Source organism: Nonomuraea sp. NPDC049655, assembly GCF_044465465.1.
In the GTDB taxonomy this organism is placed as follows: domain Bacteria; phylum Actinomycetota; class Actinomycetes; order Streptosporangiales; family Streptosporangiaceae; genus Nonomuraea.
Genome location: NZ_JBITLS010000002.1, coordinates 667,937 through 720,648, shown reverse-complemented (window position 1 = coordinate 720,648; position 52,712 = coordinate 667,937). Strand labels below are relative to the sequence as shown.

Below are 52,712 nucleotides of genomic sequence, written 5' to 3'. Positions count from 1 at the left end.
GCCGGTCAGCGAGCCCGTCTTGGCGTGCACGTTGTTCGCCGCGGGGGTGTTCCGCATCCGGCTGCGCAGCGTGCCGCCGGTGAGACGGTCGGCGTTGCCGGCGATGGGCAGGGCCTCGTACCAGGTGTTGAACCACGGCTTGGTCCGTACGGCGGTCAGGAGCTGGACGATCGAGCCCGGCGAGAAGCCGTCGCGGCGCGACAGGCCCGAGCCGTCCCGCATGTTGATCACCTGGACGCCGTTGGCCTTCGCGAAGTCCGTGGCGACCTTCAGTCCGGCCGACCAGGTGCCCTGGTTCGCGGCCTTGCGGCCCATGGCCTTGGTGAGGATCTCGGCGTGCATGTTGTTGCTCAGCTTCAGGAACGGCACCAGCAGCTCGCTCAGAGGCATCGAGTCGTGCCTGGCCAGCTCGGCCGCCCCGGCGGGAGCCGCGCCCGTCGCCGTCGGGCCGAGCACCCGTACGCCGTGCGCGGCCAGCGCCTTGCGGAACAGCGAGGACACGTAGGCCGTGGGGTCGTCCACCGCGACCCACTCCTGGTACGGGTCGGCGACCGTGCCGGTGATCACGACCGTCCGCGTGCCGTGCTGCCGCTCGATGAGGACGTCGGTCTCGGCGCCCACGGTGGCCTTGTTGACGATCTTCAGGTAGTCGGTCGCCGGGGTCGTCGAGACCTTGACCTGTCCCCCGTCCGCCTCGACCGAGACGATCACCGAACCGGCGTCGTAGTCGCGGTCGGGGGAGGCGGTCAGCGCGGAGATCGGCGCCGCGTAGTAGGCGGTCTCGTCGTCCCAGGCCCAGTCGGTGCCGAGCCGCTGGCCGTCGAACCAGGTGTCGTCGGCGATCAGCTTGCCCGTGACGACCTTGACGCCGGCCGCCGCGACCTTGGCCGCCAGCGCGTCGTAGTCCTCGGCGAGCATGGTCGGGTCGCCGGTGCCGCGCAGCACGAGGTCGCCGGTGAGCACCGAGCCGACCTTGCGGCCGGCGTTCAGCACGGTGGTCGGGAAGCGGTAGTCCAGGCCGAGCGTCTCCACCGCCGCCGCCGAGGTGAACAGCTTGGTGTTGGACGCCGGGGTCAGCAGCTTGCCGGCGTCGGTGGCGTAGAGCTGCTCGCCGTTCGCGGCGCTCTTCACGACGACGCCCGCCCTGGCGATCGTGAGCCGGGAGTCGCCGAGGATCTGGTTGATGTCCTGGGTCAGGTCGGCCACGCCGGGCGAGGGGTCGAGGGCGACCGCCGGTGTGGAGGGGCCGGACGCCCACGCGAGTGCCGCGACGAGCGTGCCCGCGAGGAGGGAGGCTGAGGTGCGCCGCATGTGGTCTCCAAGGGACTGGGGGATCGCATGTGAGCATGAATCAGCGCAGTCGCCGTGTAATCCGCAAATATCCGTATTTCTGAAGCCGGCTCGGCGCGGGACGCGGGGGAGGGGGGAGAAGGAAGCCGGGGTTCAGGAGGAGGGTTGGCCGGAGGCGAGGAGGAAGCCGCAGTCGCCGAAGGAGATCTCGTCGCCCGACTTGACCCGGACGGGCCCCACCAGCCGCCACCCGTTGAGCCGGGTGCCGTTGAGTGAGCCGAGATCGACCAGCAGCCAGCCGCCGTCGCCCTCCCGCCGCAGCTCGGCGTGCACGCGCGACACCGTCAGGTCCGACAGGACGAGGTCGCAGGCCGACCCCCGGCCCACGACGTAACGCAGCCGGTCGTCGTCCGGCAACGCCAGCCGGGGCAGCCGCGGCCGCCGCCAGGCCGCCTGCAACCGGGTGGTGAGTTCCGACACCGACGAGACGGCGTCCGTCAGCCGCTGCCTGATCGTGGGCCGGCGCGGCAGGTCGGCGACCAGCTCGTCGAGCTCGTGCTGGTTGCGCGCCCGCAGCGCCTGGTCGACGCGGCCGACGAAGGTGTCGTGGGAGATCCGGCCCTCCACGGCCCGGTGCTTGAGCTCGTCGATCGCGCGGTCGCGTTCCCCGTCTGAGGCGCGGAACGGCGGCTGGGTGGAGCTCATGTCCCGAGTATCGGCCTGAACGGCGTTCCGTGTCCAGAATACGCGGATCAGTTGCGATGGCCATACTCAGTATGCATACTCAGTATCCATGTCGATCAGACACGGACTGCTCGCCCTGCTGAGCAGCGCGCCGCGTTACGGCTATCAGCTCCGGGTGGAGTTCGAGGCGTCGACGGGGGCGACCTGGCCGCTCAACATCGGCCAGGTCTACACGACGCTCGCCCGCCTGGAACGTGACGGCCTGGTGGCGCCGGGTGGAGCCGACGAGCAGGGCAGGGCCGTCTACACGATCACCGAGGCCGGTCGGGAGGAACTGGAGCGATGGTTCAGCACCCCCGTCGACCACTCCGACCGGCCTCGGGACGAACTCGCCATCAAGATCGCGATGGCCGTCGCCGCCACCGACGTGGACGTGGGCGCGGTCATCCTGGCCCAGCGAATGGCGACCATGCGCACGCTGCAGGACCTGACCAGGGCCAAGAGGGCCGCCGGTGACGGCCTCGCCCAGCGGCTCGTCCTGGAATCGATGATCTTCAAGGCCGAGGCCGAGCAGCGCTGGCTCGACCACTGCGAGGCCGTTGTCAAGGAGAAGAAGCAATGACTGTGGTGGAGCTGCGGGACGTTACCCGCGAGCACGGCCAGGTGCACGCCCTGCGCGGCGTGAGCCTGGAGGTGGCACAAGGGGAGCTCGTCGCGGTCATGGGCCCGTCGGGCTCGGGGAAGTCGACGCTGCTCAACCTGGCCGGCGGCCTCGACCGGCCCACGTCGGGCACGGTCCTGATCGAGGGCCGCGACCTGGCCGGGGTCCGTGACCTGGCCGCGCTGCGACGCGGCAGCGTCGGGTACGTCTTCCAGGACCTCAACCTGATCCCGTCCCTGACGGCCGCCGAGAACGTGATGCTGCCCAGGGAACTGGACGGCGTCCGCGCCGGCCAGGCCCGCCGGGAGGCGCTGGCCGTCCTGGCCGACGTGGGCGTCGACCAGATCGCCGACCGGTTTCCCGAGGAGCTGTCCGGCGGCCAGCGTCAGCGCGTGGCCATCGCCAGGGCGCTGGTCGGCGAACGGCGGCTGCTGCTGGCCGACGAGCCGACCGGCGCGCTCGACACGGCCACCGGCGACGAGATCCTGCACCTGCTGCGCAACCGCTGCGACGAGGGCGCGGCGGTGCTGCTGGTCACCCACGAGCCGCGCTACGCGGCTTGGGCGGACCGGGTGGTCTACCTGCGGGACGGACTGATCGCCGAGGCGTCGGCGGTGCGGATGGAGAGCTCGCGATGAGCGCCTTCCTCGCCGCCCTGCGGATCTCCCGCAGGGACGCGTCGCGCTTCAAGGGCCGCAGCGCCCTGATCATGGTGATGATCGGCCTGCCCGTCCTGGTGATCACGGCGGTGCTCACCGGCGCCGCCACGACCAGCGTCACCCCGAAGGAGCGGGCGGTCACGCGCTTGGGGGCGGCCGACGCCCGCCTGATCACCTTCCCGTACCGCACCCCGGTCCGGCAGGACTACAGCGGGGACTCCGCGTACCAGCCGAAGAGCGGCACCTCACAGCGGCCGTGGACGCCCGCGGAGATCAACACGCTGCTCCCCGGCCGCCTGCTGCGCTACCAGACGAGCCTGGTCAACGTCCGGCTGCCCGACGGCTTCAACCAGGCGGACGTCGTGGAGGTCGATCTGCGCGACCCCATGACGGCCGGGATGCGCACCCTGGAGCAGGGCCGCTACGCCGCCGCGCCCGGCGAGGTGGCGATCTCGCCGAAGATGGCCGACCTGGGCGTCCGGGTGGGCGACACGCTCACCTTGCGGCGGCCGGACCGCACCGTGAAGGTGGTCGGCGTCGCCGCGAACCCCAACCGGCCCGGCATCCTGGAACTGGCCGCCCTGCCCGAGGGTGTGCTCGTCCACCAGAACGACGGCAACAGCAGCGGCTGGCTGGTCGACACCGCCGGTCCGGTCCTGCGGTCGAAGGTGTCGCAGCTCAATGACGCGGGCCTCGGCGTCACCTCCCGCGCGGTGCTCGACGCCCACAAGGACGACTCCCGTGGGAACCCGGACGACGCGCGCGCCCTGGTCCAGCTCGGCGTGGTCATCGTGCTCGTCGTCATGGAGACCGTGCTGCTGGCCGGCCCGGCGTTCGCCGTGGGGCTGCGGCGGCGGCGCAGGGAGCTGGCGGTGATCTCCGCGCAGGGCGGCTCGGCCCGGCACCTGCGCCTGATCGTGCTGGCCGACGGCCTGGTGCTCGGCGGCGCGGCGGCCGTGCTCGGGGTCGTCCTGGGCATCGGCCCCGGCCTGCTCGTCGAGTCGGTCGCGGCCAGGGAACTGGACTGGTCGCACGGGCCGGCCGACGTGCCGTGGCTGCCGGTGCTCGGCGTGGCGGCGCTCGGCCTGGTCAGCGGACTGATCGCGGCGATCGTGCCCGCGGTGCAGGCGAGCCGGCAGAACACCGCGCAGGTCCTGGCCGGCCGGGCCGCGCAGGTCCAGGGTCGGGCCCCGCGTCCCGTGCTCGGGATCGTGCTGGTGGCGGCCGGGCTGGGCGCGATCGGATACGCCATGACCAGGGGCACGGTGACGATGATCGCGGCCTTCGTGCCGTTCGTGTTCGGCATGGTGGCGTTGACGCCGTGGCTGGTCCAGGCCACCTCGCGGATCGCCGCCCGGCTGCCGCTCCCGCTGCGCCTGTCCGTGCGCGACGCCGCGCGCCACCGCGTCCGTACGGCCTCGGCCACCGCCGCCGTCATGGCGGCGACCATGGCGGTGGTCGCGCTCGGCATCGGCAGCAGCAGCGCGTACACCCAGCAGGAGGAGCAGAGCGTCACGGTGTTCCCGCTGGGCACCACGGTGATCGGCGGCGCCACGGAGGTGGACGGCCAGACGTGGGCCAGGCTGAAGGACGCCGTCCGCGCCCGCTTCCCCGGCACCGACATCGTCACCGGGCACGAGGCGACGGACGCCAAGGGCCGGGACCTCTGGTTGACCGTGCCGCGGACGTGCGAGCCGGCATGCGCGCAGCGGTTCTACGACCAGCCGCCGATCGGCGGGGCGGACCTGCTCGCCTTCCTTCAGAAGCGCCGGGACCCGCAGGCGGCCGCCGCGCTGGCGGCGGGCAAGGCCGTGGCGTTCAGCACGGACGTGGTGAGCGACGGCACGATCGAGCTGACCGTGAGCGACTGGGACTCCGACACCATCAAGGAGCGCAAGCGGATCCGGATCCCGGCCGTGGTGTCGAGCGGCGCCGACCCCCGGCAGGCGGGCGCCGTGATCCCGCCGCAGGCGCTGGCCAAGGCCGGCCTCGGCACGGTCGAGCGGGTGCTCTACACCGCGTCCCCGCCGCAGGACGAACGGCGCATGGAGGCCGATCTGCGGGGCGAGGTGAACGGCAACCTGTACCTCAACGTCAAGCGGGGGAAGGCGGAGGACCGCGCCTTCGCCCTGCTGGTGCTGCTCGGCGCGGCGCTGGTCCTGGTGCTCGGGGGCACGTTCGCGGCCACCGGGCTGGCGGCGGCCGACATGCGTCCCGACCTGAACAACCTGTCGGCGGTCGGCGCGGCGCCGCGGGTGCGCAGGCTGGTGGTGGCCGCCCAGGCCGCCTACATCGCGGGCCTGGGCGCGGTGGTCGGCCTCGTCGCCGGCGCGGTGGCCGGTGTCGCGCTGACCTGGCCGATGACCAGGATGGGCGCCGGCGGCATGCGCACGCTGCTGGATGGGCCGGGCACGATCGACGTGCCCTGGTCGTTCCTGGCCGTGGTCGTGCTGGGCCTGCCGCTGGTGGCGGCCCTGGTGGCCGGTCTGTTCACCCGGACACGCCTGGTGCTGGCCCGTCGGGTGGCCTGAGCCGGTACCGCAGCGTCACCAGCACGGACAGGAAGATGATCAGCGCCGGGACCGCGGTCTGCCCGACGAGGACCGCGGTCACGGCGCTGTCCGGTTGCTGGACGGGCGTGCTCGCGTCGGACTCGACGAACCCGCCGATCGACAGGATGACCCCGAAGATCAGCGCTCCGAACGAGCTGACGCCGCTCTCGATGGCCGTCCACAGCCCGGTCAGCACGCCGGCCCGCCGCTTGCCCGACTCGGCGGCGTCGGCGGCGACCACGTCGGCCAGCATCGAGAACAGCATGAGCTCGACCCCGGCGATGCCGATGCCGACGAGCAGGATGGTCAGGTGGGCGTACAGGGGGCCGAACAGCGGGGTCGCCATGGCCGCCGCCGTGCCGCCGCCGAACAGCAGCGCGGCCAGGATCATCGCGCCGCGCTTGTCGAAGCGCCGGGCCAGCCACACCCACAGCGGCATGGTCAGCAGCATCGGCCCGACCAGCGCGGCGAAGAGCGTCTGCGTGCTCTTCGGCGACCCCAGCGTGTACGACGCGAAGTACGGCGCCGCGGCCAGCATCATGCTGACGGCGAGCATCTGCAGGCAGGCCATGACGGTCAGCCACAGGAACGCCCGGTTGCCCCTGATCGCCGCGAGCTGCTCGCGCCACCCGCCGTGGTCGGCCTCCGGCGCGCCGGTCATCGGGGCGCGGGCGGTGCCGAAGAACGAGCCGAGCATCGAGGCCAGCAGGATGAGGGCGATCGTCAGGCCCATCAGCCGGTAGCTGCCGAGCGTGCCCTCATCGCCCTGACCGGTGGCGATCATCGGGGCCAGCACGCCGCTGATCGCGGTGGCCGCGCCGATGAAGACCATCCGCCACTGCAGCAGCGAGGTGCGCTCGTGGTAGTCGTCGGTCATCTCGCCGGGCATGGCCTTGTACGGCACCTCGTACAGCGCGTACGCGGTCGCCGTCGCCATGAAGCAGAGCCCGACGTACAGGGCGGCCGGGACCCCGGTCAGCGGCGGCCCGGCGAAGACGAGGAAGAACGCGACGGGCAGCGTCAGCGACCCGGCCAGCAGCCAGGGGCGGCGCGGCCCCATCCGCGAGACGGTCCGGTCCGACCAGCGGCCGACCAGCGGGTTGATGATCAGGTCCCATACCTTGGGCGCGGTGACCACCACGCCGGCCAGCCACGCGGGCACGGCCAGGAAGTTGGTCATGTAGTACAGCAGGAGCAGGCCGGGCACGGCGCTGACCGTGGCCGTGCAGAACGAGCCCACGCCGTAGCCGAGGCGCACGCCCCTGGAGACCGTGGGCGCGCTCACCGGCGATGTGATCATGAGGCCCATTCAAGCCGAGCGAGGGCTTGTTCGGTAGGGCCCAGTTTCCCGGGCCCCACCGGATCACTCCCGCGCGCCTGCCGTTCCCCGCACGCCGGGCTCCACACCCATGCCGGGCTCCACACCGGTGCCGGGCTACTCGCGTACGCCGGCTACTCGCGCACGTTGGCGCAGACCACGTGCGCGCCGATCTCGATCATCCGGCGCTCGCTGCGCGCGTCGGCGACCCTGGCCATGAGGATCGGCGCGCCGCTGGCCGCGAACTGCGGCAGGCGGGCGCGTACCAGGCGGTGCAGGTCGCGGACGACGTCCTCGGCGGCCGACATGTGCACCTTGACGTGCAGCATGATCCCGGTCGCCCCGGACGCGGTGCCGGCCTCGGAGATCCACACGTGGTGCACGAGCGGGAAGTCGCCCAGCAGTTGCGCGATGGCCTGCCGCAGCGCCGGCAGGATCGGGTGCGTGCACCGGCGGTAGCCGGGGTCCACCTGCTGCATCGGCCCCGACAGGTGGGGCCGGGGCGCGGGGACCCACGGCAGCGCGGGCGCCTGCGGGGTGGGCGGGGCCACCTGCGCCAGCGCGGGCACGCGCGAGACGGTTGCCATGGCGCCGGTCGCGTAGGCGGCGGGCGCCGCCCCCGACAGCACGGGTGTGGGCCCCGAACGCGTGCCGGTGAGGAAGCGTTGGAGATCGTCGATGGGCACGGCCGCGGCTGCGGGGCCCGCGGCGTCGATCACGATCTCCGGCACGCCGGTGACGCGCTGGATGTCCAGGATGGTGTCGGCGTCGCACACCGACAGGGAATGGCTGCCGCGGTGCCTGGCGTAGGTAGCAGGGCTGGTGTACCCGAGCAGAACCCGGTCACCCGCCTGGGTCGTCCCAAGGACGACCGATCGATCTGGTCGCACTGCCACCAGGACTCCACCGTCGGCGAGGGCCGCCAGCAGGCGATGAGGCATGCCATGCTGTGCGAGCACGTCGGCAAGCGCAGGATTCCCGATGCTCATATGACGAACCATAGGTAGTCGGCCACGGCTTATCAGGCTAATGGCCAATAAATCCCCCGATCAAGACAAAGATGTGTGCAGAGTGGATGACTTTGCTGCCGCCTGGGTACCGGAGCCGCGTCCAGGGCGTCGCGACGCCGAGCGGGGCCGTCTCAAATCGTGGGTCCCTCGTGAACGCGTTCACAAGCGCGGATAGACTCTGAGGGATCCGAGGGGCCCAGCGACGTGTCCCTCCAGCCCGCCGCATGCCCCTAAGGATCCACGCCTGTGAACAAGCCCGTCGTTCTGGTCGCAGAGGAGCTGTCCGAGGCCGGCCTCGCCGTGCTCGGCGCCGATTTCGAGGTCCGCCACACCGACGGAGCGGACCGTTCCCAGCTTCTGCCCGCCCTCGCCGACGTGGACGCCCTGATCGTGCGCTCCGCCACGCAGGTCGACGCCGAGGCCATCGCCGCCGCGCCGAAGCTGCGCGTGGTCGCCCGCGCCGGCGTCGGCCTCGACAACGTCGACGTCGAGGCCGCCACCAAGGCCGGTGTCATGGTCGTCAACGCGCCGACCTCCAACATCACCAGCGCCGCCGAGCAGACCATCGCGCTCATCCTGGCCAGCGCCCGCAACACCGCCCAGGCCCACGCGGCGCTGAAGAACGGGGAGTGGAAGCGCTCCAAGTACACCGGCGTCGAGCTGGACGAGAAGGTCGTCGGCATCCTCGGCCTCGGCAAGATCGGCCAGCTCGTGGCCCAGCGGCTCCAGCCGTTCGGCGTCGAGCTGATCGCCTACGACCCCTACCTGCCGCCGGCCCGCGCCGCGCAGATGGGCGTCAAGCTGCTCAGCCTCGAAGAGGTGCTCAAGCAGGCCGACTTCATCACCGTGCACCTGCCGAAGTCGAAGGAGACCCTCGGGCTCATCGGCGACAAGGAGCTGCACGAGGTCAAGCCGTCCGTGCGGATCATCAACGTGGCCCGCGGCGGCATCGTGGACGAGGCCGCGCTCTACTCGGCGATCAAGGAGGGTCGCGTCGCGGGCGCCGGCCTCGACGTGTTCGCCAAGGAGCCGTGCACCGACAGCCCCCTGTTCGAGCTGGACCAGGTCGTCGCCACGCCGCACCTCGGCGCCTCCACGCACGAGGCCCAGGAGAAGGCCGGCACGCAGGTCGCGCGGAGCGTGAAGCTGGCGCTGGCGGGCGAGTTCGTGCCCGACGCGGTCAACGTCCAGGGCGGCGCGGTGGCCGAGGACGTCAAGCCGGGCCTGCCGCTGGCCGAGAAGCTGGGCCGGGTGTTCACCGCCCTGGCCGGTGAGGTCGCCACCAAGCTCGACGTCGAGGTCCGCGGCGAGATCGCCTCCCAGGACGTGCGGGTCATCGAGCTGGCCGCGCTCAAGGGCGTGTTCGCCGACGTGATCGAGGAGCAGGTCACGTACGTCAACGCGCCGCTGCTGGCCAAGGAGCGGGGCATCAGCGTGGAGCTGGTGACCAGCTCCGAGAGCCCCGACTGGCGCAACGTGGTGACCGTGCGCGGCGTGCTCGCCGACGGCCGCCAGATCTCGGTCTCCGGCACGCTGTCCGGCCCCCGGCAGATCACGAAGATCGTCGAGGTCAACGGCTACGAGATGGAGATCGAGCCGACGGCCCACCTGTCGTTCTTCGCCTACACCGACCGTCCCGGCGTCGTCGGCGTGGTCGGGCGGCTGCTCGGCGAGGCCGGCGTGAACATCGCCTCGATGCAGGTGGCCCGCGACGTCAAGGGCGGCAAGGCGCTCATCGCGCTGACCGTCGACTCGGCCATCCCGGCCGCCGTGATCGACCAGATCGCGGCCGAGATCGGCGCCGAGAGCGGCCGTTCGGTCGACCTGGAGGACTGACCTCGCGACCTGAGGACTGAGCCCCCGATCCGGGGGAAGGCCGTCACCTGGACCGTTCCGGGTGGCGGCCTTTTCTTGTCTCAGAATGCGAGATAGTAGGACATCCAACGAGACAGCGAGACAGCCGCCGGGTACCGTGGATGGAAATGCGCCAGGTTCTCGTACTCATTACCTGCCGCGGCGGGGCCTGTTAGGGCAGGCCGACGACCCGCCGCGGTGAGTGGTGATGCCGTCGGCCGGTCAGTCCCTTCCCTTCGCCCGGTCCGTGACCCGGACCCGCGAGAGCAGGCCCGGTCGGATTCGCGACCGGGGTCCGACGCCCTCTTTTCTGGAACGCGCCAGCGAAACGAGATGAGCGACATGTACGAGATGTACGCCTGGAACCGTACCGAAGAGAACGAGAACGAGGCCGCTGAGGCCCTGCAGACCGCCCTCGACCGCAGGGACAACGGCGGCGCCCCCCAGAACTCCGCCCGGTAGCGCCGCCCTCAGGCCCGCGCCGCGGCGTGGGCCAGGGCGAGCGCGCCGAGCAGCGGCGCGTCGTCCGTGAACCGGCCGGGCCGGATCTCCGGCGGGAACGGCACGGCGCGCCGCACCTCCCCGGCCAGCCTGGGCACGATCAGCCCGGCCGCGCCCATCATGCCGCCGCCCACGACCAGCACCTCGGGGTCGAGGGTGACGCACAGGTTCGCCACGGTCATGGTCAGCACCGACAACGCCTGCGCCACCAGCTCCGCCAGCGGCCCGGAACGCGCGGCGAGCACCTCCTCCGCCGTGGTCGCGCGGCCGAGCAGCGCGCCGCCCCTGGCCGCCAGCCCGGCGCCGGAGACGAGTTCCTCCAGCGGCACCCGCCCGTCGGCGAAGGCCGCCTGCCCCGGCGTGACCTGGAGGTAGCCGATCTCGCCCGCCGCGCCGTGCGCGCCGGGCACCACCCGGCCGCCGACCACCAGGGCCGCCGCCAGGCCGGTGCCGAGGTTGAGATAGACGCCCGTGGAGACGCCGCGCAGCGCGCCCCACCGCAGCTCGGCCGCCGCCGCCGCGTTCACGTCGTTGTCGATGGCCACCGGCGTCGCGCCGAACTCCTCGCGCAGCAGTTTGGGCAGCTCCAGCCCCTCCCAGCCGGGCACGTTCGGCGCCAGGCGCACTACGCCGTCCCTGATCACCCCGCAGGTGGAGAAGCCGACCGCGGCCGGCCGCCCGTCCAGGGCGCGGGCCGCGGCGAGGGCCCGGACGAGCGTGTCCGGGCCGGTCTCCAGCCGGGTGCGGCCGGCGACCACGGGCCCGTCGGAGCCCGAGACCCCGATCGCGACCTTGGTCCCGCCGACGTCGATGCCCAGGACCCGGCTCACCGGGCGGCGCCCCTGCGGGCCAGCGAGTCGATCGCCACCGCCAGGGCCAGCACGCCGGCCGTCACCATGAACCGGACGGAGGAGTCCACGCTCAGCAGGTACATGCCGCTGGTGATCGACTGGATGACCAGCACCCCGAGCAGCGCGGCGTAGGCCCGTCCCCGTCCGCCGAACAGGGACGTGCCGCCGATGACCGCCGTGGCGATGGCCATGAGCAGGATGTCGCTGCCGCCCGACCCCTGGTTGACCGCCGACAGCCGGCTGGCGGCCAGCACGCCGCCCGCCGCCGCCAGCGTCGAGGCCAGCACGAACGCCAGGATCCTGATCCTGGTCACGTTGATGCCCGCGCGCCTGGCGGCCTCGGCGTTGCCGCCGACGGCGTACAGGTGGCGGCCGAACGCGGTGTGCCGCAGGACCAGGTCGAGCAGGACCACCAGTGCGCCGAAGAGCACCAGCAGCAGCGGCACGCCGCGGTCGGCCGACATGACCGCCACCGCCGCGCCGAGCACGACCGCCAGCCCGCCCGCCGTCACGGGGACCTGCCAGGCCGGCGCCACGGGCAGCCCGGCGGCCAGCCGTGCCCGCCTGGCCAGCGTGGCGATCGCGGCGTGACCGCCGGCCAGCCCGATCACCAGTGCCCAGGACAGCCATCCCGGCAGCCAGGTGTCGCTCAGCCCCGAGATGAACCCGTTGAACGGCAGGTTGATCGTCCCGCCCTGGCGCAGCAGGTAGAGCAGCAGCCCGAGCCAGCCCATCAGCCCGGCCAGCGTGACCACGAACGACGGCATGCGCAGCTTGGTCAGCATGAGCCCGTGCAGCAGCCCGATCGCCGCGCCGGCCGCCAGCGCGAGCAGGATGGCCAGCAGGGCGTTCCAGCCCTGCTTGACGTGCGCGATCGTCATGATCGTGGCGCACAGGCCGCTGACCGAGCCGGCCGACAGGTCGATCTCGCCGAGCAGCAGCACCATGATGACGCCGAGCGCGATCGTGCCCGTGGCGGCCATCTGGAGTGCCAGGTTGGTGAGGTTCTCGGGCGACAGGAAACGCTCGTTGAGCGTGCTGAACACGATCGTGATCGCCACCAGGCCGCCGACCACCGGCCAGGCGCCGGCCTCTCCCTGGCGCAGCCGTCCGGTCACCGTGATCGGCATCGCCGTCATTCGCCCGCTCCTGTGATCGCGGCCACGATCTCCTCGCGGGAGGCCTCGGCCGTACGGAACTCACCGGCGTTGCGTCCGAGACGCAGCACCACCACCCGGTCGCTCACCTCGCGCACGTCGGCGAGGTTGTGCGAGATGACCAGCACCGCGAGCCCGCGCTCGCGCAACCGCCGGATCAGCGCCAGCACCTGGGCCGTCTGCTCGACGCCGAGCGCGGCGGTCGGCTCGTCCAGGATGACCAGCCGGGGTTCGCCGAGCAGCGCCCTGGCGATGGCCACCGACTGCCGCTGGCCGCCCGACAAGGTCGACACCGGCACCCTGATGTCGCCGATGCGCACGTCGAGCTGGGCGAGCAGGTCGCGGGTCGCGCGTTCCATGCTCAGGTGGCGCAGCACCGACCAGCGGCGGCGTTCGGCGCCGAGGAACAGGTTGGCCACGACGTCGAGGTTCTCGCAGAGCGCGAGGTCCTGGTAGACGGTCGAGATGCCGAGCGCCTGCGCGTCGTGCGGGGTGGCGACGCGCACCGGCGCGCCGTCCACCGTGATCTGGCCCTCGTCCGGCACGACCGCGCCGGAGATGGTCTTGACCAGCGTCGACTTGCCCGCGCCGTTGTCGCCCATGAGCGCCACGACCTCGCCGGGACGCAGCTCCAGCCCTGCCCCGTCGAGCGCCCGCACCGCTCCGTACCGTTTGGAGATCCCGGTCGCCGCGATCATCTACTCGATGCCCGCCTTCGCGCAGGCGGCCTTGACCTCGGCCGTGCAGATCTGGTCGGCCTTGTAGAACCCGTCCTTCACGATGGTGTCCTTGATCTTGTCGGCGGTGACCGCGATGGGGTCGAGGAGGAAGGCCGGGATGTCGGCCGTGCCGTTGTTCACCTTGGAGGTGGCGGCGGGCTGCTCGCCCTTGGTCAGGGCGACGGCCAGCTCGGCGGCCTTCTCCGCCTCTCTCCTGATGTCCAGGTAGATGGTCATGTACTGCTCGCCGGTGAGGATGCGCTGCACGGCGGCCAGTTCGGCGTCCTGACCGGTGATGGGCGGCAGCTCCTTGTAGCCGGCGCGCTTCATGGCCGCGATGGCGCCGCCCGCCATGCCGTCGTTGGCCGACAGCACGCCGACGATCTGGTCCCGGCCGATGGCGGTGATCGCCTGCTCCATCTGCTGCTGCGCCTTGTCGGGGCTCCAGTCGGGGGTGTCGAACTCCCTGCCGACCTTGACCCTGCCGTCCAGGACGCTCTTGGCGCCCTTCTTGTAGTCGGCCGAGCTGGGGTCGGTGGGCGAGCCGTGGATCATCACGATCTGGCCCTTGGCCGTGGTGCCCTTGGCGTTCATGGCGTCGAGCAGCGCCTGACCCTGCATCTCGCCCACCCGTACGTTGTTGAACGAGACGTAGTAGGCGTAGTCGATCCCCGAGATCAGCCGGTCGTAGGCGACCACCGGGACCTTCTTCTGCCTGGCCTGGTTGACCAGGGGCGCGACCGCGTTGGCGTCCACGGCGTCCAGGACGAGCACGTCGGCGTCCTGGGTGAGCGCGGCCTCGACCTGTTGTTGTTGTTTGGCCGCGTCCTGCTCGGCGTTGCCGTAGATCACCTTGCAGGCGGGGCACAACGCCTTGACCTTGGCCTCGAACAGCGGGCGGTCGAAGGCTTCATATCGGGTGGTCTTGGATTCGGGGAGGAACAGGGCGATCGTCCCGCCCTGCCGCGGCCCGTCGGCCTGAGTGGCCGTCGTGCCGGTGGTGGTGCTGTTCCCGCAGGCGGCGGCCAGCAGGACCGCCGCCGCGGGGATGAGTCGCCAAGCTCGGTGCATCGCACTTCGTCCTCTCAGAAGATGCCCGCCCCCGCTTGGTAAGAAAGGTAGTTTACTATCAGGCGTGTTGGCTAGAGTGCACCTCGGAGGGAGGCCGGACATGCGACGCGACCTGGCGAATCCACGGCTGCTGCGGGTGCTCAACGAGCGCCGTCTGCTCGACCAGCTGCACGAGCACGGCCCCGCCTCGCGCGCCGACCTGGCCAAGAGCACCGGCCTGTCCAAGCCCACGGTCTCGGCCGCCCTGGCGGGGCTGGCCGAGGACGGCCTGGTCCACCTGGTGGGCGAGGTGTCCGGACGGCCCGGCCCGGTCTCCTCGCTGTACGACGTGAACGCCGCCTCGACCCACGTCGCCGGCATCGACATCGGCCGCGACTGGATCAGGGTGGCCGTGGCCGACCTGCGCGGCGCGTTCGCCGGGCGTACCGACGGCCGCAACACGGCCCGCACCTCGGCCGAGCTGGCCGAGCTGGTCGGCGAGCTGGCCGGGGCGGCGGCCCGCGAGGCCGAGGTCGAGTGGAGCTCGATCACCTGCGCGGTGGTGGGCTCACCCGGTGTGTACGACCCCGTGCGCGGCGGCCTCGACTTCGCCCCCAACCTGCCCGGCCCGCCTGACCTGGCCGACCGGTTGCACGCCGCCCTGGGCGTCGACCTCGTCATCGAGAACGACATCAACCTGGCCGCCGTCGGCGAGCACGTCCACGGGGCCGGGCAGGGCAAGGCCAACTTCGCCCTGGTGTCCATCGGCACCGGCGTCGGCATGGGCATCGTGATCAACGGCGAGCTGTACGTCGGGGCGCGGGGGGCGGCGGGCGAGGTCTCCTACATCCCGGCCGCCGAGGAACCCCCCGCCTCCGCCCCACCGACCGGCCCTTTCGCGGAAGACGCCGACCCCCTCAAGGGCGGGGCCGACTCCTTCGCGCACGACGCCGACCCCCTCAAGCGCGGGGCCGACTCCTTCGCGCACGACGCCGACCCCTTCACGCACGGGGCCACCGAGGCGGCCACCTCCGCGCCCGGTGTGGTGCGCGCCGCCCGGGCGGCGGGGCTGGAGCTGGAGACGGCGAGGGAGGTCTTCGCCGCCGCCGCCGAGGGGAACGCGGCGGCCAGATCGGTCGTGGAGGCCGAGGGCCGGCGCATCGGCGGGTTGCTGGTGGCCGTGGCCGCCGTGCTCGATCCGGAGGTGATCGTGCTGAGCGGGGGAGTGGGGCGCAACCTCGACCTGCTGGGCGCGTCCGTGGAGCGCCGCATCGCCGAGCTCGGGCCGCTGCGCCCGCGGGTGGTGGCCAGCGCGCTGGGCGACAGCGGCGTGCTGCTGGGCGCGGTCGCCCACGCCAAGTCCCGCGCCTGGGACCTCATCTTCGACGCCCGCAAACACTGACCCCCAGCCCCCGTCTGTGGGACGGGGGTTCGGGGCGATGCGGGGGAGTGGGGGCGCGCTTACGATATGGGGGTGGCCGGCCTCCTTCGTTCCGTGTGGCGCGAGCCTCGTCCTCCCGGCCCGCCCCTGCGGGTGTGGCGCGACTGGGCGCTCGTCGCGGTGCTCGTGCCGGCCGCGGTGATCGAGGGCGTGCTGCGGCCCGACCTCCGCTGGCCGGTGGTCTCGACGGCCGTCACCGTCGCGCTGATCCCCACGCTGCTGTGGCGCAGGACCAGGCCGCTGCTCATGGTCGCGCTCGTGTTCGGCGCCACGACCCTGGCCCCGCTGCTGACCGGTGGCGAGCCGGTGGAGACGTACACGCTGGCGTTCGTCACGATCGTGCTCTACGCGCTGTTCCGGTGGGGTTCCGGGCGCGAGGCCGTGATCGGGATGGCGGCCGGGCTGGTCGCGGTCGGCCTGTCGCTGGTGTCCGGACGCATGGCGCCCGGCGACGTCGTCCCGGCGCTCGGCGTGCTGGTCGCGACCGTCGGGCTGGGCAGCGCCTTCCGCTACCGGGCCGGCGCGCGGCTGCGCGAGCTCGACCAGGTCAAACTGCTCGAACGCGAACAGCTCGCCCGCGACCTGCACGACACCGTCGCTCACCACGTCTCGGCCATGGCCATCCGCGCCCAGGCGGGTCTGGCCACCGCCGCCTCCGAGCCGGGCGCGGCCACCGACGCGTTACGGGTGATCGAGGCCGAGGCGTCGCGCACGCTCGCCGAGATGCGGGCCATGGTCCGGGTGCTGCGCAGGAACGAGCCGGCGGAGCTGACCCCGGGCCGCCACCTCGACGACCTGCGGCGGCTCGCCGGACGCCCGCGCGTCGGCCCGGCGGTCGAGGTGGAGATCGCGGACGGGCTCGGCGACCTGCCGCCCTCGGCCGGCGCGGCGCTCTACCGCATCGCCCAGGAGTCGATCACCAACGCCCGGCGGCACGCCCGTCACGCCACCCACATCACCGTCCGGGTCACCGCCGACGACGCCGCCGTACTCCTGACGGTGAGCGACGACGGCGACCGCGCCGGCGGGGTCGCCGCCCCCGGGTACGGCCTGATCGGCATGATCGAACGCGCCGCCCTGCTCGGCGGCACCTGCGAGGCCGGCCCCAACCCCAACCGGGGCTGGACGGTCACCGCCGCCCTGCCGAAGGAGACCGCATGAAGGCCCGGCGGGAGGCCGCGGACGTGCGGAAGGAGGCGGTGTGAGCGACCGGCGGGAGGCCGCGGGAAGCGACCCGGAGGGCACGGCGGCCATCCGGGTGCTGGTCGCCGACGACCAGGAGATCGCGCGTACCGGGCTCAGGATGATCCTCGACGCCCAGCCCGGCATCGAGGTCGTCGGCGAGGCCGGCGACGGCAGGCGGGCCGTCGAGCTGGCCCGCCGCCTGCGCCCCGACGTGTGCCTGTTCGACATCCGCATGCCCGGCCTCGACGGCATCGCGGCCACCCGCGAGCTGGCCGGGCCCGACGTCGCCGACCCCATGGCGGTGGTCGTGATCACCACGTTCGACCTCGACGAGTACGTCTACGCCGCCCTGCGCGCCGGAGCCAGGGGTTTCCTGCTCAAGGACGCCGGCCCGGCGCTGCTCGCCCAGGCGGTGACCGCGGCGGCCGGCGGTGAGGCGCTCATCGCCCCGAGCGTGACCGCGCGCCTGCTGGCCGCGTTCGCCGGAGCCGGGCGTACGGAGGCGCCCGCGCAGCCGGTCGAGGCGCTCACCGGCCGCGAGGAGGAGATCCTGCGCGCCGTGGCCCGCGGCCGGACCAACAGCGAGATCGCCCGCGAGCTGCACATCTCGCTCAGCACGGTCAAGAGCCACGTCGCGAGCCTGATGACCAAGCTCGGCGTGCGCAACCGCGTCGAGATCGCCATGTGGGCCTACGAGACCGACCGCGTACGCACCTGACCTCTGAGGGTTCTGCGGACGACCCACTCGGCCACCGCCAGGTTGATCACCCAGCCCGCGCCGACGAGCAGCGCCCGGCCGAGCTCGCCGGGCGGCCCGAAGGCGGCCAGCCCGAACGCCAGGGTGAACGCCTGCGTGCCCGCGCCGAGCCCGATCGCGTACCCGCGGGTCATCCAGGCGCGATGCCGGGCCACGTCGCGCCGCCGGATCGCGGCCAGGCCGAGCAGGAGGCAGGCGGCCATGGCCGTCCCGAACAGCAACCGGAAGGCGGCCAGCAACATCCCGTCGCCGGCGGGAAGGTCGGAGAAGAGCGTCAGCCACACCCCCGACAGCGCCGCGACCAGCCCGCACGCCACCAGCACCCGCCCCGCCGCGCGGTGCCACCCCGGCCGCCCGGCCCGGAACCGGGCCTGGAACTGGAACGTGCCGAGGACGCAGAACACCAGGGAAGCCGGGATGTGCAGCAACACCGGCACGGGCATGGCGAAGAAGCGCGCGTTGTCCGCCGCCACGGGGGCGCCGGCGGCCAGTTCGGTCACCCGGATTGCGCCGGCGACCAGCGGGACGACGCTGAGCGCGACCAGCCCGGCGGGTGCGATCCATCTCATGCCTGAGAGCGTGCCGCCCGCGCCCGTGCCCGGTCATCGCGCGGACGGCCGGTCCTGGTTCGCACCATCGGCGGGCGGGCCGTCGTACTTTCGGCCATCGAGCCGTCGCCTTTCGACCGTTGAGCGTCCGCGCAGGTCACGCCCACACTGGCGGCACATCAGCGGCACGAGGGAGAAAACGATGAAGGCGTACGTCCTGCGCTCGTTCGGCTCGCCCGACCAGCTCGTCCTGACCGACGTCGAGCGGCCCGTGCCGCGCGACGACGAGGTGCTGGTCCGGGTGCGGGCCACGTCCGTGCAGCCCTACGACTGGCACTTCATGCGGGGGGAGCCGTACCTGGCCCGGGTCATGGGCGGCGGGGTCGGGCTGCGCCGGCCGCGCATCGCCGTCCTCGGGGCCGACGTGGCGGGGGAGGTCGAGGCGGCCGGCAAGGACGTCACGCTGTTCCGTCCCGGCGACGAGGTGTACGCGATGTCGCTCGGGGGCGGCTTCGGCGAGTACGTCTGCCTGCGGCAGGGCGAGGTGGCGCCCAGACCGGCGGGCCTGTCGTTCGAGCAGGCGGCGGCGGTGCCGATGGCGGCCAACACCGCGCTGATCGCGCTGCGCGACGAGGGACGCCTCCAGCCGGGCCAGAAAGTGCTGGTCAACGGCGCGTCCGGCGGCGTGGGCACGTTCGCCGTGCAGCTCGCCAAGGCGCTGGGGGCGCACGTCACGGGCGTGTGCAGCGGGCGCAACGCGGACCTGGTCCGCTCGCTCGGCGCGGACGACGTCATCGACCACACCAAGGAGGACTTCGCGGCGTCGGGCCGGCGCTTCGACCTGCTGCTCGACGTGGCGGGCGGCCGCCGGCTGGCGGACTGCCGCCGCGTGCTGACCAGGAAGGGCACGTACGTGCTGGTGGGCGGGCCGGCCGGCCGCTGGGTGCAGCCGGCCGGCCACATGTTCGCCGCGCTCGCGTCGGGGCCCTTCGTCCCGCAGCGGATCGTCAGGGCGGACGTCGTCCGCTGCGGGAGCAACAGGGCGAACCTGCTGACGCTGACCGGGCTGATCGAGCGGGGCGCGGTCACCCCGGTCATCGACCGGACCTTCCCCTTCGGCGAGCTCCCGGCGGCCGTCCGCTACCAGGAGGAGGGGCACGCCCCGGGGAAGGTCGTCGTCACAGGGTCGCGGTGAGCATGGCGGGGGCGGGGGCCTTCTGGAGCTGCTTGTAGTCGGCCCAGCGCTTGACGCCCTTGGGGTCGGGGCGTACCGCGCCGACGAAGGCCTGCCTGCGCCACTGCGACAGGCGTTCCTCCTTCACCACGTCGCCGGTGTGGGGGGAGTGGACCATGTAGCCGGGCTTGGAGATCATGCCGACGTGGCCGAGGCCGCTGAAGAACACCAGGTCGCCTGGCTTGAGGTCCTTCCAGGCGATCTTCCTTGAGAAGGCGCCGTACTGCTCCGCGGCGGTTCTGGGGAGCTCGATGCCGGCGTCCTCGTAGGCTCGGAGCATGAGGCCCGAGCAGTCGTAGCCCCGTTCGCTGGCGCCGCCCCACACGTACGGGGTGCCGCGCTTGTCCATGGCGTATTCGAGGGCGACCTTCCAGGCCGGTTTCGGCACGTGCCGTTCCTGGACCTGTTTCACCTGGGGGCCGGTGAGGGTGATGGAGGGGGTGGGGGCGGCCGGAGCGGCGGGAGCCGCGGGGGCGGCAGGCACGAGACCTGCGGCGCCCGCTGCCACCGCCACAAGGATGGCGATGCTAGACAGGGGACTGTCCTTCCACGTGGCCGACCGGGTTAGCTGACGGGCTCGGGCCTGGAAGTAGCCCTACGGCGGCTCCTCGGGGGAGGCGCAGCCGATTCGCCCCGGGGGGAAAGGTGGGTCCCCGGCTCCACGCAGCGGCTGCGTGGATTAGGCTCGTCGAACTCTAACGAAACGGTCAAAAGGTCGCAATCCCCCCAAAACGGATTGTCCGGTTGTTGAGATGATGTGTTCGTCAGCCGAGACGAGCCGGTAAGGTACCGCCCATGGAGTCGCGTAACATCCGCCTGGCCGTCATCCCCGGGGATGGCATCGGCGCCGAGGTCGTAGCCGAAGGGCTCAAGGTCCTGGAGGCCGTGGGCACGAAGATCGAGCCCACCCACTACGACCTGGGCGCAGCCCGCTACCACCGCACCGGCGAGACCCTGCCCGACGCGGTGCTCGAAGAGCTGCGCGGCTACGACGCGATCCTGCTCGGCGCCGTGGGCGACCCCAGCGTGCCGCCCGGCATCCTGGAGCGCGACCTGCTGCTCAAGCTCCGGTTCGAGTTCGACCACTACGTCAACCTGCGGCCGGTCAAGCTGTTCCCCGGCGTCGAGACCGCGCTGGCCGGCGCCACCGCCGAGCACATCGACATGGTCGTCGTCCGCGAGGGCACCGAGGGTCTCTACGCGGGCACCGGCGGCGTCATGCGCCGCGGCACGCCGCACGAGATCGCCACCCAGGAGTCGCTGAACACCGCCCACGGCGTCGAGCGCGTCGTGCGGTACGCCTTCCAGAAGGCTCAGTCGCGGCCCCGCAAGAAGCTCACGCTCGTCCACAAGACGAACGTGCTCACCTTCGCCGGCGACCTCTGGCAGCGCACGGTCGACCGCGTGGCCGCGGAGTTCCCCGACGTCACCACCGACTACAGCCACATCGACGCGGCCTCGATGTTCTTCGTCACCCAGCCCGAGCGCTTCGACGTGATCGTCACCGACAACCTGTTCGGCGACATCATCACCGACCTCGGCGCCGCGATCGCCGGCGGCATCGGCCTGGCGGCCAGCGGCAACATCAACCCCGAGCGCACCTCGCCGAGCATGTTCGAGCCGGTGCACGGCAGCGCGCCCGACATCGCCGGTCAGGGCAAGGCCGACCCGACCGCCACCATCCTGTCCGTGGGCATGCTCCTCGACCACCTCGGCCTGCACGCCGAGGCCGCCAAGGTCGAGCAGGCCGTGGCCGCCGACATCGCCGAGCGGGTGACCGGCCGCGCCGGCCGCACGACCAGCGAGATCGGCGACGACATCGCCGCGCGAGTAGCCGGCTAGGACCGCCTAGCCCCGCACGCGCCTGGCGGTCCGAACACGGACTGCCAGGCGCTTTTTCGCGTTCGCCGGATCTAACCACCCCAACTGCCTCTTGCCATCCCAAATCGCGAGACACTAGGAAGTACGAATACTGCTCGCGGGCAGTAGCTAACAGAATCAGCTTTCGAAGTCGCAGATTCGTAGAGAGAAGGACCTCCGTCATGACCATCGCTCAGAAGCTCAGCTTCGACGTGCAGCATTCCGACCACGCTCGCACCGCGGCCGAGCGGGAGCAGGTACTGGCGAACCCCGGATTCGGGCAGGTCTTCACCGACCACATGATCTCGATCGACTACACCGACGGCGAGGGCTGGCACGACGCCCGGCTCATGCCGTACGGGCCGCTCTCGCTCGACCCCGCGACCTCGGTCTTCCACTATGCGCAGGAGCTGTTCGAGGGCCTGAAGGCGTACCGGCAGATCTCCGGCTCGATCGCGACCTTCCGGCCGTACGCGAACGCCGCCCGCTTCAACCGCTCGGCCGAGCGCATGGCCATGCCCGAACTGCCGGAGGAGGCGTTCGTGGAGTCGCTGGAGCTGCTGGTCTCGGCCGACAAGGAGTGGGTGCCGACCACCGAGGGCCACAGCCTCTACCTGCGCCCGTTCATGTTCGCCACGCAGGCCGGGCTCGGCGTCAACTACCCGTCGAAGACCTACAAGTACATGGTGATCGCCTCGCCGGCGGCCTCGTACTTCAGCGGCGGCATCAAGCCCGTCTCGGTCTGGCTGTCCACCGAGTACACGCGCGCCGCGCCCGGCGGCACCGGCTTCGCCAAGTGCGGCGGCAACTACGCCGCCGCCTTCGTCGCCCAGCGCCAGGCCGTCGACAACGGCTGTGACCAGGTCGTCTGGCTCGACGCCCACAAGCACGAGTACGTCGAGGAGATGGGCGGGATGAACCTGTTCTTCGTCTTCGGCAACAAGCTCGTCACTCCGGCGCTCACCGGCACCCTGCTGCCCGGCATCACCCGGGAGTCGATCCTGGAGATGGCCGGCGACCTCGGCCTGGAGACCGAGGAGCGGCTGATCTCGGTGGACGAGTGGGAGTCCGCCTGCGCCTCCGGCGAGCTGACCGAGGTGTTCGCGTGCGGCACCGCCGCCGTGGTCACGCCGGTGGGCTCGGTCAGGGGCGACGACCGCTCCTGGACCATCGCCGACGGCACCCCCGGCCCGGTGACGATGCGGGTGCGCGAGGAGCTCGTCGGCATCCAGTACGGCGCCCGTCCCGACACCCGCAACTGGATCCACAAGATCGGCTAGAGCCGCGCGGACGGCCGGCGTCTCAGGCGCCGGCCTCCGTCAGGGCCGCGGTGTCGACGTGGAGGTTCCACGGGTCGGGCAGGAACACCGGCTCGCCCAGGGAGACGACGTTCTCGCTGCGGTAGCGCCGCCCGCCAGGCCCCCCGAACAGCGTCACCAGCCGCTGGAACGGGTCGATCACCAGGTAGAGCGGCACCCCGCCGCGCGCGTACCCGCCCGTCTTGACGAAGTGCACGTCGTACGTCGTGGCCACCGAGACGACGTCCACGAGCAGGATCGTCGAGGCGCCGTGGACGGCGTGCTCCTCGTGCAGCCGCGGCCGGCGCGGGACCACCGCCAGGTCGGGCACGTAGAGATCGTGGCCGGGGCCCAGGTAGACGGTGATGTTCGGCCAGATCTCCCAGCCCCGGACCGCCGCCGCGGCGGCGAGCTGGAACAACGTCCGGGACAGGATCGTGTTGTGCTGCCAGGTGCCCGGCTCGTTCACCACGATCCGGCCCTGGACCGTCTCGATGCGGAACTCGGGGAACAGTTCGCGCACGGTGCGGTAGCGCTCTTCCAGGGGCCTGACCATGCCGCCGTCCTCATGCTTTCCCGGGGGTTTCCAAAGGATCACTCAGAGTAACGGCGGCGGCGTCCCGCGATCTAGTGGTTCTTCCTGATCATCGTGATCCCGTCGGCGACCGGCAGCATCACCACGCTCACCCGGGGGTCCTCGATCACCAGGTCGTTGAACTCGCGGATCTGCACCGTCGTCGTCTCCGAGTGCGCCGGGTCGGCCACGTGGCCGCTGCGCAGCGTGTTGTCGGCCAGCAGCAGGCCGCCCGGCCGCAGCCGCTCGACCAGCAACTCGTAGTAACCGGGGTAGTTGCCCTTGTCGGCGTCGAGGAAGGCCAGGTCGATCGGCTCGTCGAAGGCGGCCAGCGTCTCCAGGGCGGGCCCGAGCGTCAGCGAGACGCGGTCGGTCACGCCCGCCCGCTCCCAGTAGCGCCGGGCGATGGACGTCCACTCCTCGCTCACGTCGAAGCAGTGCAGCCGCCCGCCGGACAACCCCCGCGCGATGCACACCGACGAGTAGCCGGTGAACGTGCCCACCTCGACCGCCACGGCCGGGGCCGTGAGCTGGGTCAGCATGGTCAGGAACCGGCCCTGGTCGGCGGAGATCTGCATCCTGGCGGCGTCGCCCGTCGCCTCGGCGGTCTCCCGCGCCAGCTCGTCGAGCAGGGGGTCGGGCGGGGTGGAGTGGTCGAGGATGTACCGGCCCACCGCGGGGTCGAGGAGGTTCGCCTTCATGAAGGTCATTCTCCCCTCACAGCGTTCTCTCATCGTCATCAGGTACCAATGAGGGAGCCGCCCCGGGCGGCTGTCCGGAGAGTGGTTCCGGCGTTGGTAGGGTCTGCGCGATCGGTGAGCTGGAAGTGGGCGGATGATGAAGCGGTTGGTTGCGGTCGCGGTCGCGTGTGCGGCGCTGGTGGTGCTCGGTGTGCTGGCCTTCTCGGAGCCGGGTGAGACGGCTGGGTCGGTACGCCTGACCAGGCAGCTAGACGGTTCGATGGTGCTGGCCGACAGGTCCGGCGACGCCCCCGTGCTCGACGTGTACGAGGACTTCGACTGCCCGATCTGCAAGGAGATGCACTCCAAGGTCGACGGCACGATCCAGAAGCTGGCCAGGGAGGGCAGGCTCAAGGTCGTCTTCCACCCCGTGACGATCTTCCAGGACGAGCCCATGCGCTCCAACTCCATCAGGGCCGCGGCCGCCGCCCGATGCGTGCCGGAGGAGAACTGGCTGGCCTTCAGGGACGAGCTCTACGCCATGCAGCCCGCCCCGCACGGCTCGGCCTCGGGCTTCACCGTGCAGGAGTTGGTGGCCGCCGCCAGGAAGGCCGGCGCCTCGGTGGACGAGTGCGTGACCTCGCAGTCGTACGCCAAGACCCACCTGGCGGAGACCTCGAAGATCCACATCCAGGGCACGCCGACCGTCCTGCTCGACGGGCAGCAGCTCGGCAACGAGGTGTTCGACCCGGCGGCCCTCGAACGCGCCGTCACCGGGGGCGCCGGCGTGCAAGTGTAAAGGTCGTGTCCACAAGCTGAGACCGATGTGCCAGATGGTGAATCCCTGTGGCAGACTGGCAGGCACCATGTTCTACGGTCTGCTCATTATCGGCAGGCGCGCTGGCTGACACAGGGACACCGCCAGCGCGCAGACCTCTCACGTCCGTGAGGGGTCTTTTTGTTTTCCAGGACACGGATCCGAAAGAAGAGACTTCATGGCCGACGACCGCTTCCACGTCTACGACACGACTCTGCGCGACGGCGCGCAGCAGGAAGGACTCAACCTCACCGTCGTCGACAAGCTCGCCATCGCACGGCAGCTGGACAGCCTGGGCGTCGGTTTCATCGAGGGGGGCTGGCCGGGCGCCAACCCCAAGGACACAGAGTTCTTCAGGCGCGCTCGAACAGAGCTCGACCTGAAGCACGCGCAGCTCGCCGCGTTCGGCGCGACCCGCCGGGCCGGTGTGAAGGCCGCCGACGACCCATTGGTAGCCGCATTGCGCGAATCCGGCGCGCCGGTCGTGACCCTTGTCGCCAAGAGCCACGACCGGCACGTGGAGCTGGCCCTCCGCACGACTCTCCAGGAGAACCTCGCGATGATCCGCGACACGGTCTCTCACCTTCGTGCGGAGGGACAGCGAGTCTTCCTCGACGCCGAGCACTTCTTCGACGGCTACACGTCCAATCCAGCCTACGCGCTGGAAGTGCTGCGGACCGCCGCCGAAGCCGGGGCCGACGTCATCGCCCTGTGCGACACGAACGGCGGCATGCTGCCCGACGAGCTGGCCGAGACCGTGCACGCGGCCGTCCAGACCGGGGCCCGCGTCGGCATCCACTGCCACGACGACACCGGCTGCGCCGTCGCCAACACCCTCGCCGCGGTCAAGGCGGGCGCCACGCACGTCCAGGGCTGCGCCAACGGCTACGGCGAGCGCTCGGGCAACGCCAACCTCTTCACCGTCGTCGCCAACCTCCAGCTCAAGCGCGGCTTCGACCTCGTGCCGCGGGAGGCGCTGGCGGACATGACCCGCATCGCCCACGCGATCACCGAGGTCACCAACGTCACCCCCAACTCGCACGCCCCCTACGTCGGCATGTCCGCCTTCGCCCATAAGGCCGGCCTGCACGCCAGCGCCATCAAGGTCGACCCCAACCTGTACCAGCACATCGACCCGGCCGCCGTGGGCAACGACATGCGCATGCTCGTCTCCGACATGGCCGGCCGCGCCTCCGTCGAGCTCAAGGGCCGCGAGCTGGGCTACGAGCTGACCCCCGAGCACACCAAGACGCTCGTCGAGCGCGTCAAGGAGCTGGAGTCGCAGGGCTTCACCTTCGAGGCCGCGGACGCGTCGTTCGAGCTGCTGCTGCGCGACACCGTCCAGGGGGCGCGCCGGCGGCACTTCGAGGTGGAGTCGTGGCGGGTGATCGTCGAGCGGACGAAGGGCGGCGAGCTGGTCAGCGAGGCCACCGTCAAGCTGCACGCCAAGGGCGAGCGCATCGTCGCCACCGGCGAGGGCAACGGCCCCGTGAACGCCCTGGACAAGGCCGTACGGCAGGGGCTTGAGCAGCTCTACCCCGAGCTGGCCAGGCTGGAGCTGGTGGACTACAAGGTCCGCATCCTCGAAGGCACCCACGGCACGGACGCCGTCACCCGCGTCCTCATCACCTCCAGCGACGACACCGCCGAGTGGGCGACGGTGGGGGTGGCCGAGAACATTATCGACGCCTCCTGGCAGGCGCTGGAGCAGGCGGTCACGTACGGCCTGCTGCGCGCCGGCCGCGACTGCAGCTGACCCCGGCGGCGGCGCGCGCCCCGAGCGGTTCCTGGGGTGCGCGCTCCGAGCGGGCTACGCTTTGGGGGCGCCGCGCGGCTGGGGGAGCTCAGGCGGAGATCGTCGAATGCGGCGGGGGCGACCACGATCCGCGCGGTCGCCGCCGCCCTGCTGTGCTCGGCTGCGATGAGCATCCCTGTGCACCGGATCAGGCGTCGGGCCACGTGTCCCTCATCTCGTCGTCGAGCGCCTCGCGGGCTGCGGCGACGTCGGTTTCGAAGTCGGGGTCCAGGGAGGCCGTGCTTCTCGCCAGGAACGCCTTGACCATCGTGGGAGCCGGTGCGATCACGGCGGCGGAGTTCCTGGACGCTTCGGTGGCGGTCATCACCTCATGGAATCAGGTCATCTGGTCGGGGGGACGTCGTCCGGGGAGTCGCCGGGGCGGACGAGGCCGGATTCGTAGGCGTGGCGGACCATCTGGGCGCGGTCGCGGAGGGCGAGTTTGGCCAGCAGGCGGTTGATGTGGGTGCTGACGGTCGCCTCCGTGATGGACAGCGTGCCGGCGATCTCGGTGTTGGACAGGCCGTGCGCCACCAGCCGCAGCACCTCCTCCTCCCGGGCGGTCACCCCCGTGGCCGCCGGCGACGGGGCGGGGGCCGTACGCCGGTAGGCCGCCACGACGCGGCCGGTGACCGCCGGGTCGAGCAGGACGTCGTCCCGCGCGGCGCTGCGGATGGCGGCGAACAGGTGCTCGGGTGGCGACACCTTGAGCAGGAACCCGCTGACCCCGGCGTGCAGCGCGAGGTCGAGGTTCTCGTCGGTGTCGTAGGTGGTCAGCATGATCACTCGTGGGGGCGCCGGGGTCGCGAGGATGCGGCGGGCGGCCGCGGGCGGGGTTGGCGGGCTGGTGGTTCCCGGCGGGCGTGCTGGCGGGCATCGTGGTGTGGCTGTTCGGCGCGAGCGCGTGGAACCTGGTACTCGGGATCGGCGGCCCGGTCATCCTGCTGGCCGCGTTCGGCGCCGTCGGCGTGTCGATCATCCGCACGCCGGCGCGGCGGGAGCGGGCGGCCTAGAGGCGGTCGGGGCCGCCGTCCTCGTCCAGCCAGGCCACGACGTGGGTGGTGAAGCTGTCCACGAGGGTCAGGGGTTCGCCGGCCAGCACGAGGAGGGCGACGAGCTGGTTGACGCCGAACGCGCGCTCCCAGGTGACCGCCCGCCGGTAGGTGCCGGCGTCGACGGCGTCGCGCAGGTGCTCCCAGCCGTGCCAGCCCATGAAGGCCGCGTCGATCGCCGGGTCGAACAGGTGGGCCCGGTCCCAGTCGAGGACGCCGACCAGCTTGCCGTCGGCGTCCCAGTGGACGTTGTCGCCGACGAGGTCGCCGTGGACCAGCGAGTCGGGGACCTGTTCCAGGGCCAGGGCGTCGTCGAGGCGCCGGAGGCCCTCCTCCCGCCACCTGGCCGGGAAGCGCGGGACGACCTCTTCGGCGAGGATCGTGCTCCAGCTCGCGGGCCCGGCGTACGAGCGCGGGGCGGGCAGCAGGGCGCGCAGCTCCGGGGTGACGGGCAGCTCGCGGAGGGCGCCGAGCAGCTCGCCGATCAGGGCCGGGTCGCCCTGGCCCGCGCCGAGACCGGCGCCGTCCAGCCAGGACACGGCCACGGCGGCGCGCTCCCCGAACGTCGTCACCGGCGTCAGCGGCTCGGGCACCGCGAACGGCAGCCCGGCGGCCGCGATCGCGCGCAGCAGCTCGGTCCGCCGCGGCAGCGCCGCGCTCACGCTCGGCCGACGGCCGACCCGCACGGCCGCCACCCCGGGGAGCAGCACGACGTCGTGCATCCCGCCGGGGGCGAGCCGCGCACTGCCGAGGGGAGCGCCGGGCACGAGCGCGTCGGCGATCTCCAGCAGGTCAGAGGGCACGGGCTCGCTCATCGGCTCATCTCTTCCGAAGGGGAGGGGGTACGCGTAGAGCCTACGCGGGTCCTGACCGGTGCCCGGCCTCCATACGATGGGGTCCCATGAGCTTCAGTGTGCTCGGCGTGCACGCCCACCCGGACGACGAGGCGATCTGGACCGGCGGCACCCTCGCCAAATACGCCGACGAGGGCGCCACGACCGCCGTCGTCACCTGCACCTGGGCCGAGGGCACCCAGCGGGCGCAGGAGCTGGAACGGGCCCTCGACATCCTCGGCGCGGGCAAGCCCCGGCTGCTCGGCCTCGCCGACGCGGGCAAGCCCGAGTCCGCCCCCGGCCGTCCGCGCTTCCTCGACGTGCCGTTCGACGAGGCGGTGGGCCTGCTGGTCGAGCACATCAGAGCCGTCCGGCCCGACGTCGTGCTCACCTTCGACGGCTTCGGCGGCTACGGTCATCCCGACCACGTGCACGTGCACCGGGTCACCCTGGCCGCGGTCGAGGCGGCCGGCTACGACCAGCTCTACCCCGGTACGGGCGACCCCTGGCGGCCGCACGCGCTTTACCTGGCGACCGTCCCGCGCTCGGTCGTGACGGCCCACTGGCGGGCGGTCTTCGGCGCCGATCCGGAGCCGGGCCAGGCCCTGCCCGGCGTCCCCGACCACCAGGTGTCGGCCGCGATCGACGTGTCGCGCTGGTCGGAGCGCAAGTGGGCGGCCATGCTCGCCCACGAGTCCGAGGTGGAGCGCGGCGCGTCGATGACCATGCTGACCGGGCTGCCGGAGCGGGCCCGCGCCCAGATGCTCGCCAACGAGTGGTACCGCCGGATCGCCTTCTAGACCGGCTAGAGCAGGCCCGCGGAGAGGGTCTCGCCCTCGACCTTGAGCTTGCCCCCCGAGCACGACACCTTGGGCGAGTCGGTGCCCGGCACGATCACCGTCAGCAGCGACTTCGCCGCCGGCGACACCACCACGTTGGTCGCGTCCTTGGCCAGGTAGGTGGGCGAGACCCAGCCCAGCTCGCCGCCGCGCTCCACCTTCTGGCCGCCGACCCGCTCGCACGCGGAGAACTGCATCAGCGTCACCTTGAAGGCGCCGTCGGCCAGCACCACCTTGCCGCCGCCGGTCGAGACGACCTTGTACGAGGGCGCGAACCGCCACAGGTTCCTGACCTTCTTGCCCCCGGAGGCCGTGTCGAGCACCGCCATCAGGTCCTGGCCGTGGTTCACCAGCACCGAACGCGTCCGGCTCACGCCGTAGGCCCGGTCCGTGAGGCGGAAGGCCTGCCGGTCCTTGCCGTAGGAGGTCTTGGTCAGCTTGGACGAGGTGCGCGGCCGGAACCGGGCCCCCTCGACCGTCGGCACGTTGTGCGCCTCGGGGGAGAGCGTCCAGTAGCGGTAGGCGCTCTTCTCGTAGGAATGGAAGCCGCCGTCCATGAGGATGTCGCGGCCCTGCGCGTAGTACGTCACGCCCAGGTGGTCCTCGTGCCCGTGGAACTTCATGCCGGGCCCGAACCTGATCGAGTAGTACGACGAGTCCGGCTTGCCCCAGGCCGTCCGGCCGTAGACGTAACCGGCCTTGTAGACCTTGACCTTCTGCTTCGGGGTGCCGGTCTCCATCTTCGGCTCGGTCTCGGCGCTGCCGTCGCCGATCGGGACCATGTAGCCGTTGGGCATCGTGGAGTGGGCGATGAAGTCCTTCAGCGCCTCGGCCCGCCGGCTGATCTCGGCCGGCACCTTGCGGTCGCACGCCTTCATGTTGGTGATGGCGACCTGGAGGCGGCCGTACACGTAGACGGCGTAGCGGGGGGCCTGCTCCATGAGCGCGCCCTGGGAGTCGACGTCGAGCTTGACCGTGCCGGTGAGCCGCCTGGAGGCCAGGCTCGACCAGTCGGAGCGGCCGTACCGGCAGCCGATGCCCATGAGGGCGATGTCCTGGTCGATGCCGTGGTTGTGGCCCTTCTTGTACAGCCGCGCGTCCGACAGCAGCCTGGCGTGGTCGGCCAGGCTGTCCTTCAGCCAGCTGTCCTTGACGTGCATGCTCAGGCACAACAACGGCTGCGTGCGCAGCGAGACCGGGTGGTCCTTCCACACGTACGGCTTGGTGGCGGCGGCCCCGCGCCGGTTGTTCGCCACCCAGTCCTTGGTGATCTCGGTGGCACGATCCAGGTAACGCCGCTCGCCGGTGTTCTCGTAGGCCACGACCAGCGTGCCCATCCAGCGCAACGACTGGAAGACGAACTCCCACGACCGGTTCCGGTACGGGCTCGCCCCCCAGTCGATGTCCTTGCCCAGCTTGTACGCCGGCAGCCCCACCAGCGAGATCTCGCCCTTCATGACGTCCTCGGCCGTCGGCGTGCCCGGCAGCCAGTCGCCTTGGCACTGCGCGGTACGGGTCACCTTGTCGGCGGCCTGCGCCGGGCTCGTCAGCCCGCCGAGCGCGAGCGTGAGGGCAAGAGGTATCGCGAGCCGGCGCACGCCAGGGTTCCTTCCGGACAAGAAAGTGAGGGCGGGACATGCTTTCGGAATCACGATCAACCGGTCAAGTCGCGTACCGGATCGTTAACGGCCCGATGCCCGCCGGTGCCTCCGGCAGCGCGGATGTCATGCTGGAGCCGTGAGATTCGACGACATCGTGCTGCCCGACACGCCCGCCTGCCGCGGCGCGCTGGAGGTGGCCACGCGCTACCAGTCACCCTCGCTGCTCAACCACTCCATACGCGCGTACCTGTGGGCCGCCGCCTACGCCCGGAGCAGGGCGATCGACTTCGACGCCGAGCTGCTCTACGTGTCGTCCATGCTGCACGACATCGGCCTGGTCGCCGAGTTCGACAGCCAGACGGTGCCGTTCGAGGAGGCCGGCGGGCACGTGGCCTGGGCCTTCTGCGCGGGGGCCGGCTGGTCGCCCGAGCGCCGGCTGCGCGCCTCCGAGGTGATCATCCGGCACATGTGGGAGGAGGTGCCGGTGGAGGAGGACCCGGAGGGCCACCTGCTGGAGCTGTCCACCGGCATGGACATCTCCGGCCGGCGCACCGAGGACATCCCCGACGGCGTGCGGCGCGAGGTGCTGGAGCGCTACCCGCGGCTGGAGATCGCCAAGGAGTTCGCCGCCTGCATCGCCGACCAGGGCGCGCGCAAGCCGTCGAGCTACGCCGGCCGGTTCGTGCGCGGCGGGATCGCCGACCGCATCGCCGCCAACCCCCTCGACGCCTAACCCTTGGGCCCGGCGCTCTGCACGACGTCGAAGCTCCACACCTGGGAGTCCGTCGCCGCCGGGCCCTGCCCGTGACCGTGCCCCTGGCCGTGACCCTGCCCCGCGGCGGCCTGGGCGTGGCCGCGCTGGAAGGCCTGGCCCTGCTGCCAGGTCCGGAAGTCCTCCTCGCTGCGCCAGCGCGTGTAGACGAGGTACTGGTCGGTGCCCTCGACTGGCCGCAGCAGCTCGAACCACTCGAACCCGTCGGCCGACTCCACCATCCCGGCCCGGCCGGAGAACCGCCGCTCCAGCTCCTCCCGCATCTCGGCGGGCACGGTCAGGACGTTGATCTTCACGATGGACAACGGAGGACCCCTCTCGGCGAAGCCTTAGCGCACGACCCGCTGCGTCGCAGGTGAGGGCTCCAGGCTAACGCGGGCCACCGCCGGTACGTGATCCCTGTCCAGCGCGTCCCGCAGGTTCGGCAGGGTGACCCGGGACAGGTGCTCGCTCAGCTCGCTCATCGGGGCGGCCTCGTCGGCGGCCACGCGCAGCCGTACCTCTGGGTGGCCGCGCGGGCCGACCAGGTCGGCGTCGGCGTTCAGGACGGCGGGGCTGGCCGCGACGTCGGCGGCGACCGCGTGGGCCATCCCGCCCGCCGCGATCTCGGTGACGCCGTCCGGGCCGGCCTCCAGGCGCAGCCGGGTGCGGGCGTCCCTGCGGCCCTGCGCGACCAGCCAGCGCAGGGCCAGCAGCGCGACCAGGACCGACACGGCGGCCACGGCCCACCACACGGGCGGGCTGTTGCGGGCGAAGAACCCGCGCACGCCGGCGTCCACGATCGGCGTGGACGGCCCCAGCAGCCCGCGGGCCAGCGTCAGCCCGCCGAGCGCGGCCAGCACCAGCCCGACCAGGGCCAGCCCCCACCGGTTGCCGCGGCCGGTCTTCCTGTTCATCGGCGCTCCTTGACGTTGACCGCCACCCGGTACGGCTCCACCGGGTCCAGCCCGGCGAGCCTGGTGAGGACGGCTTCGCGCACGGCCCGGCCGAAGCCCTCGTCGTCCCAGCCGGACGTGGCGGGCGTGACGGCGACCGTATGGCCGCGCAGGCTGGCGTGCGCCGAGCGCACCCCGGGCACCTCCTCGGCGGCGTGCTCCAGGGCCCTGGTGAAGCTCTTGGGACGCACACCGATGATCAGGTCGGGGTCGCCGGTCCGCACGGGGACCATCCGCGGCCGTCCCGGCACCAGGGCGGCGATCAGCAGCGCCAGGCCCGCCAGCGCCACGATCGCGGCCCCGGTCAGGACCAGCGGGTCCGACCACGGCGTCGTGGCCGCCCACGCCAGCATCCGGTCGTAGGGCAGCCATCGCAACGGGCTGCCCACCAGCGCGGACACCGTCTCGGCGGCGACCAGCAGCCCCAGCAGCGTGAGCAGGACGGCGACCACGATGGCCGGCACCCGGCGCTGCGGCCGGAACGCGCGCACCGCGGCCCGGTCGGCGCCCTTGTCCCGCGGCGGCGCCGCCCCCGGCTCGCCCCGATGCGCCCCCGCTCCGCCCGCCGGTACGGCCCCCGGCTTCTCCACGGGCTCCTCGGACGGGAGCGGGCGGGTCATGCCGGGCCTCCCGCCAGATCGGTCATGATCACGTCGAGGCGGGTGACGTCCAGGCCGGTCTGCATGGCCACCCGGTTGCGCACGTGCTCCCGCAGCCGCGCGGCCACGGCGTGCAGCGGCGCCGGGTAGGCGACGGTCACGTCCAGCTTCAGGGTGGCCCGCTCGCCGCGCACCTCGGCGCTGGACGAGTGCGTCCACGGCGCCCCGCCCAGCCGCACGTCGAGCACCTCGGGCACCTCCCGCGCCGCGCAGCAGGCGATCTTGGTGACCACCCGCTCGGAGATCTCGGTACGGCCCCGCCGCTCGGGCTCGGCCGACGGCGCGAGCCGCTGCCGGGGAACCGTGACGTGGGCGGTGGTGGTCATCGCCGCCTCGCGGTCAGGCCGGACAGGTTCAGCTCGCCGGTCTCGGCGACCTTGCCGACCAGGAAGCCGACCGCGCCGAGCACGAGGACGAGCAGGAACGCGCCGAGGCCGCCGAAGGCCCCCGCGAGTCCGAGGATGATGCCGACCGCCATGCCGATGACCGGCAGCCAAGGGACGTTGCTCATGATGCCTCCACCACGTCGATCACCACGTCGTCGATGTGCACGTTCACGGGACGTCCGCCGCCCGGCTCCCACACCGCCTGGCGGACGTCCTCGGCGGTCTCGGGCAGCGGCCGTACCAGGGTCGCCACGATGGCGATCTCCACCGTGTCCCCGTCGGCCGAGACGCCCATGACCCGCGCCCCGGGCAGGTACGTCGCCACCGTCCCGAACGGGCCGCCGGAGAGCCCCGCCACCCCCGGGCAGGCCCGTACGAGCTCGGCCAGCGTCTCGGCCTCCGCCTTGGCGTCGGCGTCGGCGTCGTCCCGCGTGTAGGCGGTGGCGCCGGGCCCGGTCATTGGACCCGGGGCTCCGGCTGCTCGATGGCCTCGCGGCGACCGTCGCCCCTGTCCCTGTCCCTGTCGCGGTCCTGGCCGGGCAGGTGCACGTCGTCCACCCTGATGTTGACCTCGGTCACCTCCAGGCCGCACATGCGCTCGACCGCCGCGATGACGTTCCTGCGCACGGCCGCGGCCAGGTCGGGGATGGCAGTGCCGTACTCGGCGACCAGGTCCATGTCCACGGCCGCCTGGCGCTCGCCGACCTCGACCGAGACGCCCTGGGCGACGCTGCGCTCCCCGCCGACCATCCCGCGCACGTTGCCGAGCGCCCTGGCGGCGCCGCCGCCCATGGCGTGCACGCCGGATACCTCGCGTGCGGCCAGTCCGGCGATCTTGGCGACGACGACGTCGTCGATGCTCGTCGTGCCCTTGTCGGTGACCAGCGAAGTCGCCGGCCCGCCCTCCTGCGTTCTGGCCCGCGGTACGGCAGAAGTCTGGTTGACCATCGTGTCCGGCACGTTCCGTCACCCCCTAGAAGTCTCTGATAAGCAGAGATATCCGCTTAACCGCCACCGATGCCCCACAAAACGGACTCTGGGGGCATTTATGGAGAGTTCCTGACTTTTTTGCCGGTGGGCGGACCCCTCCGGCGGCGGCGATAGCCTTGTCAGGTGCGTATAGCGAGGTTCTCCACAGGCGAAGGCGTGTCGTTCGGCGTGGTCGAAGGCGGCCCTGGAGAGGAGTTCGTCTCCACGGTCTCCGGCCATCCGTTCGGCCAGGTGCAGTTCACCGGCGAGCGCTTCCCGCTGTCCCAGGTGAAGCTGCTGGCCCCGATGCTGCCGAGCAAGGTCGTCGCCATCGGCAGGAACTACGCCGAGCACGCCCGCGAGATGGGCAACGAGGTGCCCGACGAGCCGCTCATCTTCATGAAGCCGTCCACGTCGGTGATCGGCCACGGCGAGGCCATCGCCTACCCGACCTCGCTGTCCGACCGGGTCGACTACGAGGGCGAGCTGGCCGTGGTGATCGGCAGGCTCTGCCGCGACGTGCCCGTCGACCGGGTCAAGGACGTCATCTTCGGCTACACCTGCGCCAACGACGTCACCGCCCGCGACCTGCAGAAGAAGGACGTGCAGTTCACCCGGGCCAAGAGCTTCGACACGTTCTGCCCGCTCGGGCCCTGGATCCAGACCGATCTCGACGCGAGCGACCTGGCGCTGACCACCACGGTCAACGGCGAGATCCGGCAGAGCGGCCGCACCAGCCAGCTCATCAACGACATCCCCGCGCTGGTCGCCTACGTCAGCGCCGTCATGACGCTGATCCCCGGCGACGTCATCCTGACCGGCACCCCGGCGGGCATCGGCCCGCTGGAGATCGGCGACGAGGTCAGCGTCGGCATCGAAGGCATCGGCACTCTCACGAACAAGGTGGTCTCCCGTGACTGATCTACGGGTGCGTTTCGCCCCGTCCCCGACCGGCATGTTCCACGTCGGCGGCGCCCGCACGGCGCTGTTCAACTGGGCCCTCGCCGAACAGTCCGGCGGCCGCTTCGTCCTGCGCGTCGAGGACACCGACGCCACGCGCAACCGTCCGGAGTGGACCGAGGGCATCATCTCGGCGCTCGACTGGATCGGCATCAACGGCACCAACCCGGTGTTCGAGGGCCCCTACTTCCAGTCGGCCTACGAGCCGCAGCACCGCGAGGCCGTGGCCAAGCTGCTGGCCGACGGCAAGGCGTACCACTGCGACTGCACCCGCGAGACCCTGGTGGCCCGCACCGGCTCCGAGCACAAGGGCTACGACGGGTTCTGCCGCGAGCGCGGCCTGACCGAGGGCGCGGTGCGCTTCCGCACCCCCGACGAGGGCGTCACCCTCGTCGAAGACCTGATCAGGGGCAACGTCGAGTTCCCCAACGAGGCCCAGGAAGACTTCGTGATCGCCCGCACCGACGGCTCGCCGCTCTACGTGCTGGCCAACGCCGTCGACGACATCACCCAGGGCATCACGCACGTCGTGCGCGGCGAGGAGCACCTCGGCAACGCCGCCAAGCAGGTGCTGCTGTGGCCGGCGCTCGGCTCCACCCCGCCGGTCTGGGCCCACCTGCCGGTGATCGTCAACGAGCAGCGCAAGAAGCTGTCCAAGCGCCGCGACAAGGTGGCCCTGGAGGACTACCGCGACGAGGGCTACCTGGCCGAGGCCATGGTCAACTACCTCATGCTGCTCGGCTGGGGCCCCGGCGAGGACCGCGAGATCATGCCGTGGGCGGAGATGGTCCCGCTGTTCAGGCTGGAGGACGTCAACTCCGCCAGCGCCTTCTTCGACGAGAAGAAGCTGCGGGCCTTCAACGGCGAGTACATCAGGGCCCTGCCGTTGGAGACCTTCGAGGAGCGCTGCTCGCCCTACCTCGACCCCGCCTGGGACCGCGAGCTGTTCAGCAAGGTCGCGGCGCTGGCCCAGACCCGCATCGGCGTGCTGTCGGAGATCCGGCAGAACGTCGACTTCCTCTTCCTCGACGAGCCCGTCTTCGACCAGCCGTCCTGGGACAAGGCGATGAAGAACTCCCCGGTGGAGATCCTCGACGGCTATCTCGACCGCCTCCAGACGGTCGCCTGGGACCCGGACTCGCTCAAGGAGGCCCTGGAGGAGGTCGGCGCGCCGCTCGGGCTCAAGCTGGGCAAGACCCAGGCCCCCGTGCGCGTGGCGATCACCGGCCGGACGGTGGGCCTGCCGCTGTTCGAGTCGATCGAGGTGCTCGGGCGCGAGCGCTCCATGGAGCGGATCCGAGCGGCGCTAGCGCGCCTGCGAGGCTGAGCGACGACCCGACGGCCATCGACAGCCACACCCCCGTGACGCCGAGCCACGAGCTCAGCAGATAGGCGAGGGGCAGCTGCACCGCGAAGCCCGCCAGCGTGGCGGCGAGCAGGCGGCTGCCCCTTCCGCTCGCCTGGAGCACCCCGCCGACGGCGATCAGCCCGCCGAACGGCACCAGGTAGAGCGCCATCCAGCGCAGGAAGCCCACGGCCACCGCCGGGTCGTCGGTGAACAGCCCGGCCGCGGGCACGGCCGCCAGGTTGAGCACCACCGCGACCACCGCCCCCGTCACCAGCCCGAGCCGCAGCGGTGACCCGACCGGCTCCGACCGCGCGGTGCGGATCATCGCCGCCTGGCGCAGCGCGTAGAAGACCATGACGCCGGCCAGCATGATCTTCTGGCCGATGCCGTACCCGGCGACCTCGGCCGTGCCGAACCCGGCCACGATCTCCACCAGCGCCATGCCCACCAGGGAGCGGGCCAGGAAGTCGCCCGACATGGGCAGGCCGGTCCGCAGCACCTCGCCGGCGAGCAGGCCGTCGCCGCCGGCGGCGCGGAGCCGTACGAGGGAGGTCGACGCCACCCCGAGCGTGACCAGCCGCGCCGCCACGGTGGCCAGCGCGGCCCCCTGGACGCCCAGGTCGAGGCCGTAGATGAACAGCGGGTCCAGGACGATCACCAGGGCGTTGCAGATCAGCGCGTTCCGCATGGGGGTCTTCGTGTCGCCCAGCCCCTTGAGGACGCCGTCCACGACGGTCTGGGCGAAGAACACCGGCAGCCCCGCCAGCGAGACCAGGAAGAAGCCGGCCGTCGGCCCGGGATCGTCGGTGAACAGGGCCGCCAGCGGCTCGCGCAGCAACACGCCGGGGACGGCGACGGCGAGCGAGAACGCGGCCCACAACACCCAGCCCGTCCTGATCACGGGCCCGATCGGCGCGTGCCCGTCACGCCGCCCGATCAGCACGGTAACCCCCGTCGGGACGGCCAGGAACAGCCCGTAGGCCAGGTATTCGGCCGTGGTGCCCACGGTGACGGCCGCGATGGCGCCCTCCCCGAGCCCCGAGACCCACAGCAGGTCGATCACCCCCACCGCCACCACGGCGGTGAGCAGCTCCACGTAGATGGGGAGAGCCAGCCGGAACATCTATACCTCGATTCGTTGTATCTCGTTTAGAGGTATAGCGTTACGATGCGCGACATGGCAAGCGGCGGGGATCTGTCCCTCACCATCCTGGGATTCCTGAACGAACGTCCGATGCACGGCTACGAGCTCAAGGCCCGCCTGGCCGCGCTCACCGGCCACCTCCGCCCGGTCAGCGACGGCGCCCTCTACCCCGCCATATCGAGACTGGAGAGCAAGGGCCTGGTCGAGCGGCACGAGGAGGCGGGCGCGGCGGCGGCCCGCAGGCAGGTGCTCACGCTCACCGGCAAGGGCCGCGAGGAGCTGCTGCGGCGGCTGCGCGAGCCGAGCGAGCTCGATGTCAGCGACCAGACGCGCTTCTTCGCCCTGCTGACGTTCCTGTCGGCGCTGCCCGACCCGGCCGACCGGTCACGGGTGCTGCGCCGCCGGCTGGCCTTCCTGGAGGCCCCGGCGAGCTTCTTCTACGAGGGCGGCCGGCCGGTCCGGATCAAGGACGAGCCCGACCCGTACCGGCGCGGGATGCTGGAGATCGCCCGCGCGTCGAGCCGGGCGGAGAAGGAATGGCTCCGGCAGCGCATCGAGGAGCTGCCGGAGCCGTCGTAGGGAAAGCCTCATCGGGGGAGGCGGGGGAGGCGGGGGAGCGGCGGTCAGTCGAGGCCGCGGCGGGCCAGCAGCGGCCCGATGCCCGCCTCGCGCCCGCGGAAGTTGCGGAAGGCGGTCAGCGGGTCGATGCTGCCGCCCCTGGAGAGCAGCTCGCGGCGGAAGTGGTCGCCGTTCGCCCTGGTCAGGCCGCCGTTCTCCTTGAACCACTCCACGCTCTCGGCGTCGAGCACCTCGCTCCAGATGTAGGAGTAGTAGCCGGCGCTGTAGCCGCCCGAGAAGATGTGGGCGAAGTAGTTGGTCCGGTAACGCGGGCGCACCAGCCGCACGTCGATCCCGGCCGCCTCCAGGGCCCGCTGCTCGAACGCCTGCGCGTCGGCCACCTGCTCGCCGGGCGCCAGCCGGTGCCAGGCCCAGTCGAGCAGCGTGGCCGCCAGGTACTCCACCGTCGCGAAGCCCTGGTTGAACTTCTCGGCCGCGTTGAGCTTCTCCACCAGCTCGGCGGGCATCGGCTCGCCCGTCTCGTGGTGCTTGGCGTAGTTGGCCAGGACCTCCGGCCAGGTCACCCACATCTCGTTGACCTGCGAGGGGTACTCGACGAAGTCGCGCGGCACGCTGGTGCCCGACACGCGCGGGAAGCGCACCTGCGAGAACAGCCCGTGCAGCGCGTGGCCGAACTCGTGGAAGGCGGTGTTCACCTCGTCGTACGTCAGCAGCGTCGGCCCCGAGGCCGGCTTGGTGATGTTGAGGTTGTTCATGACCACCGGCAGCTCGCCGAACAGGTGCGACTGGTCGACCAGGTTGTTCATCCACGCCCCGCCGCGCTTGTTCGCCCTGGCGTAGGGGTCGAGCAGGAACAGGCCGAGCGCGCCGCCGTCCTCGTCGAACACCTCGAAGACGGTCACGTCGGGGTGGTAGCCGCGCAGGTCGGGCCGTTCGGTGAAGGTGATGCCGTAGAGCTTGGTGGCGGCGAAGAACACGCCGTCCCTGATGACCCGGTTCAGCTCGAAGTAGGGGCGCATGGCGTCGGCGTCGAAGTCGTAGCGGGCCAGCCGCACCTTCTCCGAGTAGTACGACCAGTCCCACGGCTCGATCTCGAACCCGGCCTGCTCGGTCAGCGCCTCGGCCTCCTTGCCGGCGTTGCGCACCGCCGGGCCGACGAGCTGGCCGAGCATCTCCTCGACCGCCTCGACGGTCTTGGCCGTCTGGTCGGCCACCGAGTAGGCGGCGTGGTCGGGGAAGCCGAGCAGCGCGGCCCGCTCGGCCCGCAGCGTGGCCATCCTGGCGGCCCGGTCGAAGTTGGCCGGGGCGCGGCCGACGCTCCGCTGGTACAGGCGGCGGCGCACGTCGCGGTCGGTGAGCTGGGCCAGGCCGGGCTGGTTGGTGAAGTTCAGCAGCGGCAGGACGTACGTGCCGTCGTCCTTGCGCAGCGACTCGATCCTGGCCTCGTCGAAGCCGTCGAGCTCCTTGGGGTCGGTGAGGACCAGGGCCTCCTCGGTGGACGCCTTGAGCAGGGTCTGCGCGAACTCGGTCGACAGCTTCGACAGCTCGCCGTTGAGCTCGCGCAGCCGGTCCTGCTCCGGCTCCGACAGGTCGGCCCCGGCCCGGACGAAGTCCTCCCGGTACTTCTCCAGCAGCCACGCCTCCTCGGCGTCGGACGTGCCGACCTGCTTGATCCGCGCCCACAGCGCCCGGTTGAGGCGGATCGCGTCGTTGTGCGCGGTCAGCTTCGGGGAGATCTCCTTCTCGATCTCCATGATCCCGTCGCTGGAGTTGGACGCGGCCATGCTGAAGAAGACCGTGGCCGTGCGGTCGAGGATCCGCCCCGAACGCTCCAGGGCCGCGATCGTGTTGTCGAAGGTGGGCGGCTCGGTGTTGTTCGCGATCGCGTCGACCTCGGCCAGGTGCTCGGCCATGCCGCGCTCGAACGCGGGCAGGTAGTGCTCCTCGCGGACGTCCGCGAACGGCGGCAGCTGGTACGGCAGGCTACTAGGGGCGAAGAACGGGTTCTCGGCCAACGCTTGGGCTCCTCCACGTGGTGTTTTGTCCTCTTCAGCTTGGCACGTCGGAGCCTGTGCCGCAGGCGGCCGGAGACCGCTTCGGCAATCGTTTTGGTCTTACCCCCCTAGCTGGGCTATTCTTTCGGACGTCGCCAAGCGCGCTCCGAGAAGGAGTTCGCAGCGGTGGGGTATGGTGTAATTGGCAGCACGACTGATTCTGGTTCAGTTAGTCTAGGTTCGAGTCCTGGTACCCCAGCAAGTTTCCGAAACGGATGTCTCCCTGAGAGACATCCGTTTTTTCGTGTCGGCGGCCTGTCAGATCGCGAGGTCGTCCAGAATCTCGCTGATCAAGCGGCGCCGCGGCGCGAGCGGGATCACCCGGTCCGCATCGCCCAGGAGGCGATGGCCGACGTCGCCGAGCATGCCGATGCCACCAGGACGGCCCTGACCCTGCCGTACACGGACGAAGTCGTCATGCTGGACATCCGTGTGACGAGGGGCGCGGTTTCGTTCCTCAGGAGGCTGTTGAGGGCTTCGGGGTTAGGCGTGCGCCGGCCGGCACGCGCGGTGCGGGCCATGTACGAGGGGAAGACCGCGTCGCCGCAACGGCGGAGACCTTCCGCCGCGGACTGCTCGGCGGGTAGCCTCCCTCGCCTCATGGACGAATTCCGCATGCGCGAGGGCGGCCTCACCCGTTTCGTCGCCCCCTTCGCCGCGCCGCTGGCGCTCTTCTTCGCCGTCTGCCTGCTGCTCGGGGCCGTCCTCACCGGCAGCTCGGCGCTGGGCGTCGTGATCGGCGCGCTCGCCACGGCGGCACTGACCGGCGTGCTCGTCGCCAAGCACCGCCGCATGGCCGCGGGCACGGTGGTGCGCTTCTCGCCGGAGGGCGTGGAGCTGACCGACGCCCGCGGCTTCCGGGTGCGCCTGCGCTGGCCCGACATCACCGCGATCGGCGTGGTCGACACCCGGACGGCCGACTCCCGGCCCCTGGGCCGGCCCGGCGGCGTCCGCGTACGCGTCCCGGCGCTGCGCTCGGTGGGGCTGGTCGGGTGGGGCGAGCGCACGCTCCCGCCGCGGACGCCGCGGTGGATGCGCGAGCGCCTGGCCCGGGTGCCCGCCGACCCCGTCACCGGACGGCCCGAGGTCGCGATCCCGCTCGGCGAGATCGACCCGCTGTGGGAACGGGGGCCGATGGGCGACTGGGTCCGCCGTCACAGGCCCGATCTCATGCGCCGATAAGCGGTTTGGTTGTGGTCTGCGGGGTGCGGTAGAGTTACCTGCGTCGCCGGGGAGACCCGGCACACCAGCTTGTGGACAAGGTCCCGTCGTCTAGTGGCCCAGGACGCCGCCCTCTCAAGGCGGTAGCGCCGGTTCGAATCCGGTCGGGACTACCACGAGCACAAGCTGTGCGAAGGTCCCGTCGTCTAGTGGCCCAGGACGCCGCCCTCTCAAGGCGGTAGCGCCGGTTCGAATCCGGTCGGGACTACGTTCACCCAAAACGCTCCGGCGCGTCAAGCACCGGGGCGTTTTTCGCGTTCCCAGGGACGCTCGAAAACCCCAGGGACGCTCGAAGACGGAACAGGGCCCCGCGCGGATCGCGCGGGGCCCTGGCCGTGGTGGCCTCAGGCCGAGGAGCGGGCCTTGAACAGGGCGCGGCGGGCCGCCTTGGCGATCTGCTTGTCGGGGTGGACCTGGGAGATCAGGTCAAGCAGCTCCTCGACGTGCGCGTGCGGGATCTTCCAGATCACCTCGAGAAGACCGTTGACCATGTCGGGCCCGATGTCCCGCAGGCTGCTGACGAACTCCGAACGCCCCAGTCCGGCCGAGATCGTCCACATGTCGAGGATCAGCCAGTGGGTGTCGTCCTGGGTGGGCTCGGGCGCCCCCTCGACCTCGAGCTGGCTCAGGTGCGTCGCCGCGTAGGGCCGCAGGGACGGCTGCTTGAGCGCCTCCTGCCAGGCCGGGACGGCGGCCTCGCCCAGCGTGCCCACCACGCTGGCCGCCTGCACCCGGATCAGGGCGTCGCTCTCGTCCTCGGCCGCCGCGTCGAGCAGCTCCTCGGCGGCCTTGGCCGGCTCCCTGAGCCGCATCCAGGCGGCGAACTCGGCGTCGGCCTCGTCCTCGGGCAGCTCGGCGCTCAGCGCGAGCAGCTCGTGGGCGCTCATGGACTCGATCGCGGGCCGGGCGTCGACCTCGATGTCGGCGTCGTCCACCAGGTGGACGACGCCCTCGGTGCCCAGCGGGGTGAGGCGCACGGTCGTGCCCTCGACCTCGACCATGCCGTAGCCGGTCAGCCAGTCGATGGCGGGGGCGAGCGGGTCGCCGGCCGCCTCCCAGGCGTCGCCGCCCAGCTCGTCGAGGTCGGCGGCGGCCTCGGCCAGCTCGCGGGCCAGGTCGTCGCGCTCGCGCGAGCCGCCGGCCAGCAGCAGCCTGACCAGCAGGCCCCGGGTCAGGCCGGCCAGCGCCATCGTCAGGTCGTCGTCGTCGAGCTCGGGGTCGCCGTAGTCGACCGAGTGCAGGCCGAGCATCCAGGCGTCGAGGACGTCCTCGTCGTCGTCGAACGGCCACTCGGAGGTGTCGTCCTGGACGGCCACGGTGTTGCCCTCGCCCGGTTCGAGGAACTCCAGGTCGACGGCGAGGTTCCAGATGTTCCAGAGCTGCGGGACCGCCTCGGCCACCGGGCCGTCGGTCTCGGGCCTGGGCAGGCCGACGGCGGCCAGCGCCTCCTCCACCTCGGCGTCGGTGAGCAGGGTGTCCTCGCCGACGCGGCGGCCGGAGCCGACCCACAGCGCCAGGTCGCGGGCCTTGGCGACCAGCGGGGACCGGCGGGCGGCCGCGGCCAGCTCGGAGTCGGGGCGCAGCCTGATCGTGTCGAGCTCGGCCAGCTCGTCGGCGAACGCCTCGAAGTCGCCCAGGTCGCCGGTCTCCTCCTCGTCGTCACCCGCGCCGTCGTCGTCGAGCAGGTCTTCCATGAGCTCGACGAACTCGTCCTCGACGTCGTCGAGCTCGGCCTGCAGGTCGGCGAGGGAGTCGGAGCCCTTGGCGAGCCTGCCGGTCTGGGAGAGGAACGTCAGGTACGCGTCGACGGCGGGCAGCATGCCGTCGGCGGCAGCGTCGGGATCCTCCACGACCTTCGGCATGCGGTCGAGCAGCAGGTTGCGCAGGTCGGAACGCTTCCACGTGCCGAGGTCCGGCGAGAAGGCGAGACGGTGCCAGAGTGCGGCAGGCCCCACGAGCTCGGGGTCGCTTCCGGGCGCGTTGGAACGCGCCCACAGGATGAACTCTTCGAGCAGGGGTCGCAGCTCAGTGGCGGCTACCTCGATGCGATCTGTCACGCACTCAGGCTAGTGCGCCCGCGAGGCAGTCGGCCCCCGAAATACGAGCTTTCGCCGATCATGACGTGCGGCGCATGGCCTCGGTGATGCGTTCGGCGGCCGCCATGACGGGCACGGCGTGCAACCGGCCGGGCGCCCGGGTGAGCCGCTCGATGGGCCCGGAGACCGAGACGGACGCGATCACCTTGCCTCCGCTGCCCCTTATGGGGGCGGACACGCTGGCCACCCCCTGCTCGCGCTCGCCGACGCTGTGGGCCCACCCGCGGCGGCGCACGGAGGCGAGGGTGGCGGCGGTGAACTTGGCGCCGCGCAGGCCCCTGTGCAGCCGGTCGGGCTCCTCCCAGGCCAGCAGGATCTGGGCCGCCGAGCCGGCCGTCATCGGCAGCGCCGAGCCCACCGGGACGGTGTCGCGCAGGCCGCTGGCCCGCTCGGCCGCCGCCACGCAGACCCGCTCGTCACCCTGGCGCCGGTAGAGTTGCGCGCTCTCGCCGGTCAGGTCGCGCAGCTGCATCAGCACGGGCGAGGCCACCGCGAGCAGCCGGTCCTCGCCGGCCGCCGTGGACAACTCCGCGAGCCGCGGCCCGAGCACGAATCTGCCCTGGGTGTCGCGGCTCACGATGCGGTGGTGCTCAAGTGCGACGGCCAGCCGGTGGGCCGTGGGGCGGGCCAGGCCGGTGGCCTGGACGAGCTGAGCCAGGGAAGCGGGACCCGCTTCGAGGGCATTGAGTACAAGAACGGCCTTGTCGAGTACTCCGACTCCGCTAGAGTTGTCCATACACCGATACTGCCGTCTCGACATATGAGAAAGCAAGTCGGAGGCAATCTCAAGGAGGAGATCATGGGCCGCACACTGGCCGAGAAGGTCTGGGAGCAGCACGTCGTCCGCCGTGCGGAGGGCGAACCCGACCTGCTCTACATCGACCTGCACCTCATTCACGAGGTGACCAGTCCGCAGGCGTTCGACGGGCTCCGTCTCGCCGGCCGGAAGGTGCGCAGGCCCGATCTCACCATCGCCACCGAGGACCACAACGTCCCGACCGTGCTCGGCCCGATCTCCGACCCCGTCTCCAAGGCCCAGGTCGAGACGCTGCGCAAGAACGCCGCCGAGTTCGGCATCAGGCTGCACCCGATGGGCGACGCCGGCCAGGGCGTGGTGCACATCATCGGCCCGCAGTTCGGCCTGACCCAGCCGGGCATGACGATCGTCTGCGGCGACTCCCACACCTCCACCCACGGCGCCTTCGGCGGCATCGCGTTCGGCATCGGCACCTCCGAGGTCGAGCACGTGCTGGCCACCCAGACGCTGCCCGCCTACCGGCCGAAGACGATGGCCATCGAGGTCTCGGGCGAGCTGCCCGCCGGCGTCACCGCCAAAGACCTGATCCTGGCGATCATCGCCAAGATCGGCACCGGCGGCGGCCAGGGCTACATCGTCGAGTACCGCGGCGAGGCCGTGCGCAAGCTCTCCATGGAGGGCCGCATGACCGTCTGCAACATGTCCATCGAGGCGGGCGCCCGCGCCGGCGTGATCGCCCCGGACGAGACCACGTTCGCCTACCTCAAGGGCCGCCCGCACGCCCCCGAGGGCGAGCTGTGGGACCAGGCCGTCGAGTACTGGAAGTCGCTGCGCACCGACGACGACGCCGTGTTCGACAAGGTCGTGGAGATCGACGCCTCGACGCTGACCCCGTACGTCACGTGGGGCACCAACCCCGGCCAGGGCCTGCCGCTGGGCGAGTCCGTGCCGAGCCCCGACAGCTTCGCCGACCCGGTCGAGCGCTCGGCCGCCGAGCGCGCGCTGGAGTACATGGGCCTGACCGCGGGCACGCCGCTGCGCGAGATCGAGGTCGACACCGTGTTCGTCGGCTCGTGCACCAACGGCCGCATCGAGGACCTGCGCTCGGCCGCCGAGATCCTGCGCGGCCGCCAGGTCCGCACCCGCACGCTGATCGTGCCCGGGTCGATGCTGGTCAAGCTCCAGGCCGAGCAGGAGGGCCTGCACGAGGTGTTCAAGGCCGCCGGCGCCGAGTGGCGCGAGGCCGGCTGCTCGATGTGCCTCGGCATGAACCCCGACACGCTCAAGCCCGGCGAGCGCAGCGCCTCCACCTCCAACCGCAACTTCGAGGGCCGCCAGGGCAAGGGCGGCCGCACCCACCTGGTGTCGCCGCAGGTCGCCGCCGCGACCGCGGTCACCGGCCGCCTGACCGCCCCCGCCGACCTGTAAGGGAGAACCAGACCGATGGACGCCTTCACCACCCACACCGGTACGGCGGTGCCGCTGCGCCGCAGCAACGTCGACACCGACCAGATCATCCCGGCCGTCTGGCTCAAGCAGGTCAGCCGCACCGGCTTCGAGAAGGGCCTGTTCGCCGCCTGGCGCGAGGACCCGACGTTCGTCCTGAACGACCCCTCCTACGAGGGCGGCTCGATCCTGGTCTCCGGCCCCGACTTCGGCACCGGCTCCTCCCGCGAGCACGCCGTGTGGGCCCTGCAGCAGTACGGCTTCCGCGCCGTGATCGCCGCCCGCTTCGGCGACATCTTCCGCAACAACTCCACCAAGATGGGGCTGCTGCCGGTCGTCCTGCCCGCTGAGAAGGTCGAGGCGCTGCAGGCCGCCGTCGAGGCCGACCCGACGCTGCAGGTGACCGTCGACCTGCTGGAACGCCAGGTCCGCTGGGCCGGCGAGGTCGTGCCGTTCGAGATCGACGACTACACCCGCTGGCGCCTCACCGAGGGCCTGGACGACATCGGCCTGACCCTGCGTCACGCCGACGACGTGGCCGCGTACGAGAATGGTCGGCAGCCATGGCTGCCGACGACCGTCTAGAAGACGACGAACTGGCGCGGCGGTTGCGCGAGGCGCACCGCCGCGTCCGCATGCTCCCCGCCGCCGACAAGGAACGGGCGGCCCGCCGTTACCTGTCCATCTGCGATCTCGCCAAGCGCGATCCGGAAAGGGCGGCCGCCCGGCTCGACGCCTTTCTGGGCGCCCTCGACACGCCACGCGAGGGGGAAAACACGCAGGGTGATTGAGTTCCCCCGCGATCCCGCCTACTTTCGAGCGCGTAAGGGGTTTCTACGTCGAACTCGAGAGCTGGAACCCCGAGCCGTCACTGGGGGAGCAGGACTTTCATGAACAAGCGAGAGCTCGTCGACGCCATCACCGATCGGGTGGGCGACAAAAGGACGGCCACCGAGGCCGTCAACGCGGTCATCGAGGCCATCCAGAAGGCCGTGGCGAGCGGGGACAAGGTCTCCATCACGGGCTTCGGCGCGTTCGAGATGGTGAACAAGCCCGCCCGCACTGCCAGGAACCCGTCGACCGGCGCCGAGATCAAGGTCGCCGAGAGCTGGGCGCCCAAGTTCCGTCCCGGCTCTGAATTCAAGGACCTGGTGAACGAGGGCGGCAAGCAGGTCGGCAAGAAGAAATAGTCTCAGCGGACATCACGCCCGGGCGGCCCACGCCCGGGCGTTCGCTGTTTTCCGGGACCGCGTCGTCATTCGGGCGCGGGAATCGGGAACGTCGACAGCGTGATGTAGGTGATCTGCCCGCCGTCGGTCGCCAGGTTCACCCGCTGCCCCGTGCGCAGCAGCAGCAGCGGCCCCGCGTCGAAGGCGCGCGTGCCGAACTCCAGCACCGTCCCGTCGTCGAGGAAGACCGAGCCGGAACGGGTGACCTCGTCGAAGCTGCGTACCGTCGCCTGCACGCCGTCCAGCCTAAGCCGACCGCCGTCCGGCGGGCGAGAGGCGGCCCGGAGGGTCACGCGCCCGGCCACAGGTCGGCGACCACCGCCGCCGTGTGCCGGCCCAGGCCCAGGGCGAGGGCCGCGCGCAGGTCGTCGGGGGTGTCCACGTCCCGCCGGAGCGAGTCGATCCCCGGCACGCACAGCTCCTTCGCGCCGCCGGCCAGGTGCTTGGCCCGCGACTCGCCGCCGAACCGCGGCGTGAACGGCCGCCCGGCCAGCACGCCGTAGAAGGTCGTGCCGACCTCCTGGGCGTCCGGCACGAACGACTGGTCGAACTCGGCCGCCGCGGCCAGCGCCGTCGCCAGCTCGGCCGGTCGCAGGGCCGGCAGATCGGCCTGGAGCGCCCCCACCGCCTCACCGGGCGCGACGCTTACGGCATGGGCCGCGCCCGTGCGCAACGCGGTGTTGAGCCCGCGGTCGGGGTCGTGCACCACCTCCGCGCCCAGCGCCCCCAGCGGCCCCGCCGCGGCCGGATCGGCGGTCACCACGATCACCCGCGCCACCGCCGGGCAGGCCAGCGCCGCGGCCACGGTGTCGCAGGCCACGGCCACGGCCAGCCGCGTACGGTGGGGACCCGTCGCGGCCGCCAGCCGCGTCTTCGCCGCGACCAGCGTCTTCACCGGAATGACCAGAGACCAGCGGTTGCTCATAGGCTTAAGCATCTCGCCTCGACATCCCAAGCGGCCAACCGGGAGACTTGGGGCGCACACCGTACGGGTTGGAGGAGACCATGAGCCGCCCCACGCGACCTTCGCGTTTCTGGGAGTCATTCGCCGTAGCGGTGGTCAAGCCGCTGTCGTGGCTCCTGGTCAAGAAGGACTGGCGCAACGGCGAGCGACTCCCGCGCACCGGCGGCATCATCATCGCGGCCAACCACCTGTCCTGGAGCGATCCCGTCCTGCTGTCGCACTTCCTGTTCAACAACGGCCGCTGGCCGGTCATCCTGGCCAAGGCCGTGCTGTTCAAGGTGCCCTTCCTGGGCCGGGCGCTCAACGGCCTGCTGGCCATCCCGGTCGAGCGGGGCAGCAGCGAGGCGGCCAGGTCGCTCAGCTCGTCGGCCCAGCGGCTGCGCGACGGCGCGGCCATCCTGTTCTACCCCGAGGGCACCTGCACCCGCGATCCCGAGCTGTGGCCCATGGTGGGCAAGACCGGCGCCGCCCGGCTGGCGCTGGAGAGCGGCGCCCAGGTCATCCCCATCGCCCACTGGGGCGCCCACGAGCTGCTCCCGTACGGCGCCAAGAGGCCCAGGCTGTTCCCACGCAAGACCTTCCACGTCACCGTCGGCCCGCCGGTCGACCTGTCCAAGTACGAGGGGCAGCCCCTGCGCGCCAGTGTGCTGCGCGAGGCGACCGCCGACATCATGGCGGCCATCACCGAGCAGCTGACCGAGCTGCGCGGCGAGAAGGCCCCGGAAACTCCCTACGATCCCGCCAGGCGGTGATGGCATGACAAAGGCAGCCGTTCTCGGCACGGGCTCGTGGGGCACCACGTTCGCCATGGTCCTCGCCGAGGCGGGCAACGAGGTCACGCTGTGGGGGCGCAGGCCGGAGCTGGTCGAGGCGATCGACAAGGACCACGCCAACCCCGACTACCTGCCCGGCGTGACGCTGCCCGAGGCGCTGCGGGCCACCACCGACCCCGTGCGCGCGCTCGACGGCGCCGACTTCGTGGTGCTGGCCGTGCCCTCGCAGATGTTGCGGCCCAACCTGACCGCCTGGCGTGAGCACATCCCGCCGAACGCGGTCCTGGTCAGCCTCATGAAGGGCGTCGAGCTGGGCACGACCAAGCGCATGAGCGAGGTGATCCGCGAGGTCGCCGAGGTGCCCGAGGAGCGGGTCGCGGTGGTGTCCGGGCCCAACCTGGCCAAGGAGATCGCCCACCGCCAGCCCGCCGCCACGGTCGTCGCCTGCACCGACGAGTCGGTCGCCGAACGCCTCCAGGCCGCCTGCCACCTGCCGCCGTGGTTCCGGCCGTACACCAACACCGACGTGGTCGGGGTCGAGCTGGGCGGCGCGGTGAAGAACGTGATCGCGCTGGCCGTGGGCGTCTCGGCGGGCATGGGCATGGGCGACAACGTCAGCGCCATGCTCATCACCAGGGGCCTGGCCGAGATCTCCCGCCTGGGCGCCGCGCTCGGCGCCGACCCCCACACCTTCGCCGGGCTGGCCGGCATGGGCGACCTGGTGGCCACCTGCACCTCGCCGCTGTCGCGCAACCGCACCTTCGGCGAGAACCTGGGCCGCGGCATGACCCTCGCCGAGGTCGTCGCCGCCACCAGGCAGACCGCCGAGGGCGTGAAGTCCTGCGAGTCCGTCCTTGAGCTGGCCAGGAAGCACGACGTCGAGATGCCGATCACCGAGGTGGTCGTCGGGGTCGTGCACGACGGCATGTCGCCGTCGGAGGCGGGCATGCTGCTCATGTCCCGCTCGCCCAAACCCGAACGGTACGGCCTGTGAATCCGGACGCCACCGCGCGCTCGACTCGCTGTCAGGGGGACACCCCGGTAGATTCGGACGTCATGAGCAAGCCACGCGTCGCCGTCGTTTTCGGAGGTCGCAATTCTGAGCATGCCGTGTCCCTCATGGGCGCGGGCAGCGTGCTGGATGTGATCGACAGGAGTAAGTACGAGGTGATCCCGGTCGGGATCGCCCAGGACGGCAGGTGGGTGCTCGCCGCGTCCGACCAGCGGTTCGCCATCGAGGCCGGGGAGCTGCCCGCGGTCGACACCTCCGGAGCCGCGCTCGCGCTGCCCAGCGGCGGCGCCGGGCTGGTGGCCTACGACCCCGGGAGCATCCCGGTCGAGCTCGGCACGGTCGACGTCGTCTTCCCCGTCATGCACGGCCCGTTCGCCGAGGACGGCACCATCCAGGGCCTGCTGGAGATGGCCGGCGTCCGCTACGTCGGCTCCGGCGTGCTGGCCAGTGCCGTCGGCATGGACAAGGCGCACATGAAGACCGTGATGGCCGCCGCCGGGCTGCCGATCGGCCGTTACGTCGTCGTCCGCGACCGCGACTGGCGGCTCAACCGCGAGTGCGTGCTGAAGGAGGCCGAGGAGCTCGGCTTCCCGGTGTTCGTCAAGCCCGCCAGGGCCGGCTCCTCGCAGGGCATCTCCAAGGCCCACGACCGCGCCGAGCTGGAGGCGGCCGTTGAGTCCGCCCGGGTGCACGACCCCAAGGTGCTGATCGAGGCCGCGATCGAGGGCCGCGAGATCGAGTGCGCGGTGCTGGAGTCGCTCGGCGACGAGCCCGCCGCCGCGTCGATCCCGGGCGAGGTCAAGGTCGAGGGCGGCCAGGAGTTCTTCGACTTCGAGGCCAAGTACTACCCCGACCAGATGTCGCTCACCGTGCCGGCCGACATCCCGGCCGAGACCGCGGAGGAGCTGCGCGCGATGGCCGTACGGGCCTTCGAGGCGCTCGACTGCGAGGGTTTGTCCCGGGTCGACTTCTTCTACACGCCCGACGGCCGGCTGATCTTCAACGAGATCAACACGATGCCCGGGTTCACCTCGTTGTCGGTCGCGCCGCAGCTCTGGGCGGCCTCGGGGCTGTCGTACCCGCAGCTGGTCGACCGGCTGATCCAGCTCGCGCTGTCGCGCTCACCCGGCCTGCGTTGACACGGCCCGCCCGATCGGCCCCGACAGCTCGGCCAGCACGTCGGGCGCCGCGTGGTCGCCGCCGACCGTGACCTCCACGTACGTGGGCGCGGCCACCGCGGTGAACAGGGTGGGCTTGTCCGGATCGGCGAACCAGCCCACCCCGTCGATCTCCCGGAGCTGGTCGGTCGGCGCCATCCGGGCAGGCCGCGGCACACCGCAGCGCACCGCGATGGACGCCTCCCCCCAGACCGCCACGTACGGCGAGGCCGGCTCCGACGTGCCGCGCTCGGCGCCGTCGAGCGTCTTGGGCAGCAGGGACGCGAGCTTGTCACAGGCCGCCGCAGCCTCCCCCGAAGGCTTGGGCGGATCGACCTGTACCACGCCGCCGCAGCCGGCGAGTGCCAGAAGAAGGAACAGAACGGCGGCGGCGCGCATGGAACCCAGACCTCGAATGTGTCAGATATGAACGATCGGACACGTAAGAGTACGCGTGATCCCCTCCACCGCCTGAATCTGCGCCACGACCAGCTTGCCGAGCTCGTCGACGTTGCGCGCCTCAGCGCGGACGATCACGTCGTAGGGCCCCGTCACGTCTTCCGCCTGGGTGACCCCCGGAATTCCGGAGATCTCCTCGGCAACGGCGGCGGCCTTGCCGACCTCGGTCTGAATAAGGATGTAGGCCTGCACCATCACGTCCTCCCGGGCGATTGGATCACGCCGAAGGGCCACCGTACCCTGTGTGCGTCAGGAGGTGCGTCATCACAGTCGGAGATCTCGGCGAGTTCGGTGTCGTCAATCGTATTGCCGGACGCCTGCCCCAGGGAGAGGGGGTCATGCTCGGCCCGGGTGACGACGCCGCCATGGTCGCCGCGCCCGACGGGCGGGTGGTCGTCTCGACCGATCTGCTGGTCGAGCGCAGGCACTTCCGGCTCGACTGGTCCGGTGGGCGCGACGTGGGCCGCAAGGCCGCCGCCCAGAACCTGGCCGACATCGCCGCCATGGGGGCCGTCCCGACGTCCATCGTGGTCGGGCTCGGCATCCCCGCCGAGCTGCCGGTGGCCTGGCTGGACGCCCTGACCGACGGATTCCGCGAGGAGTGCGCGGTGGTCGGCGCGAGCGTGGTCGGCGGCGACATCACCCGGTCGGACCTGGTGGTCATCGGGGTGACCGCGCTGGGCGACCTGCGCGGGCGGGCGCCGGTGACGCGGTCCGGGGCGCGGCCGGGGCACGTGGTGGCCGTGGCCGGGCGGCTGGGGTACGCCGCCGCGGGGCTGGCGCTGCTGGCCGCCGGGGTCGCCGCGGGTTCCGGCGTGCTGGCGGAGGCGGTGACCGCCCACCGGCGGCCCTGCCCGCCGTACGAGGAGGGGCCGCGGGCGGCCGCGCTGGGCGCGAGCGCCATGCTCGACGTCAGCGACGGCCTGGTGCAGGACCTCGGGCACGTGGCCGCGGCCAGTGGCGTACGCGTCG

The 52,712-nt window shown here is 71.7% G+C and carries 59 protein-coding genes, 3 tRNA genes and 1 riboswitch (2 of these 63 running past the window's edge); of the genes, 31 read left to right on the top strand and 31 right to left on the bottom strand.

The window, feature by feature from the left end; all coding sequences use genetic code 11:
• Positions 1–1,311, bottom strand: the 5' portion of a protein-coding gene (dacB, locus tag ACIBQ6_RS08745) for a D-alanyl-D-alanine carboxypeptidase/D-alanyl-D-alanine-endopeptidase (RefSeq protein WP_397210792.1). Its footprint begins 234 nt before the window's first position; only the first 1,311 of its 1,545 coding nucleotides appear in the window; it begins with the start codon at positions 1,309–1,311; the stop codon falls past the left edge of the window.
• Between the two features lie 132 nt (positions 1,312–1,443).
• Positions 1,444–1,995, bottom strand: coding sequence for an FHA domain-containing protein (locus ACIBQ6_RS08740; RefSeq protein ID WP_397210790.1), 552 nt, complete (start codon positions 1,993–1,995; stop codon positions 1,444–1,446).
• 88 nt (positions 1,996–2,083) lie between these two features.
• On the opposite strand from ACIBQ6_RS08740, the gene ACIBQ6_RS08735 reads away from it, so the two are divergent.
• From ACIBQ6_RS08735 to ACIBQ6_RS08725, 3 genes are read left to right on the top strand one after another with little or no spacing between them, the layout of a single operon-like run.
• Positions 2,084–2,596, top strand: coding sequence for a PadR family transcriptional regulator (locus tag ACIBQ6_RS08735; RefSeq protein WP_397210788.1), 513 nt, complete (start codon positions 2,084–2,086; stop codon positions 2,594–2,596).
• Complete coding sequence (locus ACIBQ6_RS08730; RefSeq protein WP_358288637.1) at positions 2,593–3,273, top strand: ABC transporter ATP-binding protein; 681 nt, start codon at positions 2,593–2,595, stop codon at positions 3,271–3,273. Before ACIBQ6_RS08735 ends, ACIBQ6_RS08730 begins: the two co-directional genes overlap by 4 nt.
• A complete protein-coding gene (locus ACIBQ6_RS08725; protein ID WP_397210786.1) occupies positions 3,270–5,825 on the top strand; it encodes an FtsX-like permease family protein in 2,556 nt (851 codons plus the stop codon). Before ACIBQ6_RS08730 ends, ACIBQ6_RS08725 begins: the two co-directional genes overlap by 4 nt.
• Here ACIBQ6_RS08725 and ACIBQ6_RS08720 read toward each other — a convergent pair.
• Positions 5,785–7,146 carry an MFS transporter gene (locus ACIBQ6_RS08720; protein WP_397164567.1) on the bottom strand — a complete coding sequence of 454 codons (1,362 nt, stop codon included), beginning with the start codon at positions 7,144–7,146 and terminating at the stop codon, positions 5,785–5,787. The genes ACIBQ6_RS08725 and ACIBQ6_RS08720 overlap by 41 nt on opposite strands.
• A gap of 152 nt (positions 7,147–7,298) precedes the next feature.
• Positions 7,299–8,123, bottom strand: a complete 825-nt coding sequence (locus ACIBQ6_RS08715; protein WP_358288628.1) for a hypothetical protein — start codon at positions 8,121–8,123, stop codon at positions 7,299–7,301.
• A gap of 297 nt (positions 8,124–8,420) precedes the next feature.
• Between ACIBQ6_RS08715 and serA the strand changes: the two genes are divergently transcribed.
• Both serA and ACIBQ6_RS08705 read left to right on the top strand, forming a co-directional pair.
• Entirely contained in the window at positions 8,421–10,010 is a 1,590-nt protein-coding gene (gene serA, locus ACIBQ6_RS08710; protein WP_352318994.1) for a phosphoglycerate dehydrogenase, read from the top strand.
• Between the two features lie 351 nt (positions 10,011–10,361).
• Entirely contained in the window at positions 10,362–10,490 is a 129-nt protein-coding gene (locus ACIBQ6_RS08705; protein WP_352318996.1) for a hypothetical protein, read from the top strand.
• An 8-nt stretch (positions 10,491–10,498) separates the two neighbouring features.
• Here the strand turns inward: ACIBQ6_RS08705 and ACIBQ6_RS08700 are convergent, their stop codons facing one another.
• The 4 genes from ACIBQ6_RS08700 to ACIBQ6_RS08685 are packed head-to-tail and all read right to left on the bottom strand — an operon-like array spanning position 10,499 to position 14,327.
• Positions 10,499–11,359: an ROK family protein gene (locus tag ACIBQ6_RS08700; RefSeq protein ID WP_397210784.1), complete on the bottom strand. Its 861-nt coding sequence runs from the start codon at positions 11,357–11,359 to the stop codon at positions 10,499–10,501.
• Positions 11,356–12,519 (bottom strand): sugar ABC transporter permease, encoded by a 1,164-nt coding sequence (locus ACIBQ6_RS08695; RefSeq protein WP_397210782.1) that lies wholly within the window; start codon positions 12,517–12,519, stop codon positions 11,356–11,358. Before ACIBQ6_RS08695 ends, ACIBQ6_RS08700 begins: the two co-directional genes overlap by 4 nt.
• On the bottom strand, positions 12,516–13,235 hold the full coding sequence (locus ACIBQ6_RS08690) for an ATP-binding cassette domain-containing protein (RefSeq protein WP_352352201.1): 720 nt from the start codon (positions 13,233–13,235) through the stop codon (positions 12,516–12,518). Before ACIBQ6_RS08690 ends, ACIBQ6_RS08695 begins: the two co-directional genes overlap by 4 nt.
• Complete coding sequence (locus ACIBQ6_RS08685; RefSeq protein WP_358288620.1) at positions 13,236–14,327, bottom strand: sugar ABC transporter substrate-binding protein; 1,092 nt, start codon at positions 14,325–14,327, stop codon at positions 13,236–13,238. It abuts the gene before it with no gap.
• A gap of 100 nt (positions 14,328–14,427) precedes the next feature.
• Here ACIBQ6_RS08685 and ACIBQ6_RS08680 point away from each other — a divergent pair, with 100 nt between their 5' ends.
• The 3 genes from ACIBQ6_RS08680 to ACIBQ6_RS08670 all read left to right on the top strand — a co-directional run bounded on the left by ACIBQ6_RS08680 (position 14,428) and on the right by ACIBQ6_RS08670 (position 17,650).
• The gene (locus ACIBQ6_RS08680) at positions 14,428–15,708 is read left to right on the top strand and encodes an ROK family protein (RefSeq protein WP_397210780.1); all 1,281 of its coding nucleotides are present in this window, start codon (positions 14,428–14,430) and stop codon (positions 15,706–15,708) included.
• A gap of 66 nt (positions 15,709–15,774) precedes the next feature.
• Positions 15,775–16,908, top strand: a complete 1,134-nt coding sequence (locus ACIBQ6_RS08675; RefSeq protein ID WP_397210778.1) for a sensor histidine kinase — start codon at positions 15,775–15,777, stop codon at positions 16,906–16,908.
• Positions 16,909–16,948: 40 nt separating this feature from the next.
• Complete coding sequence (locus ACIBQ6_RS08670) at positions 16,949–17,650, top strand: response regulator transcription factor (protein ID WP_358288611.1); 702 nt, start codon at positions 16,949–16,951, stop codon at positions 17,648–17,650.
• Here ACIBQ6_RS08670 and ACIBQ6_RS08665 read toward each other — a convergent pair.
• Complete coding sequence (locus ACIBQ6_RS08665) at positions 17,623–18,258, bottom strand: DUF2306 domain-containing protein (protein WP_397210776.1); 636 nt, start codon at positions 18,256–18,258, stop codon at positions 17,623–17,625. The two genes, ACIBQ6_RS08670 and ACIBQ6_RS08665, sit on opposite strands and share 28 nt — an antisense overlap.
• Before the next feature lie 181 nt (positions 18,259–18,439).
• On the opposite strand from ACIBQ6_RS08665, the gene ACIBQ6_RS08660 reads away from it, so the two are divergent.
• Entirely contained in the window at positions 18,440–19,432 is a 993-nt protein-coding gene (locus tag ACIBQ6_RS08660; protein WP_358288606.1) for an NAD(P)-dependent alcohol dehydrogenase, read from the top strand.
• Here ACIBQ6_RS08660 and ACIBQ6_RS08655 read toward each other — a convergent pair.
• Complete coding sequence (locus tag ACIBQ6_RS08655) at positions 19,416–19,979, bottom strand: C40 family peptidase (RefSeq protein ID WP_358288603.1); 564 nt, start codon at positions 19,977–19,979, stop codon at positions 19,416–19,418. The two genes, ACIBQ6_RS08660 and ACIBQ6_RS08655, sit on opposite strands and share 17 nt — an antisense overlap.
• Positions 19,980–20,009: 30 nt before the next feature.
• A riboswitch (cyclic di-AMP (ydaO/yuaA leader) is annotated at positions 20,010–20,167 on the bottom strand.
• 99 nt (positions 20,168–20,266) lie between these two features.
• Between ACIBQ6_RS08655 and ACIBQ6_RS08650 the strand changes: the two genes are divergently transcribed.
• Both ACIBQ6_RS08650 and ACIBQ6_RS08645 read left to right on the top strand, forming a co-directional pair.
• Complete coding sequence (locus tag ACIBQ6_RS08650) at positions 20,267–21,313, top strand: 3-isopropylmalate dehydrogenase (RefSeq protein ID WP_397210774.1); 1,047 nt, start codon at positions 20,267–20,269, stop codon at positions 21,311–21,313.
• Between the two features lie 200 nt (positions 21,314–21,513).
• Complete coding sequence (locus tag ACIBQ6_RS08645; RefSeq protein WP_352352192.1) at positions 21,514–22,611, top strand: branched-chain amino acid aminotransferase; 1,098 nt, start codon at positions 21,514–21,516, stop codon at positions 22,609–22,611.
• 22 nt (positions 22,612–22,633) lie between these two features.
• On the opposite strand, the gene ACIBQ6_RS08640 is transcribed toward ACIBQ6_RS08645, so the two are convergent.
• Both ACIBQ6_RS08640 and ACIBQ6_RS08635 read right to left on the bottom strand, forming a co-directional pair.
• Positions 22,634–23,185 carry a Uma2 family endonuclease gene (locus ACIBQ6_RS08640; RefSeq protein WP_358288597.1) on the bottom strand — a complete coding sequence of 184 codons (552 nt, stop codon included), beginning with the start codon at positions 23,183–23,185 and terminating at the stop codon, positions 22,634–22,636.
• 71 nt (positions 23,186–23,256) lie between these two features.
• Complete coding sequence (locus ACIBQ6_RS08635) at positions 23,257–23,904, bottom strand: O-methyltransferase (RefSeq protein WP_352319024.1); 648 nt, start codon at positions 23,902–23,904, stop codon at positions 23,257–23,259.
• A gap of 133 nt (positions 23,905–24,037) precedes the next feature.
• Here ACIBQ6_RS08635 and ACIBQ6_RS08630 point away from each other — a divergent pair, with 133 nt between their 5' ends.
• Complete coding sequence (locus ACIBQ6_RS08630) at positions 24,038–24,682, top strand: thioredoxin domain-containing protein (protein WP_358288594.1); 645 nt, start codon at positions 24,038–24,040, stop codon at positions 24,680–24,682.
• A gap of 196 nt (positions 24,683–24,878) precedes the next feature.
• Positions 24,879–26,456: a citramalate synthase gene (gene cimA, locus ACIBQ6_RS08625; protein WP_358288591.1), complete on the top strand. Its 1,578-nt coding sequence runs from the start codon at positions 24,879–24,881 to the stop codon at positions 26,454–26,456.
• Between the two features lie 187 nt (positions 26,457–26,643).
• Here the strand turns inward: cimA and ACIBQ6_RS08620 are convergent, their stop codons facing one another.
• Positions 26,644–26,820: a hypothetical protein gene (locus tag ACIBQ6_RS08620; RefSeq protein WP_358288588.1), complete on the bottom strand. Its 177-nt coding sequence runs from the start codon at positions 26,818–26,820 to the stop codon at positions 26,644–26,646.
• A gap of 17 nt (positions 26,821–26,837) precedes the next feature.
• Positions 26,838–27,275, bottom strand: coding sequence for a LuxR C-terminal-related transcriptional regulator (locus tag ACIBQ6_RS08615; RefSeq protein WP_397210771.1), 438 nt, complete (start codon positions 27,273–27,275; stop codon positions 26,838–26,840).
• A 56-nt stretch (positions 27,276–27,331) separates the two neighbouring features.
• On the opposite strand from ACIBQ6_RS08615, the gene ACIBQ6_RS08610 reads away from it, so the two are divergent.
• A complete protein-coding gene (locus ACIBQ6_RS08610; RefSeq protein ID WP_397210769.1) occupies positions 27,332–27,508 on the top strand; it encodes a hypothetical protein in 177 nt (58 codons plus the stop codon).
• Here the strand turns inward: ACIBQ6_RS08610 and ACIBQ6_RS08605 are convergent.
• Positions 27,505–28,362: a phosphotransferase gene (locus ACIBQ6_RS08605; RefSeq protein ID WP_397210767.1), complete on the bottom strand. Its 858-nt coding sequence runs from the start codon at positions 28,360–28,362 to the stop codon at positions 27,505–27,507. The two genes, ACIBQ6_RS08610 and ACIBQ6_RS08605, sit on opposite strands and share 4 nt — an antisense overlap.
• 86 nt (positions 28,363–28,448) lie before the next feature.
• Between ACIBQ6_RS08605 and ACIBQ6_RS08600 the strand changes: the two genes are divergently transcribed.
• Entirely contained in the window at positions 28,449–29,180 is a 732-nt protein-coding gene (locus tag ACIBQ6_RS08600; protein ID WP_397172481.1) for a PIG-L family deacetylase, read from the top strand.
• Between the two features lie 5 nt (positions 29,181–29,185).
• Here ACIBQ6_RS08600 and ACIBQ6_RS08595 read toward each other — a convergent pair whose 3' ends face one another.
• Positions 29,186–30,817 carry a heparinase II/III family protein gene (locus ACIBQ6_RS08595; RefSeq protein WP_397210765.1) on the bottom strand — a complete coding sequence of 544 codons (1,632 nt, stop codon included), beginning with the start codon at positions 30,815–30,817 and terminating at the stop codon, positions 29,186–29,188.
• A gap of 139 nt (positions 30,818–30,956) precedes the next feature.
• Here ACIBQ6_RS08595 and ACIBQ6_RS08590 point away from each other — a divergent pair, with 139 nt between their 5' ends.
• Complete coding sequence (locus ACIBQ6_RS08590) at positions 30,957–31,553, top strand: HD domain-containing protein (protein ID WP_358288572.1); 597 nt, start codon at positions 30,957–30,959, stop codon at positions 31,551–31,553.
• Here ACIBQ6_RS08590 and ACIBQ6_RS08585 read toward each other — a convergent pair.
• The 7 genes from ACIBQ6_RS08585 to ACIBQ6_RS08555 are packed head-to-tail and all read right to left on the bottom strand — an operon-like array spanning position 31,550 to position 34,520.
• A complete protein-coding gene (locus tag ACIBQ6_RS08585; protein WP_358288569.1) occupies positions 31,550–31,897 on the bottom strand; it encodes an antibiotic biosynthesis monooxygenase in 348 nt (115 codons plus the stop codon). The two genes, ACIBQ6_RS08590 and ACIBQ6_RS08585, sit on opposite strands and share 4 nt — an antisense overlap.
• A 24-nt stretch (positions 31,898–31,921) precedes the next feature.
• Positions 31,922–32,488 (bottom strand): alkaline shock response membrane anchor protein AmaP, encoded by a 567-nt coding sequence (locus ACIBQ6_RS08580; protein ID WP_358288568.1) that lies wholly within the window; start codon positions 32,486–32,488, stop codon positions 31,922–31,924.
• Complete coding sequence (locus tag ACIBQ6_RS08575) at positions 32,485–33,147, bottom strand: DUF6286 domain-containing protein (RefSeq protein ID WP_397210762.1); 663 nt, start codon at positions 33,145–33,147, stop codon at positions 32,485–32,487. The genes ACIBQ6_RS08580 and ACIBQ6_RS08575 overlap by 4 nt, the downstream gene beginning before the upstream one ends.
• The gene (locus ACIBQ6_RS08570) at positions 33,144–33,512 is read right to left on the bottom strand and encodes an Asp23/Gls24 family envelope stress response protein (protein ID WP_397164606.1); all 369 of its coding nucleotides are present in this window, start codon (positions 33,510–33,512) and stop codon (positions 33,144–33,146) included. The genes ACIBQ6_RS08575 and ACIBQ6_RS08570 overlap by 4 nt, the downstream gene beginning before the upstream one ends.
• Positions 33,509–33,697: a hypothetical protein gene (locus ACIBQ6_RS08565; protein ID WP_352352177.1), complete on the bottom strand. Its 189-nt coding sequence runs from the start codon at positions 33,695–33,697 to the stop codon at positions 33,509–33,511. The genes ACIBQ6_RS08570 and ACIBQ6_RS08565 overlap by 4 nt, the downstream gene beginning before the upstream one ends.
• A complete protein-coding gene (locus ACIBQ6_RS08560) occupies positions 33,694–34,032 on the bottom strand; it encodes a hypothetical protein (protein ID WP_397210760.1) in 339 nt (112 codons plus the stop codon). The genes ACIBQ6_RS08565 and ACIBQ6_RS08560 overlap by 4 nt, the downstream gene beginning before the upstream one ends.
• Positions 34,029–34,520: an Asp23/Gls24 family envelope stress response protein gene (locus ACIBQ6_RS08555; protein ID WP_397210954.1), complete on the bottom strand. Its 492-nt coding sequence runs from the start codon at positions 34,518–34,520 to the stop codon at positions 34,029–34,031. The genes ACIBQ6_RS08560 and ACIBQ6_RS08555 overlap by 4 nt, the downstream gene beginning before the upstream one ends.
• A 165-nt stretch (positions 34,521–34,685) precedes the next feature.
• On the opposite strand from ACIBQ6_RS08555, the gene ACIBQ6_RS08550 reads away from it, so the two are divergent.
• Positions 34,686–35,462, top strand: a complete 777-nt coding sequence (locus ACIBQ6_RS08550; protein WP_352319059.1) for a fumarylacetoacetate hydrolase family protein — start codon at positions 34,686–34,688, stop codon at positions 35,460–35,462.
• 34 nt (positions 35,463–35,496) lie between these two features.
• The gene (gene gltX, locus ACIBQ6_RS08545; RefSeq protein ID WP_387671299.1) at positions 35,497–36,828 is read left to right on the top strand and encodes a glutamate--tRNA ligase; all 1,332 of its coding nucleotides are present in this window, start codon (positions 35,497–35,499) and stop codon (positions 36,826–36,828) included.
• On the opposite strand, the gene ACIBQ6_RS08540 is transcribed toward gltX, so the two are convergent.
• Complete coding sequence (locus ACIBQ6_RS08540; protein WP_397210758.1) at positions 36,722–37,972, bottom strand: MATE family efflux transporter; 1,251 nt, start codon at positions 37,970–37,972, stop codon at positions 36,722–36,724. The two genes, gltX and ACIBQ6_RS08540, sit on opposite strands and share 107 nt — an antisense overlap.
• Before the next feature lie 54 nt (positions 37,973–38,026).
• Here ACIBQ6_RS08540 and ACIBQ6_RS08535 point away from each other — a divergent pair, with 54 nt between their 5' ends.
• Positions 38,027–38,572: a PadR family transcriptional regulator gene (locus ACIBQ6_RS08535; RefSeq protein ID WP_358288550.1), complete on the top strand. Its 546-nt coding sequence runs from the start codon at positions 38,027–38,029 to the stop codon at positions 38,570–38,572.
• 44 nt (positions 38,573–38,616) lie between these two features.
• Here ACIBQ6_RS08535 and ACIBQ6_RS08530 read toward each other — a convergent pair whose 3' ends face one another.
• Positions 38,617–40,587, bottom strand: a complete 1,971-nt coding sequence (locus tag ACIBQ6_RS08530) for a M3 family metallopeptidase (RefSeq protein ID WP_397210756.1) — start codon at positions 40,585–40,587, stop codon at positions 38,617–38,619.
• Between the two features lie 166 nt (positions 40,588–40,753).
• Here ACIBQ6_RS08530 and ACIBQ6_RS08525 point away from each other — a divergent pair.
• The 4 genes from ACIBQ6_RS08525 (at position 40,754) to ACIBQ6_RS08510 (ending at position 42,055) form a co-directional block, all read left to right on the top strand.
• Positions 40,754–40,825 (top strand) — tRNA-Gln (locus tag ACIBQ6_RS08525).
• A gap of 401 nt (positions 40,826–41,226) precedes the next feature.
• Entirely contained in the window at positions 41,227–41,808 is a 582-nt protein-coding gene (locus ACIBQ6_RS08520) for a hypothetical protein (protein ID WP_397210754.1), read from the top strand.
• A 79-nt stretch (positions 41,809–41,887) separates the two neighbouring features.
• Positions 41,888–41,963: transfer RNA gene (locus tag ACIBQ6_RS08515), tRNA-Glu, on the top strand.
• A gap of 19 nt (positions 41,964–41,982) precedes the next feature.
• A tRNA-Glu gene (locus tag ACIBQ6_RS08510) sits at positions 41,983–42,055 on the top strand.
• A 136-nt stretch (positions 42,056–42,191) separates the two neighbouring features.
• Here the strand turns inward: ACIBQ6_RS08510 and ACIBQ6_RS08505 are convergent.
• Complete coding sequence (locus tag ACIBQ6_RS08505; RefSeq protein ID WP_397210752.1) at positions 42,192–43,904, bottom strand: hypothetical protein; 1,713 nt, start codon at positions 43,902–43,904, stop codon at positions 42,192–42,194.
• 58 nt (positions 43,905–43,962) lie between these two features.
• A complete protein-coding gene (locus ACIBQ6_RS08500) occupies positions 43,963–44,679 on the bottom strand; it encodes an IclR family transcriptional regulator (RefSeq protein WP_352319070.1) in 717 nt (238 codons plus the stop codon).
• Between the two features lie 63 nt (positions 44,680–44,742).
• Here ACIBQ6_RS08500 and leuC point away from each other — a divergent pair, with 63 nt between their 5' ends.
• The 4 genes from leuC (at position 44,743) to ACIBQ6_RS08480 (ending at position 47,336) form a co-directional block, all read left to right on the top strand.
• Positions 44,743–46,128 (top strand): 3-isopropylmalate dehydratase large subunit, encoded by a 1,386-nt coding sequence (gene leuC / locus ACIBQ6_RS08495; RefSeq protein ID WP_352319072.1) that lies wholly within the window; start codon positions 44,743–44,745, stop codon positions 46,126–46,128.
• Positions 46,129–46,143: 15 nt separating this feature from the next.
• Entirely contained in the window at positions 46,144–46,731 is a 588-nt protein-coding gene (leuD, locus tag ACIBQ6_RS08490; protein WP_358288536.1) for a 3-isopropylmalate dehydratase small subunit, read from the top strand.
• Positions 46,710–46,937, top strand: a complete 228-nt coding sequence (locus tag ACIBQ6_RS08485; RefSeq protein ID WP_352352162.1) for a hypothetical protein — start codon at positions 46,710–46,712, stop codon at positions 46,935–46,937. Before leuD ends, ACIBQ6_RS08485 begins: the two co-directional genes overlap by 22 nt.
• Positions 46,938–47,036: 99 nt before the next feature.
• On the top strand, positions 47,037–47,336 hold the full coding sequence (locus tag ACIBQ6_RS08480) for an HU family DNA-binding protein (protein WP_125637152.1): 300 nt from the start codon (positions 47,037–47,039) through the stop codon (positions 47,334–47,336).
• A gap of 65 nt (positions 47,337–47,401) precedes the next feature.
• On the opposite strand, the gene ACIBQ6_RS08475 is transcribed toward ACIBQ6_RS08480, so the two are convergent.
• Both ACIBQ6_RS08475 and cofC read right to left on the bottom strand, forming a co-directional pair.
• Positions 47,402–47,611 carry a hypothetical protein gene (locus ACIBQ6_RS08475; RefSeq protein ID WP_352324833.1) on the bottom strand — a complete coding sequence of 70 codons (210 nt, stop codon included), beginning with the start codon at positions 47,609–47,611 and terminating at the stop codon, positions 47,402–47,404.
• Positions 47,612–47,664: 53 nt separating this feature from the next.
• Entirely contained in the window at positions 47,665–48,300 is a 636-nt protein-coding gene (gene cofC / locus ACIBQ6_RS08470) for a 2-phospho-L-lactate guanylyltransferase (RefSeq protein WP_397210750.1), read from the bottom strand.
• 80 nt (positions 48,301–48,380) lie between these two features.
• On the opposite strand from cofC, the gene ACIBQ6_RS08465 reads away from it, so the two are divergent.
• The 3 genes from ACIBQ6_RS08465 to ACIBQ6_RS08455 all read left to right on the top strand — a co-directional run bounded on the left by ACIBQ6_RS08465 (position 48,381) and on the right by ACIBQ6_RS08455 (position 51,263).
• Positions 48,381–49,091, top strand: a complete 711-nt coding sequence (locus ACIBQ6_RS08465; protein WP_358288530.1) for a lysophospholipid acyltransferase family protein — start codon at positions 48,381–48,383, stop codon at positions 49,089–49,091.
• A gap of 4 nt (positions 49,092–49,095) precedes the next feature.
• A complete protein-coding gene (locus ACIBQ6_RS08460; RefSeq protein WP_397210748.1) occupies positions 49,096–50,106 on the top strand; it encodes an NAD(P)H-dependent glycerol-3-phosphate dehydrogenase in 1,011 nt (336 codons plus the stop codon).
• A 62-nt stretch (positions 50,107–50,168) separates the two neighbouring features.
• Entirely contained in the window at positions 50,169–51,263 is a 1,095-nt protein-coding gene (locus ACIBQ6_RS08455) for a D-alanine--D-alanine ligase family protein (protein WP_358288524.1), read from the top strand.
• Here the strand turns inward: ACIBQ6_RS08455 and ACIBQ6_RS08450 are convergent.
• Together ACIBQ6_RS08450 and ACIBQ6_RS08445 are read right to left on the bottom strand one after the other, a co-directional pair.
• Complete coding sequence (locus ACIBQ6_RS08450) at positions 51,246–51,680, bottom strand: DUF3515 domain-containing protein (RefSeq protein ID WP_397210746.1); 435 nt, start codon at positions 51,678–51,680, stop codon at positions 51,246–51,248. The two genes, ACIBQ6_RS08455 and ACIBQ6_RS08450, sit on opposite strands and share 18 nt — an antisense overlap.
• Positions 51,681–51,701: 21 nt before the next feature.
• Complete coding sequence (locus tag ACIBQ6_RS08445; RefSeq protein ID WP_125637145.1) at positions 51,702–51,935, bottom strand: Lrp/AsnC family transcriptional regulator; 234 nt, start codon at positions 51,933–51,935, stop codon at positions 51,702–51,704.
• Positions 51,936–51,982: 47 nt separating this feature from the next.
• Between ACIBQ6_RS08445 and ACIBQ6_RS08440 the strand changes: the two genes are divergently transcribed.
• Positions 51,983–52,712 carry the 5' portion of a thiamine-phosphate kinase gene (locus ACIBQ6_RS08440; RefSeq protein WP_358288518.1) on the top strand. Its footprint extends 239 nt past the window's final position, so only the first 730 of its 969 coding nucleotides appear in the window; its start codon is at positions 51,983–51,985; the stop codon falls past the right edge of the window.

Coding starts and splice junctions, on each gene's coding strand:
- gltX (WP_387671299.1), top strand. CDS start 35,497: ATGTTCCACGTCGGCGGCGCCCGCACGGCGCTGTTCAACTGGGCCCTC.
- ACIBQ6_RS08725 (WP_397210786.1), top strand. CDS start 3,270: ATGAGCGCCTTCCTCGCCGCCCTGCGGATCTCCCGCAGGGACGCGTCG.
- ACIBQ6_RS08705 (WP_352318996.1), top strand. CDS start 10,362: ATGAGCGACATGTACGAGATGTACGCCTGGAACCGTACCGAAGAGAAC.
- ACIBQ6_RS08580 (WP_358288568.1), bottom strand. CDS start 32,488: ATGAACAGGAAGACCGGCCGCGGCAACCGGTGGGGGCTGGCCCTGGTC.
- ACIBQ6_RS08645 (WP_352352192.1), top strand. CDS start 21,514: ATGACCATCGCTCAGAAGCTCAGCTTCGACGTGCAGCATTCCGACCAC.
- ACIBQ6_RS08455 (WP_358288524.1), top strand. CDS start 50,169: ATGAGCAAGCCACGCGTCGCCGTCGTTTTCGGAGGTCGCAATTCTGAG.
- ACIBQ6_RS08560 (WP_397210760.1), bottom strand. CDS start 34,032: ATGACCGGGCCCGGCGCCACCGCCTACACGCGGGACGACGCCGACGCC.
- ACIBQ6_RS08535 (WP_358288550.1), top strand. CDS start 38,027: ATGGCAAGCGGCGGGGATCTGTCCCTCACCATCCTGGGATTCCTGAAC.
- ACIBQ6_RS08740 (WP_397210790.1), bottom strand. CDS start 1,995: ATGAGCTCCACCCAGCCGCCGTTCCGCGCCTCAGACGGGGAACGCGAC.
- ACIBQ6_RS08540 (WP_397210758.1), bottom strand. CDS start 37,972: ATGTTCCGGCTGGCTCTCCCCATCTACGTGGAGCTGCTCACCGCCGTG.
- ACIBQ6_RS08445 (WP_125637145.1), bottom strand. CDS start 51,935: ATGGTGCAGGCCTACATCCTTATTCAGACCGAGGTCGGCAAGGCCGCC.
- ACIBQ6_RS08635 (WP_352319024.1), bottom strand. CDS start 23,904: ATGAAGGCGAACCTCCTCGACCCCGCGGTGGGCCGGTACATCCTCGAC.
- leuC (WP_352319072.1), top strand. CDS start 44,743: ATGGGCCGCACACTGGCCGAGAAGGTCTGGGAGCAGCACGTCGTCCGC.
- ACIBQ6_RS08650 (WP_397210774.1), top strand. CDS start 20,267: ATGGAGTCGCGTAACATCCGCCTGGCCGTCATCCCCGGGGATGGCATC.
- ACIBQ6_RS08685 (WP_358288620.1), bottom strand. CDS start 14,327: ATGCACCGAGCTTGGCGACTCATCCCCGCGGCGGCGGTCCTGCTGGCC.
- cimA (WP_358288591.1), top strand. CDS start 24,879: ATGGCCGACGACCGCTTCCACGTCTACGACACGACTCTGCGCGACGGC.
- ACIBQ6_RS08675 (WP_397210778.1), top strand. CDS start 15,775: ATGGGGGTGGCCGGCCTCCTTCGTTCCGTGTGGCGCGAGCCTCGTCCT.
- ACIBQ6_RS08640 (WP_358288597.1), bottom strand. CDS start 23,185: ATGGTCAGGCCCCTGGAAGAGCGCTACCGCACCGTGCGCGAACTGTTC.
- ACIBQ6_RS08600 (WP_397172481.1), top strand. CDS start 28,449: ATGAGCTTCAGTGTGCTCGGCGTGCACGCCCACCCGGACGACGAGGCG.
- ACIBQ6_RS08605 (WP_397210767.1), bottom strand. CDS start 28,362: ATGAGCGAGCCCGTGCCCTCTGACCTGCTGGAGATCGCCGACGCGCTC.
- ACIBQ6_RS08665 (WP_397210776.1), bottom strand. CDS start 18,258: ATGAGATGGATCGCACCCGCCGGGCTGGTCGCGCTCAGCGTCGTCCCG.
- ACIBQ6_RS08570 (WP_397164606.1), bottom strand. CDS start 33,512: ATGACCACCACCGCCCACGTCACGGTTCCCCGGCAGCGGCTCGCGCCG.
- ACIBQ6_RS08575 (WP_397210762.1), bottom strand. CDS start 33,147: ATGACCCGCCCGCTCCCGTCCGAGGAGCCCGTGGAGAAGCCGGGGGCC.
- ACIBQ6_RS08615 (WP_397210771.1), bottom strand. CDS start 27,275: ATGCTGACCACCTACGACACCGACGAGAACCTCGACCTCGCGCTGCAC.
- ACIBQ6_RS08485 (WP_352352162.1), top strand. CDS start 46,710: ATGGCTGCCGACGACCGTCTAGAAGACGACGAACTGGCGCGGCGGTTG.
- leuD (WP_358288536.1), top strand. CDS start 46,144: ATGGACGCCTTCACCACCCACACCGGTACGGCGGTGCCGCTGCGCCGC.
- ACIBQ6_RS08460 (WP_397210748.1), top strand. CDS start 49,096: ATGACAAAGGCAGCCGTTCTCGGCACGGGCTCGTGGGGCACCACGTTC.
- ACIBQ6_RS08500 (WP_352319070.1), bottom strand. CDS start 44,679: ATGGACAACTCTAGCGGAGTCGGAGTACTCGACAAGGCCGTTCTTGTA.
- ACIBQ6_RS08480 (WP_125637152.1), top strand. CDS start 47,037: ATGAACAAGCGAGAGCTCGTCGACGCCATCACCGATCGGGTGGGCGAC.
- ACIBQ6_RS08520 (WP_397210754.1), top strand. CDS start 41,227: ATGGACGAATTCCGCATGCGCGAGGGCGGCCTCACCCGTTTCGTCGCC.
- ACIBQ6_RS08730 (WP_358288637.1), top strand. CDS start 2,593: ATGACTGTGGTGGAGCTGCGGGACGTTACCCGCGAGCACGGCCAGGTG.
- ACIBQ6_RS08555 (WP_397210954.1), bottom strand. CDS start 34,520: ATGGTCAACCAGACTTCTGCCGTACCGCGGGCCAGAACGCAGGAGGGC.
- ACIBQ6_RS08735 (WP_397210788.1), top strand. CDS start 2,084: ATGTCGATCAGACACGGACTGCTCGCCCTGCTGAGCAGCGCGCCGCGT.
- ACIBQ6_RS08450 (WP_397210746.1), bottom strand. CDS start 51,680: ATGCGCGCCGCCGCCGTTCTGTTCCTTCTTCTGGCACTCGCCGGCTGC.
- ACIBQ6_RS08660 (WP_358288606.1), top strand. CDS start 18,440: ATGAAGGCGTACGTCCTGCGCTCGTTCGGCTCGCCCGACCAGCTCGTC.
- ACIBQ6_RS08620 (WP_358288588.1), bottom strand. CDS start 26,820: ATGACCGCCACCGAAGCGTCCAGGAACTCCGCCGCCGTGATCGCACCG.
- cofC (WP_397210750.1), bottom strand. CDS start 48,300: ATGAGCAACCGCTGGTCTCTGGTCATTCCGGTGAAGACGCTGGTCGCG.
- ACIBQ6_RS08690 (WP_352352201.1), bottom strand. CDS start 13,235: ATGATCGCGGCGACCGGGATCTCCAAACGGTACGGAGCGGTGCGGGCG.
- ACIBQ6_RS08565 (WP_352352177.1), bottom strand. CDS start 33,697: ATGAGCAACGTCCCTTGGCTGCCGGTCATCGGCATGGCGGTCGGCATC.
- ACIBQ6_RS08720 (WP_397164567.1), bottom strand. CDS start 7,146: ATGATCACATCGCCGGTGAGCGCGCCCACGGTCTCCAGGGGCGTGCGC.
- ACIBQ6_RS08630 (WP_358288594.1), top strand. CDS start 24,038: ATGATGAAGCGGTTGGTTGCGGTCGCGGTCGCGTGTGCGGCGCTGGTG.
- ACIBQ6_RS08695 (WP_397210782.1), bottom strand. CDS start 12,519: ATGACGGCGATGCCGATCACGGTGACCGGACGGCTGCGCCAGGGAGAG.
- ACIBQ6_RS08680 (WP_397210780.1), top strand. CDS start 14,428: ATGCGACGCGACCTGGCGAATCCACGGCTGCTGCGGGTGCTCAACGAG.
- ACIBQ6_RS08465 (WP_358288530.1), top strand. CDS start 48,381: ATGAGCCGCCCCACGCGACCTTCGCGTTTCTGGGAGTCATTCGCCGTA.